Genomic DNA, 57,671 nt, shown 5'->3' with positions numbered 1-57,671 from the left:
AAAGCAAATGACTATCACTTATGGGTACTACTTCTAAATGCGGATTTTAATAATAATTAGTAAGTTTGAACGAATGAACCTGAAAATCCCAATATTAAAATTCGGAAAGAACTGAATGTGGAGGAGTTCGATTGAATAAACAATATTTATCGTATTTTGCTGCAGTTCTTTTGGTGGTTCTTATAATCGCACCTGGAATGGCAGCTGCGCATACACACACATACACAAATATGAGTGCCTGTGATGCTAGACAGATGATCGAAAAAGAGGATGTGTTCCTTCTGGACGTCCGTACACCGGTTGAATACGAACTGGGGCATATCGAAGGAGCGGTATTGATACCACTGAAAAATGTAAAATCAGACCCTGATGCATTATCTCCTGAAGAACTATTACCAGCACGAATGAAAGAATTACCGTGTAATAAAAATACAAAAATACTTGTTTATTGTAAGGTAGGAACAAGAGGTGCTGAGACAGGCAGTCTGTTGGCAGATGCTGGTTACAAAAATGTATATAACATAGACGAGGGTCTCGACAGGTGGGTAAAGGAAGGATATCCAATTGTAGCTACCTATGAGTCATGGAATAAGGTGTGGTCTAAATTATTAACGCAGTAAAATTATTCGCGAGATAATAAAAAGTCCGGAACCGCTTTCAGAACATTATGATCAGAAAAACATGAAAAAATTAATTGCTAATGGGTTATATCCTGTGAAATTGCACTTAGCGATTCAATAAAAAAACTCATTAAATCCATTAGCTTTTTTATATTTATTGCAAAATTGTTCTGAATCTTTGTCAGGTATAAATCTCTAAATTTGGTTTTCAGTCAATTTCTGATTTTTACTCTTACGTACTCCTTCAAATCTGTCTTCAAATACCTATCAATCTCTCCAAGATTACAGTTCCTTGTTTCAGTAAAGAGAAACGCAAAAACCGGATACTGCCTGTAGTCAAGCTTCCGGAGTTCCAGAGGCTTTTCAAAGCGAGAAACAAAACCCTCGTAATCAAAAGCTTCAATATCTTCCACTTCAATGTCATCCGGCTTTTTTGCAATCAAAAGGCAGTAAGTTCTGTTATCTTTCTCGTTCTCCTGAGCCTCATACTTATCTTTAAGGATTTCTCTCCAGTCCGGCTCTAAACCCTCTAAAAAATATCTGTGAACGTTGATCCCGTAGGCATAATACGCGATATCGGCGGTGCACCACCCCGCAAACCTGATCGGATTCATCTCTATGGGTACCAGTCGGTTGTTTTTGTCCACCCGGAACTCGATATGCAGCGGGAAGTCCCTCATTCCCGGTTCTTGTAGCCCCGATCCCTTTAGCCCTGCATCCGGCAACTCAGCACCCTGCAGCTCAGAATCCCGCAGCTTTGTAGCTTCATTTATTTGCCGCAGCAGTTCCAGGGTTACTTCAAGATAGGTCTCAATAGTCTTTTTTGAAGTCACATAAACTTTATCTTCAACATCATGTTTCGCCTGAAACAGGTGCTCCAAGATATTCAGGACCACTGGCTTTCCCTCGCCATTATAGTAAGCATCCACAGCCAGTTCCGGCCCTTCGATATAATCTTCAAGCACGAATTTCCCTGAACTTAAGACCTGAGTCGGGAACAGGCCCCTGGACGCTTCCATTTCCTGCTTTAAGGCTGGCAGGACATTTTCCCATTCTTCCCTGTTACTGACCTTATAAACTCCCGAACTGAAGAACCCGATTGTCGGTTTGATTATGAACGGCTTTCTAATAGTTTCAATGTCCAGTTTATCCAGGTTTTCAAATTCCACTTCCAGGTAGGAAAAGTCAGGATAGATATGCTCAATCAGCTGCCTGAACCTGAATTTATCTTTGAATAGCCCGATTTTTTCGAGGATACCGGTAAACCCGAGGTTATTTGCTATCCATACAAGGGAGATTTCGGAATTGCTGTATATTTTGCAGGTTTTCTGGTTTTTAAGGAGTTCAATGAATTCGGCGTCTTCAAGAAGTTTTACATCTTTACTGAAGCCCAGGCATTCAGAGGTTGCGTTTTTCAGGACAGGCAGTTTCATCTCTGTAATGGTGTCCTTCAAAATCCGAGAAACGTATGGCTCATCAAGTATGATCAACTATCCCACCCCTCTTATTGAATTATCAGTTATCCTACTTCCCTTTTGTGAATTATCATTTTCTTGATTCTCCCCTTTTATGAATTATCATTTTCCTAATTTTATTTTACGAATTTTGTTTTTTAGCTTATATTGATCCGGCAGCTTTTCCTGAAACACTAGGTTTTATTTGCTAACTTTCGAGGTATCTCAGTTTCTATGCTCTTCTAAGAATTATTACTAAACTGCTACTTATATAAAAAAGTATTATTAATTAATATTATATTAATATTAATTAATATTAAAATTAAATATAATATCACAAATTAACTTGGTGATATGAGGAAAACGGGTCAACTGTGAGGGTAAATTCATGATGCAGGAAATTCTGGAAACAGGAACACAAAGCACTGTTAATATCATCATAAACGCACATGAAACTCTCCGAATAACAGGCACAAAAATATGAAAGTACTTTTCAAGTTGCAGTACTTTTATGCTAAATTGGTCCTCCTGAGCGAAGTGTAGAGGACCGCACTTCAGCGTCTCAACTCTATCGAAAAGAATATCGGGCTACATAGCTTCACATCTGCTGAGAAACCATTTTGAACAAAAACCTATAACTGTTCTAATGACTTACCGGCGGAGATCATAATTCAGGAGAGATAAAAAATGGATACTAAAATTCTCCTCTACACTTTTGGAATGTGGTTCGTGTTTGTTATCGCAGCAATTCTGAACGGAGGATTTAGAGAGAAATTCGTGACTCTCAGATTGGGCAAACAGACAGCACACGTTATCAGCACATTCATTTTTATGTGCGCAATTTTAACCGGGACCTACCTGTTTCTCGACAATTTGAGCGCTACCCTCTCCAGAAATGACCTGCTTTTGATAGGTGGCTTCTGGCTGGCAATGACTATTTTGTTTGAATTTGTTTTCGGGCACTATGTGATGGGCCATCCATGGGAAACTCTGCTTGCCGATTATAACATTTTCAAAGGAAGGGTATGGATTCTTGTTCCCATAACCACTCTTTTTGCACCCTTATTTGTGGGAACTTATTTCTAAAAAAGTAATACTAAAGCTCAAAAATTGAGAAAAGACCGTAAGGACAGGGGATAATGAGAGGGTACGCCTTTTTCAGGCGCAAATTCCTCCTGTGCTGCAGAAATGTATCTGATTTTTAAGTTTGATTGCTTTAAGTTTGATTGTTTTAAGTTTGATTGCTTTAAATTTGGTTGTTTTAAGTTTGATTGTTTTATAATGGGTTGTTTTAAATTTGAGTGTTAGATCAGGCCTTTCAACTTTTTCTGCGATTTTCAGTCTCTTATCAGGATAAATACAGCCAGCAGACTAAATGCAGCCAGTCCTGCTGCTCCAAAATTATGTGAATCGCAGCATCCTACCTTCCGCAGATGTCTTCAAAAAAATAACAATTTTCTTGCTATCGTTTTTAGAGATTATTCGAAAATTTGCAGTAATCATCTCAATTGAAACTCATGGAAATAGCTGCTGGAAGTTTTCWATGAAGGCAAAAAGYCGAAAATTTTGGAAAATTTCAAAAATAAATGTTTGARTAACCAAGGCGATTTTCAGAAAAAACGATAKCAGGAAAAATTGTAAAAATTGAAAGGACATCTGCGGAAAGTGGACAGCATAGATTTTCGACCACGATTACTTCGGAAAGTAGAATATGAGGCTTAATTAATTCCCATCCTTTATCGGATAAATCACTGGGATAAGGAAGTCTTTTAGATCGTTTTAACATTAAAGAATAAACAGGAAATAAGGATTATTTAAATTTAAGACAGCCTCTAAGAGGATGCTAAAGGACATCAAATGGAATACTATGAAATTTATTTAAATAGATTAAAACCAAAATTATAATTAATTCATCAAAAAAGATATCAATTGGAGTATTGTGCCAACCACAAAATAAATTTAGAATACAGGTGAAAAGAAAAAGCCATGCTAATTTTGTATGTTTACGCATGATAACTCATCAAAAAATAAGGGAAATTAGTTTCCCTTAAGATATGCGAGAATCATTTCAAGTATATGTATTATCTCACTTTTTGTTAGACCATTTGTTTCTTCTGTATTATTATCCGAAGATGTATTATCCGAAGATGTTGATGTAAGAGTATTATCTACAGTTATTGTTTTATCCACAGTTATTGTTTTGCTTGTAATTGCAAATGTAGAATATTCAGATACTTCAGCTGTAAAGTACACATACGTTGAATCCTGTCCTGTTATTGTAATTGGTACTTCTACCCATTTACCATTATCATACATATTCAGGACAATAGATGATTTATCAAGACCATTTGCTTTAAGCCATGTCTTTTCAACTTTAAAATCAACAGCTGCATTTTCAATATTATTATTTACATCTACATTGTCAATCCATATGTTAAATGACTTGTAAACATTTCCTTCAGGCGGCTCCTCAGTTAAAACGGATTTGTCCTTCAGGTCCTCAACAACTATTGTTGCTTTGCCGGAATTTTTTGTTGATTCAAAATATATATTGTTGACAACTGAATTATCTGTAAAAGAAACATTTACAGTTTGGCTATTATCTACATTTACCTGTGTTGATTCTACGTGCTGGATATTGGTCTGAGATTTATCCGAGTATTCATATGAAGAATCATATATCTGTGAGCTGTTCTCCACAATTGTATTTTGAGTTATATTTGTATCATCATCTGAAGTTGTTATTACTGTAGTATCAACTACAACAGAATCATCTGCAACAATAGTATCTTTTTTTTCAACAGAATCTTCATTAGTGTCATCAGAAACACTAACAACAGTAGTTTCATCTTCAATAGTCGAATTGTCTCCTGATGAATTCGCCTTCGCCCCTGCAGTAGCGCACGGGAGTACAGCCCCAAAAATAAGGACTGAAACTAATAGTATTGACAGATATTTTTTCATCCTCTATACCTCTTCCAGGGGATTACCTGTAGAATTGTTTTGCTAAATATATTTTTCAAAATTTTGACTGTTGGCCTCACCAGGAACTATTTTTCTCCAATAAGTACGTCCTGGGTTTATTGAGCCTATGGTTTAATTCACTTTCGGCTGGCTTACTGCAGTAAAATTATGAAAATCCTGCCTTCCAATTGTGATATCTTTGAACGCCGGAAAAAGCTTCTGCAATTTCCCAGCTTTTCTTATGTCGCTATTTATGGAAATCTGTTTGAAAAAATAAACATCAATACTGGCAATATAGCTGGTAATTTATTAAGAGCTGAGAAATAATACTCTCCTTAGCTCTTTCTCTTGTCTGTGTTTTATCTTGAGTGTGTTTTTTATATAGAAATATTGGAGAAATGTTTCGGAATATTCTGGCAGTTGTTTGGAAAGTTTGGAAAGATTCAGACAATTATATGGAAATACTTGGAACATAGTAAAAAAGTATGGCTCAAAATTAAAATCACAATTCTTATCTGTATAAATTATGTTTGGTTGAAATGTAGTGTTTTGAGGGCATGAGATGCACAGGAGTACGACCGATGAGATAATTTTCCGGCGACCTTAAGAGTCATCTTAAGATACCTGTCAAAGCCTTTTCTCCTTTATATCGTAATTTTAGCCACGTAGGCTACTTCTATTGTTTTCACTACTATCTTTGACGTCAAAAAGGGGTAATATGCCTTCTTTTAAAACGTATAGTTTTTCAAGTCAGTATTTTAGTTTCAAAAATTTAGTTTCAAAACATTAAAAAGGTGAGCTCATGAAAATGCGAGTTGTTTTAATAGCTGTTTTCTTCCTTCTATTAGCAGTTTCTTCCTCAATTTCAGCCCTCACTCCTGATCTATGGCTGGACGATGTTTACAGCCAGCCGGAGAATCTGGAAATTATGTGCATCCCTTCTCAGTTTACTATTTTGAAACCGGATCTGCCTTTGACTGAAAACAGCAGAATAGGGCTTGTTTCCGGGAATGTGGCAAAGTATAGTATTAAGGTAAAAGTTGGGCCCGGAAAATATGACAATGTCACTCTTACTAACTATGTGCAGGAGAAAAGTCCCTGGCATACAAAAGCAGACAAAAATCTGGTTATTTTGCCAGGGCATGCTTTGACTGAGAAATTCTATTCTGACATGGCGATATATTATGCCTGGCAGGGGTACAGTACATATATCCTGGACAGGAGAGAGACAAATCTTCCGGTAGACGAAACTGATTTCAGTTATATGAAAAACTGGACCTTTGATGAATACCTTAAGGATACATACGAAGGCATCAATGCTTCACGAAGCCATACCTCTCTTAAGTGATAAACCTGCGGAAAGCATAGAGGTTACTGCAATCGGCCACAGTCACGGAGCATTAATTCTTACAGCTTATGAAGCAAGCGAATATGATGATCTGTCCGCAGGCTCTGTTGACAGGGTAGTTCCTGTTGATATTATCATTGCATATAATCCCAAAAATTCTGAATTAATACAGGATCAGGCAAAGGAATTTAATGCAATTTCCGAAAGTATTGAGAGTGGAGTTTATACTGACAATGGCATGGCAGGTATGATGTACATTGCCTATATGGCTTCCACAGAACCTGATGCCGGGTCCTATTTTCAGTCAGAACTTACAAACAGGCAGTTTTTCAGGCTTATGGCCAGTCAGACATATAGATTCTCCAGATATCCCTATACTCCGGACTATCACTACTGGAGTGGGAATGCTAACAGCCTCGATTACGTTGATGAAAATCATTTACTTTATTTGACTTTGACCGGGGGAACTGTCCCTTATACGCCAAATAACCTGGACCAGTATATGGCCGGGCTGATGGGCAATGTGGAGGGCTATGAAATTAATTCTTCCAGAATAGATTCTCCATTACTTTATGTTGGGCTCGGAGGAGGCTTTGGCGATTATGGCTCATGGTGGTATGAAAACGAGGTCGGAAAAACAAATAGCAGGGTTACTTCCATAAACTGGAACGACCAGGGGCACGGCAGTCTACTGATCGATCGAAATTCCCCTGCTTTATGGGAACTCATTGATAACTGGGTGAAAAATAATAAGAATCTGAAAAAGGAAAAGTATCCCTAATCTCAGGAAATACAAATAAATATTGATGGAAGAGTGCCTGGTTTTCAGTTCCTCAAGCTGCAACACCTTCTGCTCTTCCAATGCGTTCTGTCCTCAAAAGCCCTCTAAGGAAGTATCTTGCCCATAAAAAGAGCACTACAGACCCTATTCCATTCCCTGCGACCATTCCCCACCAGACTCCTACCTGTCCCATATCCAGGGTAAAGGCGAAGAGGGCTGCAAAGAAAGGAGTAAAAACTATGGTTCTCAAGAGAGTTGCGATCATGGCGTTTACTCCTCTGCCTGCTCCCTGGAAGAAAGAGGAAGAGAATATTCCGAGTGCGACAATCGGGTAGAAAAGACACATTACGCGCAGGAAATGTGCAAGGTCTGCTGTGATATGTGCTCCCCCTTCAGCCTGAGTAAAGATAGAAGCTATTTGCGTCGCAAAGGTAAAGATAAGGATTCCGGCTCCGCATTCTGTAAGGAAACCGAGTTTTGTCGAATAGGAAAGGGCGGTCTTTGCTTTCACATAATCCCTGGACCCTATGGCAGCTCCTGATACCGAAACTACGGCTGTCGCAATTCCCATAAGGGGGGCAATTGCAATTGTTGCTATTCGCCATCCTGTGGAATAGACCGCAACCCCGTCAGTACTGCTTACGCTAACAATAATAAAGTTCATAAAGAGCATTGACAGAGACATTGAAAGCTGCTCGGCAGAAGCAGGAATTGAAACATTCAGGATATCTCTTACAATCTTTTTATCAAAATGGAAATCTCTGAAGTCAAAAGTGACATAGGTATCTTTCCTGAAAAACAACCAGTTAGCCATCAGTAGGGCAGATACTGCAATAGAGATCACTGTAGCCCAGGCTGCACCTGCTATTCCCATTTCAAAACTGTATATGAAAATAGGGTCAAGGATTATGTTCAGGACTGCTCCAAGAATCATTGCCCTCATTGCCCGCTTCGAGTCTCCTTCACTTCGAAGAATTGAATTTGCCACGTTGGAAAAGAAAATGATTATGCTTCCCAGGAAAATAACGCGAGCATAAGCTACTGCAAGCTCTGTGGTTTTTCCTGCGCCTGCAAGGGTAAAGAGCTGCGGGGCAAACATGTAGAATGGAAGCGTAAAAGCTAGCGCAAGCAGAAATATTATTATTATTGTGTGTACGGCTACGTTATCTGCGCCTGTTTTATCTTTTGCCCCTATCCTGCGGGAGATGGCTGCTCCTCCCCCTATCCCGATTCCATTAGATAGAGCCATGCTTATGAAGAAGAACGGGAACACAAAACCCATTGCAGCAAGTGCATCCGCTCCAAGTCCTGAAACCCAATAAGTATCAACCAGACTGTAGATTGTCTGCACAAACATAGCCACAATCATAGGGATCGCCAGTTTTACGATGGCTTTTTTCGGATCTCCCTGAAGGGCTTTCACCCCTTCTGTTACTCTACCTGCATGCCCGGCAGCAATTTCATTTTTATGCTGATTATCTGTCATCTATTATATCTTCCTTAAAGATTTCATCTTTCAAAATTTGCCCTTTAGCCTGCTCTCTTAACTCGTTTCATTCTCTGGCTTCTTTTTCGCTTTCTCAACTGTCAATACTGGCTTTCTACCAATGGACAATTTCCAATCAACAGTGCATGTTTAAAAGAAGCCAGGAATTGAAGTTATTAAATCAAGGGTTGAAGTTACAGGATCTTTGCAATTCCGGTGGTTATTTTAACAGAGCTACTGGCTAGTGAATAAGCTGAAGAATTCAGGATCAAAGAGTCTATTGTTTGATTACTAATTATTTGATTCTATATTGTTCAATTTCTAACTAGATGAATTGGTTCTACTTATAGCTTTTCATGAGTTTTCTAATCCGTCAGGAAAAAATATTATAAAGATCCCCCTATACATTCAAACCTGCATGGTCTGTCCAGGATCTGCATCAGGTAAGAAAAGAAAACATCAAACCTGTCTGCTTTACGAGAAAACTAACGTTGAGGGAAACTATTCTACTGGTTAAAAAATAATTTCAAAAATAATCTCTCTATTCCTGGAGCCAGTCTCCAATATAGATAAATATATGACATCTCCGCTAATCTGTCCGAAAGTCTGTCGAAAAAAAGGAGCCATGGTAAAAGAAATTTGATAAGTACTTTTCAGGTATATTTTCTAATTGATTATCAGTTCCTTCTTTTTTCGTTCTCTTTTAATTTTTAACTTTTCCTTTCTCTTCTTTTTTAACTTTTCCTTTCTCTTCTTTTTTGTCTGAAAGATCGTTCTCCTGCGTCGAGCGTGACAAAAACGGTTCAGTATAGCGGATAAGGATATACCGGTTATGGATATTTTAATTCTGCCCTCTTAAATCTGGCCTTCCGCAGATGTCTTCAAAAAAATAACAATTTTCTTGCTATCGTTTTTGGAGAATTATTCGAAAATTTGTAGTAATCATCTCAACTGAAACTCATGGAAATAGCTGCTGGAAGTTTTCAATGAAGGCAAAAAGTCGAAAATTTTGGAAAATTTCAAAAATAAATGTTTGAATAACCAAGGCGATTTTCAGAAAAAACGATAGCAGGAAAAATTGTAAAAATTGAAAGGACATCTGTGGAAAGTGGATTATCAACAAATCACTCAACTTTTTGAAACATAAGAGGTATGATTCAAAATGTTTGTTCTCTTAGTATATCTTTATAAGTTAGAAAAACATGAGTAAAAATTAACCTACTTGTTAATTTTGACTGTAATGGTTGTGTTATTATGGAGAAAATGAAGACAAAAGTGATTCGATCAATAATTGTACCATTACTTGTATCTGCATTGATTCATCTCTTTACACTATCTGTCTTTATTTTTGATACTTTTCACATACTGCCACAACTACTTGTAGTTTTTATTGCAGTGATTAATATATTTATATACCCAATAGCTCCTATCTTTTACGGATTGCAGACAAAAGATCGAATAGGATCTGTTATAGTTGGAACAGTATCAATATTATGTTTGTTCTACAAACTACATCTAAATTCATTTATTGCTGGAGATATTCCAGAAACAGAGCGGATTATCAATATTTTTACTTATTTTGGAAGTTTAACAATTATTGGCGGACTGGAAGGGTATTTTGCATCAAAAGAACAGTTTGATTCTCTTATCATTGCAATAGTTTTTATGATATTTTGGATAAGCATATTTCTAAACGGATTAGATTGAAAGTATTTTTTATAAAAAATGAAAGTGAGAGTTAGTATAACTCACTAAATTACGATTCATATATTCTGGTAGCCCATCCGTTGTTATATGGAGATGAGATATAGTTATCGAGGTCATAATTGTCCATGTAAACTGTCCAATCACCATTATAGAAATATGCAACCGACTTTCCGCAGATCTCTCCTCAAAAGTAGTATTTTTCACAATTTTTTCCCATCAACCTTATTATCTTACCCTTAACTTCATCCATGTTGGCTATTTGAGTTACCACTTTTGAGTCTACTTCCATTTTTACTTCTGTAATCTCCCTCATCAGCATAAAAGCCCACTTTAATGTGGGCTTTTGAGTTTGTTTCTTTACCTGATCAGGTATTGTCTCCCCTGTTTCTTTTAGCCTTTCTCTTAGCTTCCATTCCGCTACCGAATAAACCATCAGAGTTAAAACCATTATCATTGATAGAGCTTCAATTCTTTGAGGTTTTTTCAAATAAACTTCGGAGACCCTGAAACTTTTGTCCTTTATGAACCTGAACCCTCTCTCCACCTTACTCTGATTCTTGTAGTGATCCAGCATTTTTTCAGCATCAAGATTGAGGTCGTTACTTGCGATTATAAACCTTCCCTGATACTCTTTTTCATTCAGTGCAATTTCATCGTTCCTGACTGCTTTTGCATTTACAACATAGTGGACGATAAGCTTTTCATTCTTTTTTGGCCTTCCTCTCTTGCCGTTTTCCCTTGTTGAAACCGTGGAAATCTCCACGGTTTCCAGTAAACAGTGCGGATTCTCTTTCTTCCATCTTTTCAAAGCTGCTCTGGCATCCTCTTCACAGGCAAACTTTATCTTTATTAGATCTTTAAGATCCTTCTGAGATTCCGTAACCTTCTTCTGGATTTTCCTTTCAAAAGTAATGTCCTTTCTTTTCTGCATCTCAGAGGAGTGAACAAATATCCATTTTTGCTCGATACCACCATATTCAACAATAGTTTCGTAAAATGAATAGCGTGGATCCTCTCCCGGTTTGAACTCAAGATCAGAAACCAACAAATCTTTTGAAAGATTTAGGGTTGAAGGGACACGAGTAATCCACTTCATGCCTTTTCTCATTGATTTGATGTTATTGTCAGAGTATAGAGCACTGTCAGCTATGTAATAAACATCATCAGGGAAAGTTATGTTTTCTTGAAGTTCTTTCATTGTCTCAATTATGGTTTCTTTGTCTGATGCATTACCAGAGTAAGCCTTTGCAAATAATGGGATTCCATATTGATTTGTTATTATTCCAAGTCCAAAAAGCTGAAGGTCATCTCTACCGTCTTTTGCATGACCATATGTAATTTCGATGGCAGAACTGCCATCGATATGTTTGTAGTCACCATAAACGCTAAAATTAGTAGTGTCACTTTGGAGAAGTTGAGTCTTGATGTTCACAATTTCCATCATTTTCAAGGCAAGTTTCATGAAAAGTTGAGTAGAATCTGCTTCATATATCCCGTCAAGAGTTCGCCCTAAAACATCATCGGTAAGATCAGACGCACTGATCCCTGAACCAAGTAGCTTTTCAACAGGAAGAGTTTCAAAATACCGAGAGTACATATAAAGGCGACTGTCAGTGAAACCAAGACAGTTGAGAATCATTGCTTTTACTACAATAGAATGAGCTAACTTGTGCTGCCCAAACTTGTGCAGCACTTCATCAATCACTTTTCCAATTTCAAGCTCATCATAAATGCCAGAAACGATTCCATGATGATCAAGAGAACGTGTTGTAACAAGCATAATGAATTCAGAATCAATATACGATATTTTTGATATTTAGATATTAATGAGGAAAGTAAATAAATTAATCAGACATCTGCGGAAGGTCAGTTAAATGAATCTCACTACTAAAATTTATAAATTAGTCCTCTTGAGCGAAGCGAAAAGGACCGCGTACTCCCGAGGCGCAATTCGGGCGAGGCAGAATTCAGGTATTAATCATGTAAGGCAGAAAACCAGTTTTTAGTTCAGGAAATCTTTGAGAGTATAGCGTGGTACCTGTACTCATAATACATCGATTTCACATACTCCACATGGAAATCACTTCTACGGGCAATTTTTTCAATCAGGTGGGGACTGTAAGAATTCCCTATTATATCATAGGGTTTGTTTTTCAAAAAAGCTGACATCCTTTTCAAGCAATCCAAACATGCTCCTGTAAATATACTCCATGACATGAAATTCTGTGAAAACCATCCGATTTTCCATAAATAATAAAACTTTGGATCAATTATGTCAAAAAATATTATTTTTCCTTCCTTACTTAGATGTTCGGAAGCATTACGAATAAAACCTTCTAACTGTTCAGGTGTGAGGTACTGGACTACTGCTGTTGCCGTTATTCTATCAAACTTCACGTTTAATTCATCCCATACTGTTCTGTCATCAGCAAAGATTAAATCTACATTTCGATACTCGTGCTGCATGACTTTTTTTTCTGCTTCCAGGAGCATGGATCTGGAAAAATCAACTCCAATCACTTTTTCATAATTTGGCACGTAGTGTATAAGAAGTTCTCCTGCCCCACATCCAAAGTCAAGAAGGGTTTTCCCTCCACTCAGGTGAAATAGCTTCTCTTTTGCCTCTTTAGCAAGAAACTCTTCAGTTGAAAACCTGTGTCCGCCTTTCTTTTTATCTGAAAAATATTCTTCCCAGGAAAACTCTGACTTTTTTAATGCTGTTTCCATTGTTAACCATCCTGCTTTTTGCCTGGCCTTCCAATTTCCGGGTTATTTCCTGGAGAAAAAAATAGAAAGTGAGATTAAAGTTCGAAATGATTACAAACGATTGCATTTTTCTGAAACTTATATTGAAAAATATATTTGGTAATACAAATCTCATGGATTATTATAAAGTTTTTGAAATAATTGTTCTGAAAAAAAATACTGTCCTTTTTTATTGTCCGATTTTCTGGAATGACAGGCAAGAAGGAAGGAACTCCTTATCTATGACTTAAAAGCGCTGGGACATAATATTTAGCAGTTATTTAGCAGTTAAAATCAAAAATCTTTGATATCCTGCTATCTTTAAAATAAGAACTAAAAAAATAATTATAATTTAAAGATGCTTTGAATCAGGCTGCTCTTATTGACTTTTGATAGACTTAACTTTGTATGTGTTACTTTTTTCTACAACACAGTACAGTTGCAGCCCTCACTGCACTCTCAGGAGTGAAAAATACAGGCATTCCGGCTTTTGTAAATGCTGAAGCAAGTTCCCGGCTGAACTTTCCGCCTGGAGAGCTGATCAAAATAGGTTTTCTGCAGCTATCGGCAAAGTTTCTTATTTTCTCCGCAACCCCTTCGGTAAGAAGAGGCGGGCCCCATAGCAGGCTAACAAGCGCAAGGTCATATTCTTCGGCAGGAGTTTCCTGCAGGGCAGCAACATAGTGTTCATCCCGCACGCTGCCTGTCAGGTCTATCGGATTTCTTACGGAAGCAAAAGCCGGAAGTTTTTCCTTCAGCTTTCTGACTGCAACCTCGGAAAGTTCAGGGACTTTAAGCCCTGACTCTTCACAGGAATCGGCAATGTAAATGCCTATCCCTCCCCCGTCAGTTATTATCAGGACCCTTTTTCCTTCGACAGGGGAATACCTGTTCAGGACTTTGCAGGCGTCTTTCAGTTCTTCATAACTGGCAACCTCGATTATGCCTGTTTTCCTGAATGCGGCTTCATAGGCTTCATACATCCCGCTAATAGCGCCTGTGTGAGAGCTTGCCGCCCTTGCCCCCGGTTCCCGTTTTCCAACCTTGAGAGCTACTACAGGTTTCTTTTTTACACAGCTGGAAGCAACCTCAAGGAACCTCCGCCCGTTTTCTACGGACTCAATGTAAAGGGCAATTGCCTTTGTGGCTTCGTCTTGTGTAAGGAATTCAAGGCAATCGCTTTCGTCCACATCCACTTTGTTACCGTAGCTTACGACCCTTGCAACGCCTGCTCCCTCATTTGCCAGTTCATCCATAATCATGGCCGCAAAAGAACCGCTCTGCGTAAGCACGGAAATTCCATCCTTGACAGGCCTTTCTATCTTTTCCCGCTCTATGAAAAAGGTATCTACATTTGAGATCGTATCGTATATCCCGAGGCAGTTGGGACCCATAGCCCTTATGCCCTTCTCCTTTAGAAGAGCCCTCAGCTCATCTTCCATCTTCTTTCCGCAGGGCCCCATTTCCCGAAAGCCGGAGCTAACAATTATGGCTCCTTTTATATTTTCCACAGGCGTTTTCAGAATTTCAAGAACAGCTTTAGCCGGGACTGCGAAAATAGCGATGTCAATCCTGTCCTCGATCTCCCCTGGGGACGAATAACATTTGAGCCCCTCAATCTCTCTATAGCCAGGGTTTACAGGATAGATCTTTCCTTTAAAATTCATCTTCCGGAGGCTTTCCAGGATTGTATGGGAAAGTTTCTCAGGGTTCGGAGATGCTCCTATAAGAGCTATGCTTTCAGGATTGAAGAAAAAGTCAATCGATTTTTCGGTATTCATTGCTGTCTCCAGGATTATGCGAATCAATTGAGACCGTTTTTGATGTTTTTTTCTTTCGACCGGCAGGCTTAAAGCTTTTTATCCTGAAGTTATGTTTGAAGTACCGCTTTGCCTTAAAGTACCCCTTCGCCTTAAAGTACTCCTTTGCCTTAAAGTACCCCTTGTTTTCTAAAGCCCTTTCCCCTGCCTGATATAAACTAGGGTTCGTTAGTATAAAACAATTTCAATTCGAGGAGCAGAGGTTTCACTCAGCAATTCACAGTTTTTTTCTTCTTGATTCCTTCTGATTTCGTCTTGATTTCTTTTTGGCTTCCGGGCTCAGTGATCACAGTACATGCAGATAGCTTTCTCGCATTCTTCGTTCTGGAATTTCCACTTTAGCCCCCATCTCTTTATTGCCTGTATTATCTTTACAAAATCTATTCCGCTTTCAGTAAGGTAATATTCGGATTTTGGGGGGTTTGTAGAGTTATCGACCTTTTTTTCTATCAGGCCTTCATTTTCAAGTTCTGTAAGTCTTTCCGAAAGGATTTTCGGGGTTATATATCCAAGCTTTCTTTTCAGCTCATTAAAGCGCTTTTCTTTCTTTTCCCCTTTATGCAGCTCAAGGAGAATATGGATGGTCCACCTTTTCCCGATAATGTTCATTGTCTTGTAGACTGTGCAGTCCTTCATAGTATAAGCATAGAAACTGTCTGATATATAAATTAGTATCTCTAATATACTGGTATCAAAAGGATACTATTATATAATTCAATTTTATAAAAATACTTTTAAAAGATATATCTGTGTATAATATCTGTGTATAATAACTCTATAATAAAAATAAGGAGAAAGGATCAACCGTGAAAGACAATTTACCGGAAAAAGGCGCAATCGTTCAGAGAGACCGTGAGACATACGCAATAGCCCCACATCTCCCGGGCGGAATCGTGGACCCTGATACTCTCATAAAAATTGCTGAAGTTGCGAAAAAATATGGGGCAGCTGCTCTGAAAGCAACCTCTGCACAGAGAATTGCAATTGTGGGTCTGAAAGAAGAGGACCTTGATAATGTCTGGGCTGACCTTGGCATTAAACCAGGGGCAGCAATAGGGCTCTGTGTGAGAAGCGTTAAGTTCTGTCCGGGGACAACTTTCTGCAAGCAGGGAAAACAGGATGCAGTAAGCCTGGGTCTCAAATTGGATGAAAAATATCACGGGATGTCGATGCCTTCCAAATTGAAAATAGGAGTTAGCGGTTGTCCGAACTCATGTGCTGAGCCTGCTATTAAGGATATAGGGTTAATGGGTACAGCAAAGGGATACAACCTCATGGTCGGGGGTTCTGCTGCTGCAATGCCAAGGCTTGCCCAGGTTGTAGCAAAGGAACTTTCCGAAGCTGAGGTCCTTGAAGTCGTGGACAGAATCCTTAACTTTTACAAAAGCTCCGGCACAAAAAAGAGGCTTGGAAAGTTTATTGAAGATATGGGTCTGGACGAGTTCAAAACGCAGGTTGGGTTGTAACTTACGTGTTAAATTATAAATCTTTTGCCTTACAGGCGTTTTATTAAAACTCGACATCCGCTGTTTGACCTCCAGCAACTGTGTGATATGTTTCCTCCATGAATATCGAGCCTTATTTCCTTTCAGGGCTTGAGGTTCAGATTCTCAGGCTCTGATATAGCTGAATCCAGCAAAAAAGCTGGTTTAGAGACTGATCTAATAAGTTTATAGTGATCAGACATATATGAAACGGATTCCAGAATGTATATGCGGGATAAATGGGTGCTCGGTTAAAAACACTCAGGTTACTCTGACAAAATACGGCAGCAAAAAAGCAAAATATAGTCCGAAAGGGGAGAGTTAAATGAAAACTATTGAGATGAAATCTTCGCCGGAAAAGCCTAACCCTCACAATGTGAGCGTACGCTTGCTCTATGATACTGAACACGCCCAGGCGGTACACATCGAACTCAAGCCAGGTGAAGTTTTAAAAAAGCATATCACACCTGTGGATGTGTTTTTCTATATTCTCGAGGGAAAAGGTGTAGTCGAGATAGGGGATGAACAGGAAGAAGTAAGCAGGGATATGCTGATCGAGAGCCCTGCAAAGATCCCTCACCGCCTTCTGAACCCCAGTGACGGGATATTCAGGGTGCTTGTTGTAAAAGTTCCGAGGCAGACTGAGCCCACTCGCCTTCTGTAAAAGGGATTTATGACTAAAAGATATTCGGGCAGGACTGTGGTAAAATTGGCTGAGAAAACAAACCCAACAAAAATCGCAGTCGTCCGCTGTGATATTGTTTCTGAAACCTGTCCCGGAGTAGGCTGCTTCAAAGCCTTCAATGAGAGGAAGTCTCACTTCAAGGAATATGATGGGGAAGCGCAGATAATTGCTTTCTTTACATGTGGGGGCTGCTCCGGAAGAAGGGTTTACAGGCTACTAAAAGCTCTGAAAAAGCATAACCTCGATGTCGTGCACATGAGTTCCTGCATGCTCATGGAGGACAGATATCCGAAATGTCCCAATATATATCTTATCAGAAAGACAATTCGGGATGCGGGTATAAAAGTGGTGGAAGGAACACACCACTAAAAATCCCAAATTTAACAAAATAGGATAAAAGAGTTTACTCCCATTGGCTGAAAAAGCCTTTTGATGGGATAAAAGCTCAGTTCAAAATTTAGTTCTTTTCAAAATCCAAATTGCGAATAATAGACTGAGAATGCAAGTTGTGGGTATACCAGGATGATAAAATGGACCATGATACATCGCAGGATAGAGACAAAGATGTTGAAGAAGATGAAAACTATGAGGGCGCAAATCCTGAGCTTCAGGACCTTCCCCTTCCTACAACCGATAATATCTTGTATTCGATTCTGAACTCTTTAAATCAGAACATAGCGAATTTTCATGCTTATCTAAAATTTAAGAACTATATCTCTGAAGATACCTTAAATACGGAGCTTTTGAAAAGAAGCATGGGCATTCACAGGGATTTTTCTGCTCTCTTTTTACACACCAAAGAAGAACTGGTATTTATTTACCCGGAACTTCTGGAGAAAGCAGAAAGAATACTGTTCAAAGGGGAAGCAGGCACGGATTTCATTAAGTATACCTGTAAAATGAGCAAGCTAATAAATGATTATAAAGTAACATTGTACAGGGAAGGGTATTTGCAGGACTTCAAACTGCAGTTAATGTTAACCGATATCTGATTTCTTCGGCAAATCAAATAATATCTCTCTGTAAAAGGTGTAGACCTAAAGGAAGGGGGTTAATTTTCATGGTAAAACGAACAATTATAAAAATTGACGAGGAAAAATGCACAGGCTGCGGAAAATGTGTTGCACCCTGCGCTGAAGGCGCTATTCAAATCATTAACGGCAAAGCAAAAGTCGTATCCGAAGAACTCTGTGATGGTATGGGCTACTGTATCGGGATCTGTCCTGAAGGCGCCCTCTCTATTGAAGAAAGGCACACAGTTGAATTTAACAGGGAAAAAGCCGAAGCCCAACCAAAAAAGAAAGATGTTTCAATTCACTGCTTTGAATGCGGAGCCGGAGAAGATACCCATTACCTCATGCCCCTCAGGCACAATATGGAAAGCCTCTGGGTCTGTACTCGCTGCCTGCCCAGGTTGATCCATGGCTGATCCGTTTAACCTCAATCTAAATTAGTCCGTCTGCTTGAACGAGCAAAGCGAGTGAAACGGACCTCGTGCTGTTGCACTTGCAGTGCAACTTCCAGAAAATCTCCGATTTCCTGTGCTCCCGAAGCGAAACTCGGGCAGCGAAGCTCGGGAGCTTGAAGAGTAAATAGTCTCACAAACTCACTCAGGCTCTACGTATCTATCTCTGAGACCGTGCAGCAGCATGTGGAACTCTTCGTGCTTGCCTGCACCTATTTCTTCATTTTCCACAATCTCAAAAGAGTCAAGCAACTCCTTTTGCACTTCCACCTCAAAATGGGCATCAGCCATCGGAAAAAGGTTATTATCCTCTTTATCGGTATGCTGGGTCAAAAGCCGGATATATGCCTGTGAATCCTCAATCATGGGCGAGCCTGCTCTGTCCCACACCTTTTTTGAAACTGCCTCTCCTATTCTGCGGACATATTCTCTCCCCTGTTCGTGTTCTTTCTTAAGAGAAGTTATCAACTCGCTTGCACCTGGAATTTCTGCCTTTTCCATTTCAGGGAAAAGGTAAGCCTCTTCTTTTGTGTGATGGCACTTATCCACGAATACTTTCATGAATTCTACGAGTCCCTCGAGGTGCTCCTGTTTAACACTCCTTCCGGACTCTATACTCGTACAGATGCTGTCGAGGATTTTCAGCATCAGTTTGACAGCCCTGTGTTCTTCTCTCAGGTCATCGGTTGGTTTCATTCTATTCTCCCCACTCTTTTATTTATGAATTCAACTATAGATTCATTCCCATCTCTGGCTGGCTGCACTTTATTTTCTCTCCCAACCTGTCCTTTTTGAGAGTTCGCATCCGGAGCCTCAGGGCCTCAGGAATAGATAAATAATATGCACATAGATTTTAATGTAATTTCAAATGGGGGTTAACCACTATGGAAGAGCATAAAGATCTGGAACATGAAGAATTACTGGAAAGTATGAGTGAGAAACTGGGATTTACTCCGCATATTCTTGAGATACTTGGATGTCTTGACAGTGAGTCAACGAAAAAATATAACAGGTGTAACAAAAAGTTGCTGTCAGATGGTGCTCTGCCTGCAAAGACCAAGATTCTGATCGCGCTTGCAGTCGTTGCATCCAAGCAGTGTGAAAGGTGTACTGTTGTACAGATGCAGAGTGCACTCAAGAACGGCGCTACCAAAGAGGAAATTATGGAAGTTATGGACGTCATATTCATAACCTCGGGGGCGCCTGCCGTAGCAGCTTGCAGAGACGCGCTGAAATTACTCAAATGAAATTAAAATATAAACTGAGAACCGTTTAAGGCCAGGCATATCTTTTCCGGACCTTCCGGAGCCAGAAAATTTCCTTATATAATCAGAAACTTTTTGCACCAGATGTCAGTATTTCCTGGCATCTTATGCACCTATCTTTTTTCGAAACTGCTTTAAGATATTAAATCCAAGTTTCGGCATGCAAAATGAAAGGCTCCTCCAGGATATCGGCCTCAACGCCTATGAGGCGGCTGCCTATCTTTCTTTGTTGAAACTCGGTGTTTCCGAAGCAAGCGCCATCTACAGAGATTCGGAGGTGCCCTACGGGAAAATTTATTCTGTCCTTGAGTCCCTGGTCGGAAAAGGGTTTGTGGAAGTTCAGGCTTCAAGGCCCAAAAAGTTCAGGGCAGTTGACCCTGAGCTCTCTCTGGACACTATTTTTGAGAGGAGAAAAGCCGAAGTCGAAAGGGAAATCGCGGTTTTAAAAGGCTCTATCGAAGAAGCAAAACAGGCCCTGGCAGTTATCCCTATTCAAAAGCGAAAAAATGAAATCTTCTGGACAACCGCTATCACTGAATCTGAAATTAAAAAATTTGCTGTTTCTATTTACGGAGAAGTTAAAAAGTCGATCTGTATCCTTCCTCCAGTTTTCGGAATACCAATTGTTTTTTACCTGCTCCCGGAAATAACAAAAGCTATTGACAGAGGAGTCCGGATCAGACTGATGGTTTCCCCGCGTTTCAGAGCTCTTACTTCCATGCTCTCAAATCAGGAGGGAGAAATCCCTGAAAAACTGAAAAAAGGCCTTGATATCAGGCTGGTCCAGAATTTCAACTCCTGTTTCGGCATCGTTGATGATAGCGTAGTCGTCCTTTTACAGCCTCATCCCGCAGACAAGGACAGAGTCCTTTCGGTCGTAAAAATCCGGGACACCGGGCTTGCAAAAAATCTAAAAGAAGAATTTGAACTCCTGTGGAATACAGGAGAAAAACTCGACCTCCACGAGGAACTGGAAAAGCAAACGATCAATAAGAAGAAAACCTGAGACGCTAAACACGGTACCAGCTCCCATCAATCATCCCTCTCTATAGAAAACCAACATTAATCAACTATAGATTAACCTTCTTGAACGAAGCTATCATCAGTACCTTATTAGCCCTCTTGAGCACAGCTCACCGCTAAAAGCTATAACTTAGTCCTCCTGAGCTCAGCTTATTTCTACACTTATAACTTAGTCCTCTTGAGCGAAGCGAAAAGGACCTCGTGCTCCCGAAGCGAAACTCGGGCGGGTAACTATGCCATCAAAAATTATTATTACCATCCCCCCAATTAACCTTCAGATGATTATAGGCGTAATGGGTCCGGAAGGCTCGTATTCGGAAAGGGCTGCAAAGCTCTGGGCGCTGGAAAATGGCATGAGGGCTGCAGAGTTTAGGTACTTCGCAGACATAGAAGATGCGTTCCTGGCTGCAGTTAAAGGAAAAGCAGATATCTCTGTGATTCCTGTAGAAAACTCCATAGAGGGTTCCGTAGGAGTAACTCTCGATCTCCTCCTTGAAAACGAGGCTGTTATAGTTGGAGAAATAGTCGTCAAAATAGAGCACTGCCTGCTCTCAAAAGGAGAGCCTGAGAAAATCAAGGTTATTCTTTCCCATCCTCAGGGGCTTGCCCAGTGCAGGCATTTCCTGAAGAAGCATTTTCCTGAAGCGGAACTCCGAAGTACGGGCAGCACTTCCCATGCAGCCAGACTGGCAGGGGAATTTGAGGAAATGGCAGCAATTGCCTCCCCTGAGGCTGCAGAGCGTTACGGGCTGAAAATCCTGCTCTCAAATATCCAGGACAGAAAAGAAAATCACACTCGTTTTATTGTTATCCGGGCTGAAGAAAAAATTTCATCGCAGAAAACCTTAAAGGCTGCAGGTGATAAAAGGGAGCCTTACTCTGAGCCCTGCAGAAGTGCAGGATATGAGTTACATTCCAGACCCGAAACCCCCGAAACCGGGAAAGAAAAAGTAAGGCTTTCGACCTGCAAAACCTCCCTTATCGTATACCTGGAAAAAGACCGACCAGGGGCATTATATGAACTTCTGGGGGCTTTTGCAAAAAGAGGAATTAACCTTACAAAAATAGAGTCCAGACCCTCTAAAAAGGAGCTAGGAGATTACTACTTCTACATCGATTTTGAAGGTCACACAAGCGATGCACTTATAAAAGATGCCCTGGAAGATATAAAATCAAAGGCTGGTCCAAAATCAAAAGCCAATACATTAAAGGCACTGGGTTCCTATCCGGCCTTCAAGACTTCAGGTTCATCAGGCTTGAATACAGGGACGTAAACAGGTCCCTTCTGGCCGCAGAGGTGCTGCAAGCTTCTCTGGATTCCGGACAATCAGGAGCCTTCAGGTTCAGAAAAGAGCTTCAGGTTCAGAGAGGGGACCCGCTATGATACATGTGGGAGATACTAACAGTTGGAACTTACAGCTAGAACGTGTACCTTTATATAGTATCTTTATATAGTATCTTTCTATAATATCTTTCTATAGTATCTTCACATGTCTTTATGCAACTTTATAGAACATTCTTAAGTACAGCGAACGCCGGGACTTCCGGTTGCAGAAGGGAGCAGAATGGCTCTGGAGATTGAAAATATCGTAAATAAACATGAATCGGTTCTGAAAAAATATAGGGGACTCTATGTTTTTGCAGACCTTCTTGCAGCGTTTCTGGTTCTCTATGCCCTTTTTGTACTCCTTAACATGAGGGATATTTTTTTAATGTTCAGCACCTTCGAACCTTATACCGGTGCAAAATACAGCATACTTGGTGCCGAAATTGCCTTTGAGACTCTGGGGTTGGTTACTCTTGCCTTTATCTTCTCTCTTATACTTACAGCAGTCAGGTTTTACAGGGCTGATAAGAAAGATGCAATTTCCTTTCTCGAAGAAAAATACCCTATACTCAGGGAGAGGATGAGGACAGCCTATGACAACCGGGACACGGATAACATTATTGTCCGTGACCTTATAGGCGGCGTCGTAATCGATTCGAAGCCTGTAAAATCTTCTGTCTTCCTGAATCGAAAGAAGCTTGCTAAGGATCTCCTGGTAACCGTGTTTGCTGTCGCGCTTCTGGCATATGTTGCCCAGACAGGATACCAGACGACTTTCAGCCCTTACGACATGAATGAAGTAATCGAAACCATTACCTTGCCGGGATCGGGTTCGGATCTTGTTTCTGTAGAGGAAGATGGCGGGACTTCCGGAGATCCGCAGAACGATGACGAACTTTTTGGAGAACCTGCCGTTATCGTAGTCGAAGGTACAGAAGTGGATTTAAAGATACCTCCGGGCGCAGGACAGGGCTTTACGAGCCAGGAAGAAGGAGAGCAGAATAACGAATCATTTGTCCAGTCAGGTATCTACAACTCGGACCCCACTGCTTCTCAGGCTTACTACGAGAACCTTCCTGAAGGGTACAGAAGTGTTATTCAGAGTTACTTTGAACAACTTGCAGAAGAATAATATGAAAATTTATATTGAGTTGAATAAAAAATTATCTTAAGCTAGACTTAATTGAAAAAGAATTATCTTAAGCCAGACTTACCTGTATTCGGTTTAATTGAAAGTTATTGAAAGCAATTTTGAAATTACAGGCTGTTTTTTGAATAACAGGCTGTATAGGTAGCAGACTGTATTTGGAGTAACAGGTTGTTTTTGAATGGCATTCTGTCGCAGGAATGAATAAGGTTCAGCAGGAGCGGGCATCGGGACTCGCGAAAAACAGCAATCCAAAGGGTGAAGCAGATATGAGTGAGAATAATATTGATTCAGGTGAGGCCTCCACGACCTACCAGAACGCAGGCAGGATTTTTAAAAATTTCTTTGATGAAATAGGAAATGTAATCGTGGGTCAGAACAGGGTAGTGGAACAGATCATAATCTCAATCCTGTGTGAAGGGCATGCCCTTGTGGAAAGCAACCCAGGGCTTGGAAAAACCCTGATGATCTCCACAATCGCAAAGGCGATGAACCTGAAATTCAGCAGAGTTCAGTGCACTCCTGACCTGATGCCTTCTGACATCACAGGGACCAATGTTATTGAGGAGAAGGATAATAAAAAAGAATTCAGGTTTGAACCCGGGCCTGTCTTTGCAAACATCGTGCTTGCAGATGAGGTCAACCGTGCTTCCCCGAAAACCCAGTCAGCCCTGCTCGAAGCAATGCAGGAGAAACAGGTAACAGTCGGAAACGATACATTTCTTCTTGACCGCCCCTTCTTTATCCTTGCTACTCAGAACCCCATAGAAATGGAGGGTACATATCCCCTTCCTGAAGCCCAGTTAGACCGTTTCCTCTTAAAGGTCCTTGTAGATTATCCCTCCTTTGAAGAGGAGATGGAAATCGTAAACCGTTATACGAAGTCCGAGTTCCCTAAGATCACAAGGGGACTGGACAAGTCCACACTTCTCGATTTGCAGAGGCTTACCAGGCAGGTCCCTATCTCCGAAGAACTCAAACAGCGTGTGCTTTTCATTGTGGCAATGACCCGCAAAGATAAAGAGCACATTGAATACGGAGCTTCTCCCCGTGCGTCCATTGGCCTTATCCTCGCAGCAAAGGCAAGAGCCCTGATACACGGAAGGAATTTTGTGAGCAAAGAGGATATTGATTACATGGCTTATCCGGTCCTCCGCCACAGACTGATCCTTACCTTCGAAGCCGAAAGAAGCGGGATGAGCCCTGATGAAGTCGTTGAGGAAATTCTCAAAAAAGTTAAATGAAACAGCCAGCCAATAATATAAATTGAAAAAATGAAATCTGATAGACCTGTAAATGAGCAGGCTCTGAGATTTGAAATGCATAAAAGTAATACAAAATTAAAACCCCAGGGTTTTTTCCAGTTCCGGGCAAAACCGGGCTTTTCAGTTGACGATCCAGAATGACTCGCACAAAACAAAAAATCGAAACGGATTTTTTCAGGCAGCTTGATCGCTTTACTTTTTCTGTCCGGAAGAGAGTATCTACGGTCTATGCCGGAAACCGTCCATCAACCCGAAGCGGACACGGCATCGATACTATCGGGTTCAGGGAGTATGACTCAAGCGACGCTTTAAAAGATATAGACTGGAAAGCTTATGCCAGGACTGAAAAACTCTATGTGCGGCAGTTTGAGGAAGAAAAAACCCTTACAACCCATATCCTTCTGGATGCCAGCAAAAGCATGGACTATCCTGAAAAGGGGACATCAAAGTTTGAGTATTCTGCCATGCTTGCTGCAGGTTTTGCTTACATGGTAACGAAATATAATGATAGGTTTGCCATATCCACCTTTACGGAAGAAATTAATATCAATAAACCCCGCAGAGGCCGGAAGAACCTTATGCGGACAATCGATCGGCTTAGCGAACTTCAACTGTCGGGCGGGACTTCCATAGGTGAGGCGGTCATTAAATACAGCCGGGAGATCAAGTCCAGGTCCCTTGTAATCCTGATTTCGGACTTCATGCAGGACCCACAGGCAATAGAAACAGCTCTGTACCGGCTCTCAGACCACGACCTTATCGTTATACAGGTGCTTGATCCTACTGAAAAAGAGCTTCCCCTTCAGGGAAACAGCAAACTTGTAGACCTTGAAACAGGAGACGAAATAAGGACATATATCAGTGAAAAGTTCAAGGAACGCTATACTCGGAAGCTTGATGACCACAGTGCAGGGATTAAAAAAACCTGTATGAAGGTCGGAGCCGAATTTTACACCTTTACAACCGACACTCCTATCTTTAATGCTTTCTACCATACAATCAGGAGACGGAGACGCTAAAAATGCCTTTTCAAAACCCCTTTGCTCTTGCTGCCCTCCTGAGCGTCATCCCGCTTATAATTATTTACATGCTCCGCCCAAAACCAGCGGTGCTTTCTATTCCCTCGTTAATGTTTGTCCTCAAGCTTGAAAGGGAACGAAAAAGGGTTTATGCTTCTATTACAAAAATCGTGCGTGACCCTCTTTTTCTGATTCAGCTCCTTATGCTGATCCTTCTTTCCATTGGTGCGGCAGGTTACTATTATACCTCAGAAGAGCCCCTTAGTGGAGAGCATACAGTGCTTATCCTGGACACTTCGGCAAGTATGCAGGTTGATTCCCGTTTTGAAGATGCGGTTGGAATTGCTGATGGCTATGTGAGCAAGAAAAACAGCATAATCCTTGCTTCCAGCACCCCTCAGCTCGCCCTCGAAGGCGGAAGCGCTTCGGCTGCCGGAGAAATATTTGATAAGGTCAACCCCGGAGCCGGTATTGCTGACCTGTCCGCAGCCATTACTACAGGTATGCGCCTTCTCTCTAATGAAGGGGGCAGAATTATTGTCATTTCAGACTTCACGAACTGGGGAGGAGACGACCCTGTAGCTTCCAAAAACCTGGCTGAATCTTACGGACTTGAGGTCAATTTCGTAAAGGTCGGAAAGCCTGCAGACAATATAGGAATCATTAATGGCTGGATTGAAGCCATGGATGGAGAATACGGTTACACCGGTGTGGTCAAAAACTACAGGAGCGAAAGCAGAACTGTTGAAATCACGACCGGAAGAGGGACTTCGGGAAATGCTTCAAAGTCGTTTACCCTTGATGTTCCTGCAGGTGGCACAAACCAGTTCACACTTGCAAACCTTGCTCCAGGGATTACCACAATCAGCCTCAATATTAAAGATGACCTGTCTGTTGACGACAGGGCTTACATCTCCATTCCGGATACCTCAGGGCAGCAGATCCTCTACGTCACGGATAATGGAAAGCTGCCTTCAAAAACAGCGCTTTCCCTGCTTCCTAACAGTGACCTGAAAATCCAGAAATCCGTACCTTCTTCCCTTGACAACTATACGCTTGTTGTGCTTGCCCAGAAAGAAACTCCAATTGCCAACAGTTCGGTGGAAAGGATCGAAACTTATGTGCGGAACGGGGGTAATGCAGTTTTCATTGCAAGCGAAGCTCTTGCCCCTGAGAAAACCGAGGTCGACCTTATTAAGCTCCTGCCTGTAAAGCCTATCGGAGTTGAGGAAGCAGAAAACGGGCTTGAGGTTGAAGAAGTCCTTCAGAGCAGCATTACGCAGGACCTGCAAACCGACGAGATTTCGGTCCGCAAATACATGAACGCAACTGAGAGGACAGGTTCTACAACTCTCGTAGCCACGGAAAACGGCGTTCCTGTCCTGAGCTACTGGCAGGTAGGTAAGGGGACCATCTTTTATATGGGGCTTAATGACGAGCTCGGGGACGGATCCTGGAACAATTTCCATAACCTGCCTGAGTACCCGGTATTCTGGATAAAACTCGTTGAATGGCTCGGAGGCATTGGGGACATTTCGGAATACAATCTTGAAACTGGCACCCTGACCTCCCTTTCAAAGACCGAGGAGGTCCGCACGCCTTCAAAGACCCTGACAGCAAACCGTTTGCTCTTTGATGAAGTGGGAATATACAAGATATCGGACAAAAACATTGCAGTCAACCTCTATGATGACCGGGAATCGAATACTACGGTAGATGCCTCTGAACTCATTAGCCGGGCAGTTGCAAATGATGAGACCAGGCTAGTCCGGGCTGACACCTATACTGCAAGAAACGATATTACCAATTATCTTATAGGAATTCTGTTCCTGCTTATACTGCTTGAAATCCTTATCGTCCGCGGGAGGGGTGAACTGTGAACATAGCTCTTGAGAGCCCCGAGATGCTTCTCCTCACTATTCCAGTACTTATTGCAGGTTTTTATTTACTGCGAAAGACAAAAACAAAACTTGTGGAGTGGAGAATGCTTGTTGCCCTTCTTCTTGTCCTTGCCCTGGCTTCACCCTACACAACTGTTACCCGGACTATCAATGAAGAAGACCCTTCGCTTGTGCTTGTTCAGGACCAGACAGCAAGTATGGGAATTTTCCCTGAAGAAACAGGCACCGACCTGTACGAAGCCCTCACAGCGAACACTCCGACCACCCTCGTGCAGCTCACCGGGGAAAAAACCTCTATCGGGGACGCTGTGACCCAGTATTCCGGGCTCGGTAACCAGATTGTCCTTGTTACTGATGGGAATAATAATGCGGGAAAGGACCTTACTAAAGCCCTGGAGTTTGCAAGAGATACCAGTACTCCGGTCTATCTTGTCCAGCCCGAGCTTGAAACAAACGACCTCAGCGTTGAGGTGCTCGGGGACAAAACAGTTGTCGTGGACAACCAGAATGAGTTTGAGATAGTTGTCCGCCAGGCTTCGGAACAGAGTGTCAGCTATTTCCTTGAAATTTTTGTGGATGGACAGCTTTCCCAGAGCAGGCAGTTCACGCAGGATGCCCGGAATAATACCATTCCAATTAATCAGAACTTTACTACCCTTGGTGCCCATAACATAAGTGTAAAAATCACCCCTTCCGGAGAAGACTTAAACGAAATTAACAATGAGTTCTATAAGTCTCTTTACGTAATCCCTAAACCGAAACTCACACTTGTAACAGGTGAGACCGGTTCTCCTCTGGCTAAAGTCCTGAGTAACCTTTACAAAGTCTCGGTTGTGAATGGCTACCCCGGAGCAGGGAATATTACAGATAGTAAGGTCCTGGTGCTCGACAACCAGTTCATAAACACTCTTTCAGAGGCTGAGATAAGGGAAATTAAAAGTTACGTCAGCAATGGGGGCGGGCTTATTGTCATCGGAGGAGATAGGGCTTATAACTACGGAAGCTACCTTAATTCTTCACTTGAGGAAGTCCTGCCTGTAATTTCAAAACCCTCCGAGTTTAGGGGAGGGAGAAACCTTGTCCTGATCCTTGATGTCTCCCCAAGCACAGTTGCTCATGGCACTCAGGCAGATATCCTGTCAAATGCCATCAGGATCCTCGAGAATGATAACCTGAAAGATGCAAATGTTGGCATTATAGCATTCGGTAACGCGGCATATGATGTTTCAGGTGGATTTGTGTTTATGGGGCTTCCTCATAACCTCTCCCTTTTGAAAGAGAAAGTCTCGCAGCTGACCCCCACTAACCAGACTGAAACCTCACTGGATCAGGGGCTTGGTATAACAAAACAGATGTTTGAAGGCGAAGACGGTGAGCTTGATGCTATTATAATCTCTGACGGTGGAATTGAGGACTCATACGACCAGAGTGTTCAGACTGCACGCGAGCTGAGGGATATGGGCGTAAACCTTTACTTTATCCATATCCGCTCTTCTGCTCCCTCTCAAACTGATAAGACCCGAAACTTCTATGCTGAAAAGTTAATGCAGGATCTGGGACTTGAAGGCAACTATCAACATATCAACATGGGTGAGAGAGCAAATATCATATTTGAAGAGACTGTTGAGTCTCCTGATGAAGAAGAAGAGGAAATTGAGGATCTCGGGTCCTATTTGCTTCTTGAGTACTCTCCTGATCATTTCATTACCAAGAGTGTAAACCTTACCAGCACGACTATCACAGGATATAACCAGGTTACACCAAAAGCCGGGGCTGAACGCCTGGTCATTACGGTTACAGGGCAGCCTGTGCTCACCACATGGCGGTTCGGGCTCGGACGTGTTGCAGCCTTTACCACGGATAATGGGGAAGGCGGAGGCACTCAATGGTCTTCGGTCCTGTACAATGGGTCAAACAGCAGACTCATTTCAGGCATGACTAACTGGGCAATTGGAAATCCTCAGGCGGAAGAAGGAGCTGTCGTTGAAGCTCCGGATACATGGCTTGGCACCCCTTCTGATCTGACTCTGGTAATGTACGATGAAGGAATCCCACAGCTTAAACTGAACGGAGCCCGGCTTGACCTTGCCCTTACGGGCAGGAACACATATGAAACAAGCATAAACCCGAAAAATATCGGGATTAATGATATTTCCGGCTACCCGCTTGCAGTAAATTACCCTCTTGAGTACCTTGAAGTCGGGCTCAATAAAGATATCGAATCTCTTATTGTTGCGACCGGAGGGAAGATTTATACTGAAAAGGAGGCAAGAGCCCTTCTCCTTAAAGATGCTAGACAAAACTCCGAAAGAGAATCAAACGAGCCGGTTAGTCTGAAAATGTATTTACTTCTTGCAGCTCTTGTACTTTACCTTGGGGAAGTCCTGGTCAGGCGTCTGAGGGAAATGAAAAGACTTAAACAGTCACAGGGTGAAACAGGGGCGGGTGAGGTAGCAACCTGAAATTCTTCCTGCTCACCTTTCTCTTTTTCAGTCTTTTTACTTTTTAATTTTGCTCGTTCTTCTGTTATTTTTACTTTTGTTCGTTCTTCCGTTCTTTTTGCTGCCTGCTTTTTCAACTCGCCGACTGTTTTTTTGGTTTCTCTTCTCATTTTTTTAGGCAGGCCGCCAGACAAACTGGCAAAGACGTTTATATTTACTGTGAATTGCGGTTTCCGGGGTCAATGAATATATTTCTCAGGCCAGTGGCTGGCTACCGCCGTGTAGCCCAGAGGAAAAGGCCTGAAGGTGTCTTTTTCAGTATTCCGAAATCGATCAACCGATTAATAATATGCCGCCCTTTTTCTATTCTAATTATAAATACACCAGCAGTAACAAGGTCATCTGCCCGAAGAAACCTGAAAAAACCGGGATCACAAGGTTATCATCTATCTGGTTTACTGCTGTTTCCGTAAGGGTTGCAAAAAAAGCCATAACAAGGGACACAAAGGGATCTCCGACTATAACGAGTCCGACTAGCAGATCAATTATAAATTCGGAAGCCGAACCTTCAAGAGATTTATCATTTTTAAAGATTTTTTTGAAAATCCTTTTTTTTCCGTAGAATTTTCCTATAAGGGCTGCAGCCAGGTCTCCGAAGGTTGTCATTAGGATTGCAGCATAAGCTATTTCCCTGTTGAAGAGGGAGATTGCTGCAATTGCACCCAGGGCGAAGAAGATGTGTCCCCCGCAGCTATCAGCTTCATGTTCCCTGTACATCATATAAAAAAAAGGAATTTTCATGCCCTGTTCTAGCCGGAAGTATTCCAGAAAAAGGACTACTACCAGGAAAAGCATGAGCACCCAGAGGATTGTCTCTTTCCCGAAAAGTTCGTAGATGAGCACTATAAAAATTGAGACAAGATGCACACTTTTTCTCAGGACTTCAAAGACGACTTCTCTGGAGGGCATAGCTAAAGGTTTTGTGAGAATAGAATATAAATTTATACTGGTCTGTTATCCTGAAGTTTTCTCTACTGTCCTGAAACTTTCCAGACCTGATGTTTTCTCAGGCACTGTGCTGGGGTTCGGCAGAGTCTCCGATTAGTTTTTTAATCAGGTTCATGTCTTTAATTATTTTCAGACTTATGAGCCCTCCTATTAAAAGGTTCATGTGGTATGTCAGGGCTCTCCAGGCAAGCACGGTAATTCCCAGAATGGATGAATCTACAAAAATAGAGAATATAGAGGCTGCTCCTAACTCAGCAACTCCGCTTGCTCCGGGAGTTGCGGGTATTACCATAATAACAGCCAGGAGCACCTGGGCTGCAAGCACGGTAGTAATTGAAGGTGTTTGCGAAAGGCCTATCAGGATGAGGATGAGCAGTGAAAAATCTACGGTCCAGAAAATAAAAGTGCAGGCAATTCCCCAGAGCAGCCCTTTTTTACCTTCCGAAAAAAAGACCCTCACACTGTCGTGAAAATGGTCTATTTCCCTGTCTATCTGCTCCATGAGGTGTGAAACTGCAGCATCTGTCTTTTTTCCAAAGAAAGGGGCAAACCTGCCTGTCAGCCTGCGAGTTACATATTTTACTTTTTCAGGTTTCCAGACACCGTAAATAAAGAAGACGAGAAGTACAAAGACAAGGAAATTTGCTGTCAAGAAAGCTGCATCGAACTTATAATCCGAAAGGATATCCCCAAGAATGTAAAAGGCAAAAGGCAGGCAGGAAAAGATGAAAATAGCATCAAGCAGGCGTTCCCCTACAACAATTGCAGTAGCCTTGCCCAGAGGAATTCCGTTCCTGTTCAGGCTGTGAACTCTGAGGAACTCTCCGCCTGCAGAAGAAGGGGTAATCCCGGCTAGAAATGTGCTCGATATGACTATTTCTGTCACCTTCAGGACGCCGATCCTGTAACCCAGGGCTTTGCAGAGAGCGCGTGTCCTCAGTCCCCATACCGGGTATGAGATAATATGAAGGATGGCAGCTGCCAGAATGTATTCCAGCCTTATCTTTCTCAGGGCTTCAACAGTATCCGAGTTAAAAGTCAGGCATGTAACCAGGGCAATTGATACTGCGCTGATAACCAGCGACCCTATAAGCCATTTTTTATACCTGGTCATTGAAATCTCTGAATTTTATTCTTTAGTAAAGACCTTATCTTATTTAAGGAAATCTGTTTCTTCAATATATAATGAACGGCATAGGAGAAATAATATGTGCCCGACGAAACCGTTTTCTTAACTTTTAAGTAAAATATTAAAATAATTCCATTGTTCTTATAAGATTTTTATATATTCTAAGTAATTTACGCCTATTAATAACCCACATTTATAAACAGTCCTTTTTTTAAGTATGCAGCACCCAAAAACAGGAAATTTATAATGAAATAGTAATGAAATAGATACTCAAAAAATAGAGAATTATCCGTGTCACGAAACAACAATTATCAAATAAAAATCCAGCATAGAGCTTATGAATAATTACAAAAGCAAAATTCGGGTCAGTGAAAAACTTAATTTGAATCTGAAAGAACCCGTATTTCCAGGCTATAAATAACTTTTACTTGAGTTTAGGATGAATCCTGAACATGCCTTTTGACCTGGAATACGGGTCCTTATGTAGATTCTACATATGTAGATTCTTCTTACGTAGATTCTTTTTACGTAGATTCTTTTTACGTAGATTCTTTCTGCCTTTCTATTTATTCACTCTTAACTTTAGAATTCCTTAATTTCAGATTCATTCTTAATTTTAGATTGGTTTTATTCTTTTTTTAAAGCTGTATTTCAGGAACCTTCATGAGTGATATCATAATCCGAGTTGATGACAGTTTCCTTTATGCTGGAATTGTTACAGATCACCACTTCAGGCCAGATTTTTACTCCCGAATGTATGGTCGAACTATTCCCTATAATGACTTTATGCCCAATTACTGTCCCATTCTCAAGGCTGCACTCTTCTCCTACACTTGTTTCATCTGCAACTACAGCTCCGGAGATGTTGGAGTTTTTACCTATGCATACATCATCAAAAAGGTAAGAAGAAAGAATCTTTGCATTATTATCGATAGTGCAGTTTGAACCTATCACACTGTAAGGCCCTATAAGGACATTATCGCCAATTACGGTGTTTTCCCCTATGACAATTGGTCCAACGAGTGAAGAATTCGAACCTATGGACACATTGTTTCCTATGGATAGGGGACCTCGTATCCTTGCATTTCTTGTTGTAAAGTTTCCTTCTATGGTGGTTCCGGGAAGGGCATCCAGCATCCAGCGCTGGGCCTGTCTGTAAGCTGCCGAACTTCCTACATCAGTCCATTTTCCCCGGACAAGCATGCCGTTAATTCTCCTATCTGCTGCAAGCAGAGCAGGGAAAAGATCTTTTGCAAAATCATACTTTTTATTTTCAGGAATCCAGTCAAAAATTTCAGGATCACAGATGTAAATGCCTGTACTTGCAAGGTTGCTGAAAATCTGTCCGGATTTGGGTTTTTCAAGGAAACGGTGAATCCGGTTGTTTATATCCATGTCCGCAATCCCGAATTCCCTGGGATCGTCAATGGAAAGAAGCCCTATGGTTACTATTGCATCGTTTGTCTCATGGAAGCGGTACATCTCTCTCAGGTCAAGATTAAGGACGTGGTCCCCCCCAAGCACGATAAAGGGCTCATTTTTCAGGTACTTTTCTGCATTTTTAACCCCGCCTGCGGTCCCAAGCTTCTCTTTTTCATACACGTAGTCGATGTGCACTCCGAACATATGCCCGTCTCCGAGCTGTTCTTCTATGCGTTCTCCCATATATCCCAGGGTCATGACTATTTCATTGAACCCTTCCCTTGAAAGGTGTTCTATCAGGTGCCGGACTGACGGTTTATTAAGAATCGGTATGCTCGGTTTCGGGTGTTTGAAGGTCAGCGGTCTGAGCCTTGTCCCTGCGCCTCCGCACATGATACATGCTTTCATACTTCTTCAAATGCTGTTCTATGAATATATTGTTAACGATCTGTTTATTGTCAATGCTCGGTTTATCGTTAACGATCTGTCTTTCCTGTTTTAAAGCTTAAAAACGGCTTATTTAAGAGTAGTAATATCTTCTTTCCTTTCAACTCTTATCTCTTTCTTCCCCTTATACTCAGAGATAATGCCTGTTATGCTGATAAAATCCCCTTCATTAATTAACTCTTCCAGGGCTTCAGCCCCTGCTGTGTTCGGGATGAATATGCTCAGGACTTCGGAGTCGAAGTTCACTTCTAAAAGCAGATGATCTCCGGTATAAGTAAATCGCTTACTTAAAACCTCGGCGTCAAGAGACACTTTTTCCCCAACTTCGGATTCGTGGGTGTACTGCAGGGCTTTTCCTCCTTGTTTCTGTCCAGCTCCTGCAAGATCCTGCCCGAAGAACAGGTACGCTGTTGAAAGAGAGAACAATGCCATTACGAGCAGCACTACCACGACTTTCTCTTCCTTTTCCATCTTCCGCCACTTTCCAGTTTGTGGGTTCTGAAATTATGTTTTTGAATCACTTTAAAGATGAATTTATTTGAAGAATCAGCTTAATTTTTAATCAGCTAATTTTACAAGATCAGTTTGCAATAAAGATAAAACTTATTCCAGAATAGAGACAAGTTTTAGTTCTCAATACAGATAAATTTTATTTAACAATAGAAACAAGTTTTATTTCAAGGACCAGAGTTTTGCCTGCAAGTTCATGGTTGAAGTCAAGGGTTGCGTAAGTTTCCGTGGAATCGAGCACTTTAACTTCCCTTCCCCCGGGAGTTATGATTTTTGTTCCTATCTCCGGAGGCTCCGTTAGTTCAAGCCTTGAAAGAGGAATTTTCTGAACGAGATAACTTTTATATTCTCCGTAAGCTTCTTCAGGTGCGATTTTAAGGGTTTTTTCTTCTCTTTCTCGCATTCCAAGGACCCCTGCATCGATACCTTTTACCACCTGGCCTGTGTCTGCCCTGAAAAAGAAAGGCATGTATTCCTTTCCTTCGCTGTATATTCCAGCTTCAAGAGCTTTTTCTTTTATCGTAGTATCGAATACTGTTCCGTCCTCAAACTTTCCAGTATAACTAATAAGGAGATAATCTCCCTTTTTCACAGTACGAGAGTTCTCCATTATATTTTCTCCTGATAATTTTTTTTCTTTACAGCTTTTTCGGCGCCCTTTAATCTTTTTCTGGCTTCCGGAGGGGTGCAGTTTTTTTAAAGAAATATAAACCGGGTTTTAAACCGGTTTACCTTATTCAAACTTCACTCTATTGAAATCAGCTCTACATCGAAAACAAGAGTCTTGCCTGCAAGTTCGTGGTTAGAGTCAAAAGTAACATGCGTTTCATTTACATCAATGACTCTGAACTGGCTACCGTATATGCTGCTGTATGTCTGCCCGACTTCAGGCTTCTCCGACATGTTCAGTTCTTCAAGGAGAATTGCCTCAATTTTTGCTTCATCATATTCTCCGTAAGCTTCTTCGGGAGGAAGTGTAATGGTTTTCTCTTCGCCCATTCTCATCCCGATTACGCCTTCGTCAAAGCCTTTGATCATTTGACCCGCACCAACTGTAAAGGTTAGGGGGCTGTAATTTCTTCCCTCAATGTATATGTCTTCTTCCTGTGCTACCTCACTTATAGAGGTATCAAATACGGTGCCGTCTTCGAGTCTTCCCACATAGTCTACCTGGACGGTATCGCCGGACTTTACAGCCCTGCCTGTCCCGTTTCCATTATCCGTGCACCCGCTTCCAAAGATTATGCTCCCAAGGAGCAGCATTGCCAGGAAAAAAATTGCCCCCCTCCCTTCCCTCATTTTTTATTCCTCCACTGAAACAACTTTTACTTTGAATATCAGGGTCTTGCCTGCAAGTTCATGATTGAAGTCCACAATGAAGCTTTCCTCGCCTACTTCTGTGACAGTGCCTTTGAGCCCGGTCTCCGTGGCCAGCTGCATCCCCACTTCCGGAACAAAATTTACAGCATCACGTGGCAGTTCCCTTGCGTACTCTTCCATATATTCTCCGTATGCTTCCTCGGGAGGGATTTCAATAGTTTTTTCTTCCCCAACTTTCATTCCGACTACACCCTCGTCAAAACCTTTAATCATCTGTCCCGCTCCCACGGTGAAGGTCAGAGGTTCGTAGTCTCTCATTTCGTTATATATTCCTGCCTCAGAAGCCGCTTCTTTTTCCGATGTGTCGAAAACCGTTCCATCTTCCAGTTTTCCCACATAATTGACGGAAATAGTATCTCCATTTTCGACTGTTTTATTCGAATTTTTAATTATATCCTCAGTCATAACAATCAATATGACAAAATGAGAACATCTTAGATAAACGTACTGATAAAAAAGGCGTTAGAAACCGGTTAAGATGATTCCCGGAAATAGGAAACGCAGGAATCTTTAAACCTTATTTTTTAAGTTTTGATTAAGAATTTCAAATTCTCTGAGTTCTCCCTTTCAGTTCTCTCATTTTCTTTCACTTACCGATTTCATTTTCTTTGTTCCTTTTGTTTTCTTTAAGTTCCTTTTGATATTCGATATATGAGTAAACAACAGTAAACCCGGCTACAAAAATTACTGGTACCAGTATGAAGTAGATTGCAAGTTCCGGAAAGAAAGCCCCGAAGATTGCTGCTATTCCTGCGATCTTGAATAGTTTCCCTCCAAGCCGGTTAGTCCTTTTCCACACTCTATCACTGCTGAGGGTCCAGGGTGTCCTGATGCCGATAAACCAGTTCCGTTCCGCATTTTCCGTAAGTATCCCGATGTAGTAAAATAGAAGCCCTATCCCCAGAGGAAGTACGGCGTTGGGGCTGATCTTAATTCCTGTGTTCCAGAGCAATATCTGAATATGGACAATGACCATAAATAAAATTAAAAGTACTATAAACCCGTCATAGTAGTTCCTGAATTTTGCTATATTTTCCTTCCGGGGGTCGATTCTGGGAATTACCAGGAACATAATTGTAAGACCCGTAATCACGAGAGGCATGAAAAATAGCCCCCAGAGTTTCGACATATAGCCGTCTACTTCTCCCTGAGAGTTCCAGTGAGTTGCCATCTGTTCAGGCACCTGCGGGTAAAAATAGATTGAAATGATGAAGGAAAGAAGGACCAGTCCTGTTATCGCTGCTGTAGCTTTCCGCATGTAAGTTTTTTAGATTTTTCATATATTTAAAAATACGGAATGCTTAAAGGCCTGTCAATGCCAGTTGACTTGTTGCGGGCCCTCTAAATCCTCTAATACACGTAAAGTCGGGAGTGCCTATCTGCCTGTAAGTTTTCTGTGTCCGGAATCTTAACCCATATATGAGTCACTTTTCCCGGACCTCATTCTAAGCCCGCCAATCAGTGCTGCAATTCCGCCTATCACAAGGGAGATACCGTATATCCAGGGCAGGACAATAGCACCTGCCAGTGGGTTAATCAGCAGAAGTATCCCGAGGGCAATTGTCAGAATCCCGAGAACCGCCATTCCCAGTCCACCTCCCTTAAATGCCCAGACAAGTCTGATTGCACCATATATAATACTCCAGATCCCGAGTATCATTACAAGAATCGCCAGAATTACAAAAGGGCTGAAAGGGTACACAATTACTACAAGCCCGATAAGAATACCCATGATACCGGAGAGTAATTTCCATCCTGCGTTCTCTCTATCCATCACCAGTGAGAGGATTGAAAGAACCCCTCCCAGAAGCCAGAAAATGCCGAGTATCCGAACCAGCGCTATGGTGGTCACTATAGGCGAAAATAACAGATACAAGCCTATGATAATTGCGAAAACTCCTTCCAGTACAACCAGCCACCAGGGAACCTGCAGTACCTCGTATTCCACAGTACGGTATTCTGCAGTTTCTTGTTCCATAAACTTACCTCCAGAATGCTTTAAATAGCAAATTTGATGCTTTCGGCTACCCCGATAAAAAGTACAGGTATCAAAAAAATATGTTTATCTAAATACAAGTCTTCTGACTCTTCTGTAAATTACAGCCTGGATAAGAGGGTAACCTCTGCTCTATATTATATATTGTATTTTATATAAATCAATACTTATTTATTTAATCTTCTAATGTTTTGTGCAGTGCACAGATTCTGTATGGGTTATATCTCCGCTGGTTGATATTCAACTTTGAATGCCCTTGAGCATCTCTATTTTCAATTTCTTCTGCACACAGAAAACCGAAAAGTACATAGATCGAAACGTGAGACGAATTAAAGTGTGTGAATATTCTGAAAAAACGTCAGCTTAATATTGACAGGTTAACTAAGAAATAACAATCTTTCAGTAGAAATGTAAAACGATTAGTTAATTTTATATAACATTGTCAATTTTGTAAAATAAATTCATTTTAAAAATTAAAGAGTCTATCTTAAGGAGTTTTTATGTCTGTAAATACAATGTCTCAACCATTTCAGTGCACCTTATGCGGTCAAAAGTGAGAATTTGTGTTAACTATCGATGTTGGGATGCTAAAATAGTTTTAAGGGGTTTTTCTTGTGTGGCGAATAAAAAGAGCATTATCAATTCTATTTACAGTGGCTCTTGCACTTCAGGCTATTGCTGGCAGTGCGGCAGCTGCAATACTTTATGTTGATGACGATGGGTCTGGAAATTATACAACAATCCAGGATGCAGTTGACGATGCGGCTTCTGGAGATACTATAATAGTTAATCCGGGAACTTATACTGAAGAAATTACCATTTCAGTGCCTGATCTGGTTCTTGCATCAAGTAGTCAATATAATGCCGTAATCAGATCTACAGAGAATGCTTTCAATTTAAAAGCTAATAATATTACAATTAAGAGCTTCAATATAATAGGTACAGGTAGTGCAGGTTACTATGGCATTGCCGACTCTTCTCCCTCCTGTACTATTCAGAATAATAAAATTTCTAATTTTTATATCGGCATTGGAGTTTCTAATGTGGATGGAGGGGGAGGCGGCTCAATCATTAATAATGATATTTTTGATTGCGGTGACGGAGTTTTACTCTTTTCCAGTAGTGTTAATGAAATAAGTGGGAATAGGATTTCAAACTGTGAGACAGGAATAGATATAATAGATTCTTATGGCACTCGATTTTATAATAATAATTTTAACAACACCCGAAATGTACAATCTGCTGCTGATAGTCACTGGAATACTACGAAAAAATCTGGAAAGAACATTATTGGAGGCCCTTATATTGGCGGAAATTACTGGGCAACACCTGCAGGGGATGGCTTCTCTCAGACTCATCTAGACGCTAATGGCGATGGGTTTGCTGAAGTACCATACGAAATGAATGAGGTGAATATTGATTCTTTACCTCTGGTAACTCCCAGGACGGAGCCTGGACCGATACTCCCTGCAGCAAATTTCAAGGCAAATATCACCCAGGGACCTGCTCCTCTTGTTGTCCAATTTACCGACATTTCTCAAAATGCAACATCAAGGAACTGGGACTTTGATAACGATGGAAAAGTGGACTCTACAGCTGAAAGCGAAATTCATGTATATACAGATCCAAGAACTTATACCGTTAATCTCACCGCAATAAACGTGAATGGGACCACTTCAAAAACTGCTGTTATAACTGTGCTGGAAAAAGGAAATGATGTACTTCCTACAGCAGACTTCAGTACAAATGTTTCCAGCGGAATTGCTCCCCTTTCAGTCCTCTTTACTGACCTTTCACAAAACGCAACATCAAGGAGCTGGGAAGTTAACAGTGACGGAATCGAAGACTCAAGTGAAGCAAGCTTTACTTATATATACCCCTCTGCAGGGACTTACACCGCTAAACTGACCGCAATCAATGCAAACGGCACGTATACAAAAACTATGATAATAGCTGTTGAGGAGAAGAGTAGTGGAGGAAGTAGTGGAGGGAGCAGCAGTGGGGGAAGCAGCAGTGGGGGAAGCAGCGGCGGTGGTGGCGGATCCCCTGAGCCTGCAAAGAATGTAGAGGTTAAGGAGCTCTCCCAGGTATTTATCACAAATGGAAAAGCTGTAAAGTTTGACTTCACGAAGAATGCGACCTGTGTTGTGTATATTGGTTTTGATGCAATCAAGAACGTAGGCAAGACCACAACCATTGTTGAACAATTAAARAATAAGTCTGCACTTGTTTCCGAACTGCCTTCCGGGGAAGTMTATAAGTCCTTTAACGTGTGGGTCGGAAACAGCGGGTATGCAACCTCAAAGAACATTGAAAACCCTGTTATTAGTTTCAAGGTTGAAAAGGCCTGGCTACAGGATCAAAAGATAGACAAGTCTTCCATTACCCTTAACAGTTACGAGGAGAAAGTATGGGTGCAGCTGCCAGCCAGCCTGTCAGGAGAAGATGAGAAATACCTGTACTTCACAGCAAAGGTTCCCGGTTATGCGTCCTTTGCAATAACAGGCAAGTCTACCCTGCAGGTTCAGGACGAAAACTCCCAGATTCCTGCCGAAAATAGATCGGCTGGTGCATTTTCCTCTGAAGACAATGGGACTGAGGGAGCTGAGCCAGATGAAAGCAGCAGGAATGGTAGTACCCTTTTAAGCGTCGGGATCGTCATCGGGGCTCTAGTGGTAGCTGGAGTGGTACTGAAGAGCATGAAGAAATGAGACTGGAACGTTTTATAACGTTCCATTTTACATACTTTTTTGTAAGAAATAATTGATTGTAAAGCCTGCTTCTCTGAAGCTTTTCTCCTTTTAGGGAAAGACCACTCTCCTGGATCGAGCGTGACAGCAAAGATCATTGCTATAACCCATAAATTAGTTCTCTTGAGCGTAGTGAAAAAGACGCGTACTCCCGAGGCACAATTCGGGAAGGACAGCAGGATTCAAAGGACCGAGCCTTCATTTTCAGGTTGGCTCATATAAAAAACAACTCTAAAAAAGGCATTGATCTGATAAAAGAGAAATCCAAAAATGTTAAGCTAATTATTTTTAGTGGACCGGTCGGGAATTGAACCCGAGGCCTCTACCATGCCAAGGTAGCGATCTTCCCCTGATCTACCGGCCCATGTTACGTTTTGCTTTGTCAGCACTCCCTCATACACTCAGTATGGTATATAAAACTGTCGCCATACAGGCTCAGCTTCCTGTAAATAAAATTTAGAGTCTGAGAAATTCCGAATATTCGAGCAAAAGTTATAAGTAGTAATTCGAGTATTAGAAGTGTTGTCGGATTGGGACGCTTTCCCTAAAAAAGCCTTTCAACTCCGGTAATTAGAAAAAAACCTGACATCTGGGCCCGTAGCTTAGCCTGGTGGAGCGCACGGCTGATAACCGTGAGGTCCTGCGTTCGAATCGCAGCGGGCCCACCACAATTCAACAATCTCTTTTCAGAGAAACTTTCAGGTTTTCTTAACTGCATTTACATTCATTTCGGGCCCGTAGCTTAGCCTGGTGGAGCGCACGGCTGATAACCGTGAGGTCCTGCGTTCGAATCGCAGCGGGCCCACATATATTTCTTAACTTTTTTCTTTACTTAACTTTTTTCTTTACTCTCTGTTAAATCTACTCTCTTTTGTTTTTACCATAAGATTTTTCTGTGGATCTTATCTGTCGCTCACTGTCTGTTTCTTGCTTATTTCTTCTAGATTCCCCTGATCACTTCTATTTATGAATTTCTTATAGGCGTCCTCATTTTTTACTATCTAGATTTCTCTTTTTTTTCTCTTTTTTGCGGGAAAGGCTGCTCTTCTACGTCGGGAGTAACTGGAACAGTTTCGTAGAGCGAATAACGTTGTACTGTCAAAAATCTATAATTCGATCCGCTTGATCACAGCGAAAAATCCCGAAACGAAACTCGGGCGGCAAAACTCGGGGTTGACAAGAATATCAATAACCGAAGAATATCAATAACCGAAGAATATCAATAACCGAAGAATATCAATAACCGAAGAATATCAATAACCGAAGAATATCAATAACCGAAGAATATCAATAACCGAAGAATATCAATAACCGAAGAATAGCAAACAACAGAAAAGGTGCAGGTAAGGAAAAAATTGAGGGTAGGGGTAATCCCCTTAAGACAGAATGGTTTTAGATAGTATAAGTCGACGCAATTTTTTGTATGGGGGTTTGCACCGGACTCAGGACCATTCCATTCCCTATCATAAATTTCAGGCAATGTGCTTCAGGCGTTCTATATTCCTCAGCACAAGTCTGCTTTCGGCTATGATTTCTTCTTCGATCTTGCTGACAATACGATCCATAGGGACTGTGAGCCTGTACAGTTTGATCGGTCTGCCCTTTCCTTTTGATTTCTTTTCTTCCCGGATGTTTATCCAGTTGTTTTCGCGGAGGTACCGCATTGCAACACTGACTTCCGGCTGTCTCAGGCCAGATACCATTTCAATGCTCTGGGAAGAGATCTCCCTTCCTTTTGCAAGACAGGCAAGGGTAAGAGCAATTGGCCTGCTAACATTAATCTTTCTAAATAATTCTATCATTTCATATTCGCTTGATCCCATGGATATGGGAATCTCTTTCGTTATGTCAGTAGTTTCTATAGCTAAACCACTTTCATCTACCATTAAATCACCCGAAGAACCATTATAGAGTGAATTAATATAAATATTTACTTATGTTTTATTTTTAATATATGTCAATTTATAATTATATTTCATACTGTTACTGTGGTTGACATTTCAGTAAATCCGGCTGATGATTCTGTTTTTATTAAACTGGGCATGGTTAACTTTTCTGGTTCCTCTTCTAAATAAAATCTATTCAGTGCCCTGGCCTTTCTCTCCTTAAATTAATTAATTTAATATGTGGGGGCGAATTCATGAAACTTTTCTATTTAAGTTCCTCTAATAACTACCCTGGCTCCAAAAGAGGTCTAAAAAAGCTTTAATTATTTTTCGAATACTGTTTTTTCTTCGTTCCCTTAAAGAACCATTTTAAATGCAGTTCATAGCACGAAAACTAAGTCCTCTGTAACTTAACTTCAGGATAACTGCATAATGAAATGTATAAATGAATCTACAGGTAGAAAGTAACAAACAAAAAATTATGAGACAAAAGCAATGCACCTAAAGCAGTGAACCTAAAGCAATGTACCTAAAGCAGTGAACCTAAAGCAGTGTACCAAAGCAATCTACTATAAAATAATGTACCTGAATATGTACGTAAAATAAAGTATAATAGTACTGATAAATAATGGACTGGCAATTATAGTGCCAATAATTTACTTGTACAGTCTAATATCAGGTAATTCGAGCAACTAGAATGGGTTGTGGAAGCAATGAGTTGTAGAAACAATGAGTTGTAGAAACAATGATTGTTAGGAACATTGAATAATTGATAACTAGCCAATTCCAAAACTTACAATTACCTCTCTAAATTGTGAATTTTGAGTGATCAATTAGTTTCTAATCACTGAAAATAGTTCTGAAGCTCTTATTGATACGGGAATAAAATTGGTTTGGGATAAGCTCAGAATGAATTTCGGGGTTCAAGCTTGGACCTGAATAAAAAAGAGAAAGTAAAAAGAGAATAAGAAAACTTTAATTTTAGTGCTTAAGTTATGGAAAGGTGTTTCCTGATTATACCATCAGATTTTTAATTTGAGATCGAACTTTTTACATATGAGCATGTAAGAAAAAACTATCATAACCTCAATTTTTTTACTAATTTTTCAAGAAAGGTTTTTTAGACGTTCTATATTCTGAAGTATAGTCCTGCTTTCCTCAATGACGTTTTCTTCTATTGTGTTAATAATTGTTTCCATCTGGACTGTCAGTTTGTAGAGCTTTACAGGTCTGCCTTTGCCATGGTTCTTTTTTTCTTCCCTCATATTTATCCAGTCATTTTCACGAAGGTAGCGCATTGCAATACTGACTTCTGGCTGTCTCAGACCTGACACCATTTCTATACACTGGGAAGAAATCTCTTCTCCTTTTGAGAGACATGCAAGGGTTAAGGCAACTGGTCTGTTGATATTAAGCCTTCTCAAAAGCTCGACCATTTCGTACTCAACCTCTCCCATCTTAAAATCATTGTCTTCTGAAATTAGCCCATTATCTGCCACAACTATCATCTGCCATTTATACCGGTAGAACACCTCATACTAGGCTCCGGTATTATGTTTTATCCAGTATATCAGATCATAGAAACATATTATTCTCAAACGAGTAACTTTGATTAATTCTTTTAAAGATTTTCTTTAATAAATTATCTCAGTCATTATTTTCAAATAAATATTATTTCTTTTCCTTATATATCTCTATCTATATATTTTGGACATGAGAAATACCTGACAAATACCTGTAAGAAAAACCTGCCAAATCTGGTATCTCAGTCGATTTAAATAATAATACTCTCTCCCTATATATAATTATATGCATATAAAAACTTTCTGACAATAGGAGACGCTAAATTTGTTTATGAAATCTATCTAACGACAGAGTAAGGAATAGTCCGGCAATGAGTCCGGCAATGAGTCCGGCAATGAGTCCGGCAACGTGATTTTTCGCAGGGCTTCATTCAGGTATATATAGGATTAAAGCATTTGACATTATACTTTATTCGATACCTGGACACCAACCAGAACATAACTGCAACATCCGGGCATTGAACTATACCTTTCCTTAAAAATCTATCCTAATTTTGCAACAACTTCTTTTAAAATGTCCTTTTTGGGTCAGTTTGTATGCCTTTTCCGGCAAGCCTTAAATACAAATCCCTGAAAGATTTAGTATAATGACTGATGGGACGACTGACGGGCTGGACAAAGCTGCCGTATTTATCTGCCACTGCAGCGGGAATATTTCCGAACATGTTGATATAGATGCGGTGAAAAAGACCCTTAAGGCAGAGGGGATCTCGGTTTTTGATTATGAGTACCTGTGCTCAAGCCAGGGGCAGTCCCTGATAAAAAATAAGATCCTGGAAGGGAACCTGGACAGGGTAGTAATAGGTTCGTGTACTCCTTCCAAGCATGGCACTCTCTTTAAAAAGTGCGTACAGGAAACCGGGTTGAACCGGGGAGGGCTTGAGATTGCAAATCTAAGGGAGCAATGTGCCTGGGTGCATCCTGACAGAACAGGAGCTACTGAAAAAGCTCTTTCCCTCCTGAGAGCCAAGCTAAAACGCCTGGAAAATATCGAGCCGCTGGAAGAGATAAAAGTGGATATTGCTCAGCAGGCCCTTGTGATAGGTGGCGGGATAGCAGGGATTACAGCTGCTCTGAACCTTGCAGATAACGGAATTTCCACTTTCCTTGTTGAGAAAGATTCAAGCATAGGCGGGCAGATGGCGAAAATCGGGAAGATATTTTCACCTGATAAGCTTGCGGAAGAGTGTGCAATGTGCTCTCTCAGCCCTCTTATGAATGAGGTCGCAGCCCACCCGAAAATTTCACTTTTGACCTGGACCGAAATTGAAAGCCTGAGCGGAAGCGCTGGAAACTTTATGGTCAGGCTAAAGAAAAAACCGAGATATGTAAAGGACAGCTGTACAGCATGTGGAAGGTGCAGTCGGGTCTGTCCTGTCCCTGTTGAAGACGAGTTCAACTGCGGATATATGGATAAAAAGGCAATTTCTCTTCGCTTCTCTCAGTCAGTTCCCAAGATCTACTGTATTGATCCCGATTATTGCCTGCAGTTAAACGGGGAAGCCTGTGGAAAGTGCGCAACTGCCTGTAAAACCGGAGCAATTGACTTTTCCCAGAAAGAAGAAATTATTGAACTTAATGTAGGTGCAGTTATTGTTGCCACCGGGTTTGAGGAGTATGACGTATCCCAGAAACCCCAGTACGGTTACGGAATTTTTGAAAACGTGCTGACCCAGATGGAACTTGCAAGAATCATGGGCATCAATGGCCCTACAAAAGGTGAACTTCTCAGGATTTCTGATTTCAGTAAACTCTCTAATGCTCCTAAGTCTGCAACCTGCACTTCAGGGTGTGAAAGTTCCTCTGACCACTCTTCTGATAATTCCTCCGGCGCCGAAACGCCGAAAAGAATAGTGATGATCCAGTGTGTCGGTTCAAGGGACGAAAAAGAGGGGGGAAACCGCTACTGTTCCAGATACTGCTGCATGGCGGCTCTGAAACACGCAAGCCTGATCAAGAAAAAATATCCTGAAACAGAAATCACCATCTGTTATATTGACGTGCGCGCTTTTGGTTTTTACGAAAACTATTACCGTGCAGTTCAGGAGACCGGCGTCAATTTTGTGAGGGGAAGGCCTGCAGAAGTCATTGAAAAGCCGGACAAGAGCCTTGTTGTAAGGGTCGAAGATACCCTTAACCAGAAAATAAGGGAACTTCCTGCTGATCTTGTCGTACTTTCCGCAGCAATGGTCCCTTCTCCGGGGACCAGGAAAATTGCGAGTGTGCTGAACCTGAGCCAGGACGAAAGCGGCTTTATTAAAGAAAGGCACTCCAAGCTAAAACCGGTCGACAGTTCTCTTGACGGGATCTTTGTTTGCGGCACTGCCCAGAGCCCTAAAGATGTTACTGACGCTATTGCCCAGGCCGGACTTGCAGCCGTAAGGGCAAGGGCTTTCATTACGGACAGTCCGAAATCGCTGGATAACGAAATTGCGGCAATAAATCAGTTGCTCTGCACGCGGTGTGGAGAATGCCTTAAGTGTCCTTTCAACGCCCTCTCCTTAAATGAGAGCGGAAGGGTTGTACTTGACCCTCTTATCTGCACAGGCTGCGGATACTGTACCGAGCTCTGCAAGGATGGAGCTGTTCAGGTTGCAGGCTTTACGAAATCCCAGCTAAAAGCTGAGATTGAAGGTGTGCTCGAAGAAGGGGACATGCTTGGCTTTGTAAACAGCGGGATTGCTTCACTTACCTGCGATAATATTGGTAACAGCGTACTCACATATCCTTCAAATGTTAAGTTGATCAAGGTTCCTACTACTCTGGTAGTTGGCAGAGACCTGGTGCTGCACGCCTTCAAGCATGGTGCATCTTCTGTTCTTTTTGTAGAAGATCCGCCTGACAGCCCGAGAGCCGAAGTGATATATCCTCTTACTACCAGCCATTTTAAAAAACTCAAAGAAGAGCTTGGGGATTCAGGAAGCCGGATCTATTTCAAAAAAACCTATGTTCCGAACACGAAAGGGCTTGCAGGAACTTTTACCAGCCTTGCCCGGGAAGGAGAGATGATAAAATGATGTCATACGTAAACGAATACGACACCCCGGAGTGTAAAACTCTTGCAGAGACCGCAAAAAAAAGCATCCGAACCCCTGAATCCATGGGACTTGACCGCTGTATCCAGTGCGGAGCATGCACAGCTTCCTGTCCTGCAGCCCGGTTTACGGACTACAGCCCGCGGCAGATCGTAAAAAAGGTGCTGGAAAATGATCGCAGTGTGCTTGAATCTGAAATGATCTGGTCCTGCTTCTACTGCTACTCCTGCAATGTTCGCTGCCCCAGGAACAATAGTCCTGTAACAATCGTTCAGGTACTGCGGCAGATGGCTATTAATGAAGGGATCGGGATTGAAAAGCTAGCCTATTTCCTTGAGATCGGAGAGTGCCTTGCAGAAAACGGAGCCAGCAAAGTCCCGGGTGCCGGTATCAGGAATATGGAAAAGGACCTTGGAGAGCGCTGGATAGGCATTAAAAGGAATATGGAGCCCATCCGCTCCGAACTTGGGCTCAGCTCCAGGGATTTCAGGGACACCCATGGAGAAGTCCAGGCTATACTTGAGAGCACGGGCTATTTTGAAAGGGAAAAATGGATTAAAGCAAGGATACAGGAAAAAAAAATTCACGGGTTCCTGAAGACAGACCTGAAGACAGACTGCAGTAAAAACGAAAAAAAGAGCGGAGACTTTGGCTTTGAAAGCGATAGAGAGTATACCGGACAGGAAGCTCTTACTGTTTAAGAGCTGCATGGTCGGTCAGGAATACCCCGGGGTTGAAACAGCCACACGTTATGTTTTTGACCGGCTCGGAGTAGATTATTGTATAAACGATGAGCAGTCCTGCTGCACAGGCATAGGGCACTACACCGATGTCTTTGAAGGGCTTACAACAACAGCAATTGCAGCCAGAAACTTTGCAGTCGCCAGGAAGTGCGGCTATCCGAACATTACCTGCCTCTGTTCAACCTGCTATGCCATAAACAAGGAAGCCTGTGAACTCCTTAATACCAATACTGAGGTCCGGGATAAAGTCAATTCCATCTTTATAGAAAAGGGCTTTGACGACCTTGTTTACGAAAAGGGTGATATGAACCCCCGGACGAATTTCTATCATGCAGTCGAGATCCTTCTGAGTAAAGTCGGAAAGATACAGGAAGAGAAGAAGTTCGATTTCTCAGGCATTAGAGCAGCCGCTCATCACGCCTGCCACTATTATAAAGTCAAATACCTCGATGTTGTCGGAAACCCCGAAAACCCTCAGCTTATAGACACGATAGCTGAAGCCTGCGGGGCATCTCCTGTCCGCTGGTACGAAGACCGCACCCTTACCTGCGGAATGGGCTTTTCCCAGCTCCACCTTAACAAAAGCACCTCTCTCCAGGTCACCAAAACCAAACTCGACAGCCTTCAGAGAGCCGGAGTGGAGTTAATGATCCATATGTGCCCGAACTGCCATATCCAGTACGACCGCTACCAGCCTGTAATCGAAAAAGAGTTCGGGGTAGAGTACGACATGGTACACATGAATATTGCCCAGTTCGTAGCTCTCTCACTGGGAGCAGACCCCTACAAAGTATGCGGTTTCCAGACTCACTCCGTGCCTCTGGAAGGTTTTCTTGAAAAGACCGGTATAATCTAAAACCCCGCTTAAAGTTGAACCGGTCACTTTTTTTATTTCGATTTTTTCCAACTAATTTTTTGACTTTGCCGAAAGTTGCTCCTAAATTAGCAAGTCCTACAGGCACTGTGGCTGTAACAGTGTTTGTAGTCGCATCAATTACAGAAGTAGTGTTGTTGCTAACGACAGCAAAACCCGTTTTGGCACTTACTTCTTCCTTAACTTCCATCCACCATACAGGCAGGTCAAGCTTCCCAATAATCCAAAACCTGGAGTAGAGTTATTTTTACTTGATTCATTTCCACCTGAGCTACTGCCATTATCAGATTCTGAATTATTCTTTTTTGAATTATTGAGTTCGACAGTGTTTATTTCTTCAGATGATAAGTTAGTTTCTTCAATTCCTATGTCTTCAGTTGCATTGGATGTTGCCCCTGTACTTTGGGCAGTCATATTGGAATCCTTAAGAGGCACAATTACAATCCCAGTAGGATAGATTCCTGCATTCACCGTAGCCGTAACAGTGTTTGTGGCAGTGTCGATCACTGAGACATTGTCGCTTTCGGCGTTTGTCACATATACCTTATTTCCATCTGGAGTGACTGCAACTCCTAAAGGAGTAATTCCTACAGGAACTGTGGCTGTAACAGTGTTTGTTGCTGTGTCAATTACAGAAACATTGTCGCTTCGTTTATTTGGCACATATGCCTTTTTTCCATCAGAACTGAATGCAACGTCACAGGGACCGTCTCCTACCGGCACAGTGGTTGTAACTGTGTTTGTAGCTGTATCAATTACAGAAACATTGTTGCTGCCTGAATTAGTTACGTACACCTTATTTCCATCAGGACTGATTGCAATATCAGTAGGATGGTCTCCTACAGGTACAGTGTCTGTAACTTTGTTTGTAGTAGCATCAATTACAGAAGTAGTGTTGTTGCGACTGTTTGTAGCATAAATTTTTTTCCCATCTGGTGTGAATGCAACGTTATAAGTACTCAGCCCCACATTAACCCTGCCCACTACACTGTTTGTGGATGTGTCAATTACAGAGACATTGTTGCTGTCATTATCCACCACGCTGTAACGATTTGTCACATAAACCCTTGATCCTGTCGGATCGACTGCAACTCCCCGAGGATAACCTCCTACATCCACCACAGCTTCAACCGTATTTGTCGCAGTGTCAATTACAGAGACAGTGGTGCTTGTGCCTGACAAGTCCGCCACATACACCTTTGTTCCTGCAGGGTTGATTGCAACTCCAAAGGGCCAGCCTTCTACAGGTACCACGGCTGTAAGATTGTTAGTAGTTGTATCAATTACAAAGACAGTTCCAGTGTCGACTCCCAGACTCGTCACATATGCAAATGGAGCTGCACCTGCTACGCCCGTCAGTATTAAAATTGCAAGTGCAGTTATTCCCAAAGCTCTTATGAGGGTATCTTTTCTGCGTGCTTTATTAGACATTGCTACAGGTGGGAGTGAAATCGAAAAAGTGTCAATCGGTATTGTTGATATAATTTTACTTTTCATCTTTTTTCGCCAAGCAGTATATTTCTTTCATGCCAGTGCTATTATCAAAAGATTTGGACTTTGGATATTTTTCTAAAACTTTCATTAATTTAAGTCAATTTCAAGATAAAACAAACGAGTCACAAGACGAAATAATTTTCAGGGTAAAAACATTTTTTACTGTCTTATTAGTATTTTGTCTCTTGATTTTAACAAATATATTAAAAAGTAGTGAGAATTTCGATAAACCCCACTTTTTGGTTGATTATCTATAAAATGTATAAATACAGCCTTTGAAGCTAGAAGTTTATCGAAATCTCTGAGAAATTTTAGCGTACATATATGCGTTTAGTTTCTTGACTGGAGCCTAATTCAATTTTTGGAGTACCATTCGACCCAACAGGCAATGGATCATTAATATATATAGAAATATCCGTTTTGAATAAGGTATCCTTGGCAAACTCGATAATGGCCGGGAATTATACTGTAATAAGGTCTATCATTGTCAATCTCTGTAACAACTTCCGCATTAGTCAAACTAGTATCTAAAGATCCCGTTTTTCCCCATTTGTCTTCAGCCCATTCTATCATTTCAGAAGGGTTGAGTCCAGCAGGGTCGTCGTCAGGACCGAAGAAATAGTCAAAGATGTACGTTTGGCTCGGGGTCGGATATCCATAGTACAGAGAAATCATTTGGATAGATGCTTCACCACAAAAAATATTGGTTTCTTGTCCACGAAGGGGAACACCAAGTGTTACACTTGTTGAAGCCATTACTGCTGCATCGCCACGAAGTTTTTTAATATTATCTTCAGTGACTGTAACATTAATATTGACCCCCTTATTCGCCGCTTCTTGCTCTATAGATTTTGTGAGTTGATCACTTTTCTCCCATTCCTTTAAATTCTCTTCCACTCCACTCTTCAATTTCATCTCATACATTGACCAAACACCAGGCTCGGTTTCAGTTACAGGTTTGTCTTGTACTTCATCAAGGGTGTATGCATCTACAAATATCCGATGTTCAACTCCAGTGGTCTTGTCTTTTACTAAGGTCATTGCCCCTATACTTGGATACCTGTATACAACCATTTTAGTTGATTCGATTTCTCCGGTCGGGTAATTTTTCTTGGCGATTTCTTTTGACTTTTTCATGGCTTCAGCTGCTTTATAGGGTTCAGGATCAAATGTAATGTCGTTGAATGAGTTCCCCAGCGTTTTATTGGCATAAATGTCAATTGTACCTATCAATTTTTTTTCTTTGTATACTGAGAATTGATAAAATAATTTCTGACCATTTATGTCATAAAGCTCAACCGGTTTGGAATCAATAGATGCTCCTGTCCAGTTTTCAAAGCCTGGTGCATCGGCTGCTATAAAACTTATCATGTCCGCATTGGCATGCTTAAAGGCTTCCTCAGCAGTTACAGAATAATCTTTTTCTTCTTGTGCACTTACTGCCGGTATTAACACCATACCAACCAGCAGTGTTGTTAAAACAAGTATACCTACTCCAATTTTATTATGGTTCATTACTTTATCTCCTGTGTATCTTATACCCAGGAGGCAGAATCAGACAAGCTAAGCCTTAAATACAGACAAAGCTAACATAACTCATGCCTTCAAGGCGTGTTTTGTGGAGTTCGACCGGTACCTGGAAAGCACTTCTGAACTCCATAAATCCTTCTTATCTAACTCCTTATAAGTTTTCTGTGTAAATTCTCAAACAATTCGATTTTCGAACTGATTTTGAGTCTGTAATTGCCTGTAATAGTTCCTTGACCTTGACAGTTTGATGATTTGGCCAGAAATTATATATTGTCTCATTATATATTCAAGTACTTCTCTATAAACTTTCCAATTCCACTGTATATTCGCATATATTGATATTTATTTAAACGTTACAGTCTTGCCGCATAAAATCAGTGTTTGTATCTTATGTGAGCCTGTATATGCCAGAAACCTCCTAATTTTTGGCATATCTAGTTAAAAATTAGGTAACCTATATTTTAGACAATTATGACAAAATATCGCTCACACCCTCACCTGCGGAATTGGTTTTTTCCCAGTTCCACCTTAACAAAAACACCTCTCTCCAGGTAACCAAAACCAAGCTAGACAGCCTTCAGAGAAACGGAGTGGAGTTAATGATCCATATGTGCCCGAATTGTCATATCCAGTACGACCGCTACCAGCCTGTAATTGAAAAAGAGTATGGGGTAAAATACGATATGGTGCACATGAATATTGCCTAGTTCGTAGCTCTCTCACTGGGAGCAGACCCCTACAAAGTATGCGGTTTTTAGACTCACTCCGTGCCTCTGGAAGGTTTTCTTGAAAAGGCCGGTTTAATATAAAATCCCGTTTTAAAGTTCAACCGGTCATCTTTTTTATTACATCGGGAGTGAAGAGGTCACGGTTTGAAGCGTTTTTAAAAACATGTATCTAAGTTACTGATTATAAATGTAGTCAATAGATACAGTAAAAATACTTTCATTATTTTCAAGCTCGTTGTTAGCTGGCGTTCTAATCTCACTTAGTGGGTTTGTAAACAATCCCAAAAGCGCTACGAGAGTTAGAAATACAATAAAAATAGTGATTACCTTGCCGATTTTACTCATGCCAACACCTATAAAATGAGGGGAGCGTAAATCCCACTTATATACGGTTGATTTTTGAATCAGAGACTTCAATTATTTTTATTTCGAACCAGAATCTAAATGCATATACTTTTCCAACGACTTTTGCTTATCCAATCCACTGTAACTTCTTTTTGAACTTCCACTCCCATATTGGCAAGCCAAGCTTCCCAATGACGAAGCTTGGAGTATTACCCTACAATATCATCCAGACCTACAATCAAAACTTTCTCATTTGTTTCGAGTTCATTTTTTATTCTGATTGCATCCCTCTCCAGAATACAATTCTCTCCAACAACCCAGGGCGCTGACCCATCTCCAAACTGGATATAACACACAACAGCCTTTTTCAACTGAAGGTTATTTTTTTCCAGCATTGCGAGAACATTTTCATCTGGAACAAATTCTTCAGATAACATAATTATGTTATAATTTCCTTTTTTGATTTCAACTACAGAAGTCCAGTTTTCATCTTTCCTTAATTCATATATTTTATCTTCATCAACTTCTATGTAGTACATTCCTCGCCCAATATTAGAATTATAGTCTATGGTATAATTCACGGGTATGTCGTAATTTTCAAGAATGGCTTTAACTTCCGCCTCACTAGTTTCATTTTCAAATTGAATAAGTAAACCAGGTGTTTTAACTTCTTGAGATTGCATCATCAGTGCTAAGAAGGTTAGAAGAGCAATAAAAACAACTACTACTTTGCTAATTTTATTCACATCAATCACCGAAAAAAATGAGGAGTTTTAACTCCTCACATATATACGTTTATTTTCAGAACCGAATGCTTCCCAATAAGGTACACAGAAATATATGGGATTAGGATCACCTATACGCAAATATTCATTCGAACCACTTATTTTGTATCCACGACACATTCGAACATGACCTGGAACTCCACTCGCGAAGGGTCCACCATTGTTAATTTCATTCATAGCTCCAGCAAAAGATACAGTGTCTGTACTGAATGAATCAGGTTTATTCATTCCGTTGCTTGAACAATAATAAAGTAACTGATTGGGAGAAGTAACCCCATTAGGAGCTACCCCATTCATCATTTCATATATAGTAGTTTGGTGAGGACTTTCATCATTGTAATATTTAGTAAGCATTTTGGCAGTTGCTGGAGCACAGTAGTAGCTCGTTATTTGCGCATATACAGTAGCACCGAGATCTACTTCAACATCGGTTCTCGATTTTGTTATATCGGCACTGAGTTTTTTAATATTTTCTTCAGTGACTGCCGCATTAATACTAACTCCCTTAGTAGCTGCTGCTTGTTCTATAGATTTAACAAGTTCATCACTTTTTTGCCAGTGTCTTAGGTTGTTGTCTATCCCATTCTTCAATCTCTGTTCATATATTGACCATATTCCGGGTTCAGTTTCAGTTGCAGGTTTATCTTCTACTTTTTCAAGAGTGTATGCATCCACAAATATCCGATGTTCAACTCCTGTAGTCTTGTCCTTTACTATAGTCATTGCTCCTACGATAGGATAATCGTATACAACCATCTGTGTTGATTTGATTTCCCCCTCAGGGTATTCATTTTTAGGACTCGTTACGAAATAACCTAGGTAACGCATAATTATGTTAGAAGTTAATCGAGCTGCTTGCTTGTGGAAATGGTTGAGGACAGTCTAAAAAGTTACCTATGTTATTTCGCGGTGGGTCCTTAGTGGGTTTGTAAACAATCCCAAAAGCACTACGAGAGTTAGAAATACAATAAAAATAGTTATTTCCTTGCTGATTTTCATACCAACACCTAAAAAAGATGTGAGGTTTTAATCCCTTTTATATATGGTTAATTTCAGAATTAATGGTTTACAAATGCTTGTGTATCAATCCGGATAGGAAATGAACAAATGTCGCCAAGGACTTTTGAATATCCGATCCCTCCGATCCCCCTGTTACTTCTTTCTGAACTTCCATCCACCGTACAGGCCGGCCAAGCCTCCCAATAACCCGAATCCTGGAGTAGAACTATTTTTGCTCGATTCATTTTCACCTGAGCTACTACCGTTACCCGATTCAGAATTATTATTGTTTGAACTACTGAGTTTGAGAGCGTTTTTTTCTTCAGATGATAAGTTAGTTTCTTCAACTCCTGAATTTTCAGTTGAACTGGAGTTTGTCCCTGTACTTTGACCAGTCGTATTAGAATCTATAAAATGGCCAAAAGCAACTCCTGATGGATGATATCCTACATTTACAATGGCTATAACATTATTTGTGGCTACGTCAATTACGGAGAGGTTATTGCTGTCATAATTCGCCACATATACTTTTGTTCCATCTGGATCGACTGCAACTCCATTTGGATGAGTTCCTACAGAAATTGTAGTTGTAACATCATTAGTTGCTGTGTCAATTACGGAAACCGAATCATCTTCCCAGTTCGTTACGTATACCCTTTTTCCATTCGGAGTGACTGCAACTCTACCAGGACGATTCCCCACAGAAATTGTAGTTGTAACATTATTAGTTGCTGTGTCAATTACAGAGACATTATTACTGCGAGCGTTCAACACATAAACTTTTGTTCCATCTGGAGTGACTGCAACTCCAATCGGAAAATTTCCTACATTTACAGTGGCTATAATATTGTTTGTAGCCGTGTTAATTACAGAAGTAGTGTTGCTGCGACGGTTCGTGACATATAGTTTCGTTCCATCTGGATTGATAGCCACTGCCCAAGGATCAGTTCCAACATTTAAAGTATCTATCACACTGTTTGTGGCTGTACTAATTACTGAGACAGTGTTACTGTCACGGATCGCCACATATGCCCTCGTTCCTGTCGGGTTAATGGCAACTCCACAAGAACTTCCTCCTACATCCACTGTGGCACTTCGTGTATTTGTTTCTGTGTTAATTACAGAGACAGTAGTGCTACCTATACTTGAATCTGTCACATATATTTTCGTTCCATCTGGTGTGGCTGCAACTTTGCCAGGGTAGCCTTCAATCTCCACCATGGTTGTAAGATTATTAGTTTTTGTGTCAATTACAAAGACAGTGCCAATGTTGATGTTTTTCCCCGGACTTGTCACATATGCAAATGGAGCTGCATATGTGATATTCGCCTTTACTATAAGTGCAAGCGCCATTATTACAAAAGCTTTTATAAGGATACGCTGACATGCTTTATCACATATTATTTCTTTCATTTTAGCCTCCCTTTTATAGACTCTTACAGTTGAGATAATTTCAGGATGGAATAACTTTATTTATAAATTAAATTTTATATTTCGGAACACATCTATTTTTTGCTTTTTAAGTATCTTTGTCAATTTTGGCAAAACTTCAACTTAAACAAATATATGAAGTGCCCTTCCTGTATATCATTTCTACAGAGGAAGAAAAGTTCTATGAATTTCCATAGAGCATTATTTCACAGAAGGAGGTAAGAGTAAATTTATAATTTTAGCACAATATTATTTTTGGAATAGGATCTAATAATTAAAGGAGTTCGATAAACTCCACTCTTTGGCTTTTATATATACATATAATCAACCATTGGAACCAAGGTTTATCGAACTCCCGAGGAATTTTACCTCACATATACACGTCCAACTTCTGGGCCACCGTAAGTGCATTCATATCTTACTTGACCGGATGACCCAACAGGCCACGGATCATTAATATGCAAATGGAAATACCCATCTTGATATAGGTATCCTCGACAAAGTCGACAATGTCCAGAAATCATACTGAAAAAAGGTCTTCCGTTGTCAATCTCGGTAACAGCGTCAATATTATAAAGTGCGGAAGTCCTGACAGTTGGCGTTTTATCCCATTTATCTTCAACCCATTCCTCAATGTCATCATATGAGAGCCCATCATCGGGTACCCCATCCAAATAGTTGTAGATAGACGTTTGTGAAGGGGCAGGGTTCGGGTCATTAAAGTACATACAAAGCATTCGGATACTAGTTGGAACACAGTAGTATTCAGTTTCTTGTCCAAGATGGGGAACATAAATGTCTCCACTTGTTATAGATTTTATCGCTGCATCGCCACTGAGTTTTTCAATATTTTCTTCCGTGACTGCCGCATTAATATTAACTCCTTTATTAGTCGCTGCTTGTTCAATAGATTCTGTGAATTGACTACTTTTCTCCCACTCTTTTAAATTCTCTTCCACTCCACTCTTCAATTTCATCTCATACATTGACCAAACACCAGGCTCGGTTTCAGTTACAGGTTTGTCTTGTACTTCATCAAGGGTGTATGCATCTACAAATATCCGATGTTCAACTCCTGACTTGTCCTTTACCGCAGTCATCGCCCCTATTTTAGGATAACTGTATACAACCATTTTAGTTGATTTTATTTCTCCGGTCGGGTAATTTTTTTTGGCAATTTCTTTTGACTTCTTCATGGCTTCAGCTACTTTATAGGGTTCAGGATCAAACGTAATGTCGTTGAATGAATGTCCCAGCGTTTTATTGGCATAAATATCAATTGTACCTATCAATTTTTTTTCTTTGTATACTGAGAATTGATAAAATAATTTCTGACCATTTATGTCGTAAAGCTCAACCGGTTTGGGATCAACAGATGCCCCTGTCCAGTTTTCAAAGCCTGGTGCATCGGCTGCTATGAAACTTATCATGTTCGCACTGGCATGCTTAAAAGCTTCCTCAGCAGTTACAGAATAATCTTTTTCTTCTTGTGCACTTACTGCCGGTATTAACACCATACCAACCAGCAGTGTTGTTAAAACAAGTATACCTACTCCAATTTTATTATGGTTCATTACTTTATCTCCTGTGTATCTTATACCCAGGAGATAAAGTAATGAACCATAATAAAATTGGAGTAGGTATACTTG

At 41.0% G+C, this 57,671-nt stretch carries 49 protein-coding genes, 3 tRNA genes and 1 pseudogene; 25 read left to right on the top strand and 28 right to left on the bottom strand.

The window, feature by feature from the left end; genetic code table 11:
* Positions 1-131: 131 nt before the first annotated feature.
* On the top strand, positions 132-620 hold the full coding sequence (locus FXV91_RS12585) for a rhodanese-like domain-containing protein (protein ID WP_229390937.1): 489 nt from the start codon (positions 132-134) through the stop codon (positions 618-620).
* 212 nt (positions 621-832) lie between these two features.
* Here FXV91_RS12585 and FXV91_RS12580 read toward each other — a convergent pair whose 3' ends face one another.
* Complete coding sequence (locus FXV91_RS12580) at positions 833-2,110, bottom strand: ATP-grasp domain-containing protein (protein WP_229390936.1); 1,278 nt, start codon at positions 2,108-2,110, stop codon at positions 833-835.
* 651 nt (positions 2,111-2,761) lie between these two features.
* Here FXV91_RS12580 and FXV91_RS12575 point away from each other — a divergent pair.
* Positions 2,762-3,160: a hypothetical protein gene (locus tag FXV91_RS12575; RefSeq protein ID WP_229390935.1), complete on the top strand. Its 399-nt coding sequence runs from the start codon at positions 2,762-2,764 to the stop codon at positions 3,158-3,160.
* A gap of 951 nt (positions 3,161-4,111) precedes the next feature.
* Here FXV91_RS12575 and FXV91_RS12570 read toward each other — a convergent pair.
* Positions 4,112-5,038: a PGF-pre-PGF domain-containing protein gene (locus FXV91_RS12570; RefSeq protein ID WP_229390934.1), complete on the bottom strand. Its 927-nt coding sequence runs from the start codon at positions 5,036-5,038 to the stop codon at positions 4,112-4,114.
* An 802-nt stretch (positions 5,039-5,840) separates the two neighbouring features.
* On the opposite strand from FXV91_RS12570, the gene FXV91_RS12565 reads away from it, so the two are divergent.
* Together FXV91_RS12565 and FXV91_RS12560 are read left to right on the top strand one after the other, a co-directional pair.
* Positions 5,841-6,386, top strand: coding sequence for a hypothetical protein (locus FXV91_RS12565; protein WP_229390933.1), 546 nt, complete (start codon positions 5,841-5,843; stop codon positions 6,384-6,386).
* Positions 6,322-7,167, top strand: coding sequence for a hypothetical protein (locus tag FXV91_RS12560; RefSeq protein ID WP_229390932.1), 846 nt, complete (start codon positions 6,322-6,324; stop codon positions 7,165-7,167). The genes FXV91_RS12565 and FXV91_RS12560 overlap by 65 nt, the downstream gene beginning before the upstream one ends.
* A gap of 52 nt (positions 7,168-7,219) precedes the next feature.
* On the opposite strand, the gene FXV91_RS12555 is transcribed toward FXV91_RS12560, so the two are convergent.
* On the bottom strand, positions 7,220-8,653 hold the full coding sequence (locus FXV91_RS12555) for an MATE family efflux transporter (RefSeq protein WP_229390931.1): 1,434 nt from the start codon (positions 8,651-8,653) through the stop codon (positions 7,220-7,222).
* A gap of 1,263 nt (positions 8,654-9,916) precedes the next feature.
* Between FXV91_RS12555 and FXV91_RS12550 the strand changes: the two genes are divergently transcribed.
* Positions 9,917-10,360, top strand: a complete 444-nt coding sequence (locus FXV91_RS12550; RefSeq protein WP_229390930.1) for a hypothetical protein — start codon at positions 9,917-9,919, stop codon at positions 10,358-10,360.
* Between the two features lie 184 nt (positions 10,361-10,544).
* Here FXV91_RS12550 and FXV91_RS12545 read toward each other — a convergent pair whose 3' ends face one another.
* From FXV91_RS12545 to FXV91_RS12530, 4 genes are all read right to left on the bottom strand, one after another.
* Positions 10,545-12,140, bottom strand: coding sequence for an IS1634 family transposase (locus FXV91_RS12545; protein WP_229390929.1), 1,596 nt, complete (start codon positions 12,138-12,140; stop codon positions 10,545-10,547).
* A 227-nt stretch (positions 12,141-12,367) separates the two neighbouring features.
* Positions 12,368-13,087, bottom strand: a complete 720-nt coding sequence (locus FXV91_RS12540; RefSeq protein ID WP_229390928.1) for a methyltransferase domain-containing protein — start codon at positions 13,085-13,087, stop codon at positions 12,368-12,370.
* A 431-nt stretch (positions 13,088-13,518) separates the two neighbouring features.
* Positions 13,519-14,886, bottom strand: a complete 1,368-nt coding sequence (locus FXV91_RS12535; RefSeq protein WP_229390927.1) for an acetate--CoA ligase family protein — start codon at positions 14,884-14,886, stop codon at positions 13,519-13,521.
* Positions 14,887-15,204: 318 nt separating this feature from the next.
* Positions 15,205-15,561, bottom strand: a complete 357-nt coding sequence (locus FXV91_RS12530) for a helix-turn-helix domain-containing protein (RefSeq protein ID WP_229390926.1) — start codon at positions 15,559-15,561, stop codon at positions 15,205-15,207.
* A 170-nt stretch (positions 15,562-15,731) separates the two neighbouring features.
* Between FXV91_RS12530 and FXV91_RS12525 the strand changes: the two genes are divergently transcribed.
* From FXV91_RS12525 to FXV91_RS12505, 5 genes are all read left to right on the top strand, one after another.
* Positions 15,732-16,391, top strand: coding sequence for an NAD(P)/FAD-dependent oxidoreductase (locus FXV91_RS12525; protein WP_229390925.1), 660 nt, complete (start codon positions 15,732-15,734; stop codon positions 16,389-16,391).
* Positions 16,392-16,734: 343 nt separating this feature from the next.
* The gene (locus FXV91_RS12520) at positions 16,735-17,073 is read left to right on the top strand and encodes a cupin domain-containing protein (RefSeq protein WP_229390924.1); all 339 of its coding nucleotides are present in this window, start codon (positions 16,735-16,737) and stop codon (positions 17,071-17,073) included.
* Between the two features lie 9 nt (positions 17,074-17,082).
* Positions 17,083-17,463, top strand: a complete 381-nt coding sequence (locus FXV91_RS12515) for a CGGC domain-containing protein (protein ID WP_229390923.1) — start codon at positions 17,083-17,085, stop codon at positions 17,461-17,463.
* A 161-nt stretch (positions 17,464-17,624) separates the two neighbouring features.
* The gene (locus FXV91_RS12510; protein ID WP_229390959.1) at positions 17,625-18,086 is read left to right on the top strand and encodes a hypothetical protein; all 462 of its coding nucleotides are present in this window, start codon (positions 17,625-17,627) and stop codon (positions 18,084-18,086) included.
* A 68-nt stretch (positions 18,087-18,154) separates the two neighbouring features.
* Positions 18,155-18,523, top strand: coding sequence for a 4Fe-4S dicluster-binding protein (locus FXV91_RS12505; protein ID WP_229390922.1), 369 nt, complete (start codon positions 18,155-18,157; stop codon positions 18,521-18,523).
* Between the two features lie 11 nt (positions 18,524-18,534).
* On the opposite strand, the gene FXV91_RS12500 is transcribed toward FXV91_RS12505, so the two are convergent.
* On the bottom strand, positions 18,535-18,696 hold the full coding sequence (locus FXV91_RS12500; RefSeq protein ID WP_229390921.1) for a hypothetical protein: 162 nt from the start codon (positions 18,694-18,696) through the stop codon (positions 18,535-18,537).
* 4 nt (positions 18,697-18,700) lie between these two features.
* Positions 18,701-19,255 carry a hemerythrin domain-containing protein gene (locus FXV91_RS12495; protein WP_229390920.1) on the bottom strand — a complete coding sequence of 185 codons (555 nt, stop codon included), beginning with the start codon at positions 19,253-19,255 and terminating at the stop codon, positions 18,701-18,703.
* A gap of 188 nt (positions 19,256-19,443) precedes the next feature.
* Here FXV91_RS12495 and FXV91_RS12490 point away from each other — a divergent pair, with 188 nt between their 5' ends.
* The 8 genes from FXV91_RS12490 to FXV91_RS12455 all read left to right on the top strand — a co-directional run bounded on the left by FXV91_RS12490 (position 19,444) and on the right by FXV91_RS12455 (position 29,968).
* Complete coding sequence (locus tag FXV91_RS12490) at positions 19,444-19,806, top strand: carboxymuconolactone decarboxylase family protein (RefSeq protein ID WP_229390919.1); 363 nt, start codon at positions 19,444-19,446, stop codon at positions 19,804-19,806.
* A gap of 178 nt (positions 19,807-19,984) precedes the next feature.
* Entirely contained in the window at positions 19,985-20,830 is an 846-nt protein-coding gene (locus FXV91_RS12485; protein WP_229390918.1) for a TrmB family transcriptional regulator, read from the top strand.
* Positions 20,831-21,080: 250 nt separating this feature from the next.
* Entirely contained in the window at positions 21,081-22,121 is a 1,041-nt protein-coding gene (locus tag FXV91_RS12480) for a prephenate dehydratase (protein ID WP_229390917.1), read from the top strand.
* Between the two features lie 291 nt (positions 22,122-22,412).
* A complete protein-coding gene (locus FXV91_RS12475) occupies positions 22,413-23,306 on the top strand; it encodes a hypothetical protein (protein WP_229390916.1) in 894 nt (297 codons plus the stop codon).
* 284 nt (positions 23,307-23,590) lie between these two features.
* Entirely contained in the window at positions 23,591-24,565 is a 975-nt protein-coding gene (locus tag FXV91_RS12470) for a MoxR family ATPase (RefSeq protein ID WP_229390958.1), read from the top strand.
* Positions 24,566-24,723: 158 nt separating this feature from the next.
* On the top strand, positions 24,724-25,605 hold the full coding sequence (locus FXV91_RS12465; RefSeq protein ID WP_229390915.1) for a DUF58 domain-containing protein: 882 nt from the start codon (positions 24,724-24,726) through the stop codon (positions 25,603-25,605).
* A gap of 2 nt (positions 25,606-25,607) precedes the next feature.
* The gene (locus tag FXV91_RS12460) at positions 25,608-27,485 is read left to right on the top strand and encodes a BatA domain-containing protein (RefSeq protein ID WP_229390914.1); all 1,878 of its coding nucleotides are present in this window, start codon (positions 25,608-25,610) and stop codon (positions 27,483-27,485) included.
* Complete coding sequence (locus tag FXV91_RS12455; RefSeq protein WP_229390913.1) at positions 27,482-29,968, top strand: VWA domain-containing protein; 2,487 nt, start codon at positions 27,482-27,484, stop codon at positions 29,966-29,968. The genes FXV91_RS12460 and FXV91_RS12455 overlap by 4 nt, the downstream gene beginning before the upstream one ends.
* A 351-nt stretch (positions 29,969-30,319) precedes the next feature.
* Here FXV91_RS12455 and FXV91_RS12450 read toward each other — a convergent pair whose 3' ends face one another.
* The 9 genes from FXV91_RS12450 to FXV91_RS12410 form a co-directional block, all read right to left on the bottom strand.
* Entirely contained in the window at positions 30,320-30,916 is a 597-nt protein-coding gene (locus FXV91_RS12450; protein ID WP_229390912.1) for a diacylglycerol/polyprenol kinase family protein, read from the bottom strand.
* Positions 30,917-31,013: 97 nt separating this feature from the next.
* On the bottom strand, positions 31,014-32,069 hold the full coding sequence (locus tag FXV91_RS12445; RefSeq protein ID WP_229390911.1) for a flippase-like domain-containing protein: 1,056 nt from the start codon (positions 32,067-32,069) through the stop codon (positions 31,014-31,016).
* A gap of 666 nt (positions 32,070-32,735) precedes the next feature.
* Positions 32,736-33,914: an NDP-sugar synthase gene (locus FXV91_RS12440; RefSeq protein ID WP_229390910.1), complete on the bottom strand. Its 1,179-nt coding sequence runs from the start codon at positions 33,912-33,914 to the stop codon at positions 32,736-32,738.
* Positions 33,915-34,022: 108 nt separating this feature from the next.
* A complete protein-coding gene (locus FXV91_RS12435; protein ID WP_229390909.1) occupies positions 34,023-34,424 on the bottom strand; it encodes a hypothetical protein in 402 nt (133 codons plus the stop codon).
* Between the two features lie 178 nt (positions 34,425-34,602).
* Positions 34,603-35,073, bottom strand: a complete 471-nt coding sequence (locus FXV91_RS12430) for a peptidylprolyl isomerase (RefSeq protein ID WP_229390908.1) — start codon at positions 35,071-35,073, stop codon at positions 34,603-34,605.
* A 134-nt stretch (positions 35,074-35,207) separates the two neighbouring features.
* Positions 35,208-35,762, bottom strand: a complete 555-nt coding sequence (locus FXV91_RS12425; protein WP_229390907.1) for a peptidylprolyl isomerase — start codon at positions 35,760-35,762, stop codon at positions 35,208-35,210.
* A 3-nt stretch (positions 35,763-35,765) separates the two neighbouring features.
* Entirely contained in the window at positions 35,766-36,248 is a 483-nt protein-coding gene (locus FXV91_RS12420; RefSeq protein WP_229390906.1) for a peptidylprolyl isomerase, read from the bottom strand.
* A 181-nt stretch (positions 36,249-36,429) separates the two neighbouring features.
* Positions 36,430-37,101 (bottom strand): SdpI family protein, encoded by a 672-nt coding sequence (locus FXV91_RS12415; protein ID WP_229390905.1) that lies wholly within the window; start codon positions 37,099-37,101, stop codon positions 36,430-36,432.
* Positions 37,102-37,251: 150 nt separating this feature from the next.
* Entirely contained in the window at positions 37,252-37,821 is a 570-nt protein-coding gene (locus FXV91_RS12410; RefSeq protein WP_229390904.1) for an HdeD family acid-resistance protein, read from the bottom strand.
* Positions 37,822-38,453: 632 nt separating this feature from the next.
* Between FXV91_RS12410 and FXV91_RS12405 the strand changes: the two genes are divergently transcribed.
* On the top strand, positions 38,454-40,550 hold the full coding sequence (locus FXV91_RS12405; protein WP_229390903.1) for a PGF-pre-PGF domain-containing protein: 2,097 nt from the start codon (positions 38,454-38,456) through the stop codon (positions 40,548-40,550).
* A gap of 331 nt (positions 40,551-40,881) precedes the next feature.
* Here FXV91_RS12405 and FXV91_RS12400 read toward each other — a convergent pair.
* Positions 40,882-40,953, bottom strand: a tRNA-Ala gene (locus FXV91_RS12400).
* A 227-nt stretch (positions 40,954-41,180) separates the two neighbouring features.
* On the opposite strand from FXV91_RS12400, the gene FXV91_RS12395 reads away from it, so the two are divergent.
* A tRNA-Ile gene (locus tag FXV91_RS12395) sits at positions 41,181-41,257 on the top strand.
* 63 nt (positions 41,258-41,320) lie between these two features.
* A tRNA-Ile gene (locus FXV91_RS12390) sits at positions 41,321-41,394 on the top strand.
* A gap of 667 nt (positions 41,395-42,061) precedes the next feature.
* Here the strand turns inward: FXV91_RS12390 and FXV91_RS12385 are convergent.
* Entirely contained in the window at positions 42,062-42,475 is a 414-nt protein-coding gene (locus tag FXV91_RS12385) for a transcriptional regulator (RefSeq protein ID WP_229390902.1), read from the bottom strand.
* Between the two features lie 1,106 nt (positions 42,476-43,581).
* Positions 43,582-43,983: a transcriptional regulator gene (locus FXV91_RS12380; RefSeq protein ID WP_229390957.1), complete on the bottom strand. Its 402-nt coding sequence runs from the start codon at positions 43,981-43,983 to the stop codon at positions 43,582-43,584.
* A 662-nt stretch (positions 43,984-44,645) separates the two neighbouring features.
* Here FXV91_RS12380 and hdrA point away from each other — a divergent pair.
* From hdrA to hdrB, 3 genes are read left to right on the top strand one after another with little or no spacing between them, the layout of a single operon-like run.
* A complete protein-coding gene (gene hdrA / locus FXV91_RS12375; RefSeq protein ID WP_229390901.1) occupies positions 44,646-47,075 on the top strand; it encodes a ferredoxin:CoB-CoM heterodisulfide reductase subunit HdrA in 2,430 nt (809 codons plus the stop codon).
* Positions 47,072-47,794, top strand: coding sequence for a ferredoxin:CoB-CoM heterodisulfide reductase subunit HdrC (gene hdrC / locus FXV91_RS12370; protein ID WP_229390900.1), 723 nt, complete (start codon positions 47,072-47,074; stop codon positions 47,792-47,794). The genes hdrA and hdrC overlap by 4 nt, the downstream gene beginning before the upstream one ends.
* Positions 47,748-48,692 (top strand): ferredoxin:CoB-CoM heterodisulfide reductase subunit HdrB, encoded by a 945-nt coding sequence (gene hdrB, locus FXV91_RS12365; protein WP_229390899.1) that lies wholly within the window; start codon positions 47,748-47,750, stop codon positions 48,690-48,692. Before hdrC ends, hdrB begins: the two co-directional genes overlap by 47 nt.
* 98 nt (positions 48,693-48,790) lie before the next feature.
* Here the strand turns inward: hdrB and FXV91_RS12360 are convergent.
* The 3 genes and pseudogenes from FXV91_RS12360 to FXV91_RS12350 all read right to left on the bottom strand — a co-directional run.
* Positions 48,791-48,900 (bottom strand): annotated as a pseudogene (locus FXV91_RS12360) (hypothetical protein); the annotation flags it as partial.
* Complete coding sequence (locus tag FXV91_RS12355; protein ID WP_229390898.1) at positions 48,879-50,207, bottom strand: YncE family protein; 1,329 nt, start codon at positions 50,205-50,207, stop codon at positions 48,879-48,881. The gene FXV91_RS12355 and the pseudogene FXV91_RS12360, both read right to left, overlap by 22 nt.
* Before the next feature lie 393 nt (positions 50,208-50,600).
* Positions 50,601-51,719 (bottom strand): C39 family peptidase, encoded by a 1,119-nt coding sequence (locus tag FXV91_RS12350; RefSeq protein ID WP_229390897.1) that lies wholly within the window; start codon positions 51,717-51,719, stop codon positions 50,601-50,603.
* A gap of 521 nt (positions 51,720-52,240) precedes the next feature.
* Here FXV91_RS12350 and FXV91_RS12345 point away from each other — a divergent pair.
* Positions 52,241-52,441 (top strand): heterodisulfide reductase-related iron-sulfur binding cluster, encoded by a 201-nt coding sequence (locus tag FXV91_RS12345; RefSeq protein ID WP_229390896.1) that lies wholly within the window; start codon positions 52,241-52,243, stop codon positions 52,439-52,441.
* 575 nt (positions 52,442-53,016) lie between these two features.
* Here the strand turns inward: FXV91_RS12345 and FXV91_RS12340 are convergent.
* From FXV91_RS12340 to FXV91_RS12325, 4 genes are all read right to left on the bottom strand, one after another.
* Positions 53,017-53,553, bottom strand: coding sequence for a UPF0228 family protein (locus FXV91_RS12340; protein WP_011024107.1), 537 nt, complete (start codon positions 53,551-53,553; stop codon positions 53,017-53,019).
* 27 nt (positions 53,554-53,580) lie between these two features.
* The gene (locus FXV91_RS12335; RefSeq protein WP_229390895.1) at positions 53,581-54,348 is read right to left on the bottom strand and encodes a C39 family peptidase; all 768 of its coding nucleotides are present in this window, start codon (positions 54,346-54,348) and stop codon (positions 53,581-53,583) included.
* Positions 54,349-54,744: 396 nt separating this feature from the next.
* Entirely contained in the window at positions 54,745-56,004 is a 1,260-nt protein-coding gene (locus FXV91_RS12330; protein ID WP_011032348.1) for a YncE family protein, read from the bottom strand.
* A gap of 383 nt (positions 56,005-56,387) precedes the next feature.
* On the bottom strand, positions 56,388-57,671 hold a 1,284-nt coding region (locus FXV91_RS12325; RefSeq protein ID WP_229390894.1), incomplete at its 5' end, for a C39 family peptidase.

Source organism: Methanosarcina sp. DH2 (genome assembly GCF_020804225.1).
GTDB lineage: Archaea > Halobacteriota > Methanosarcinia > Methanosarcinales > Methanosarcinaceae > Methanosarcina.
This window is presented reverse-complemented; position numbering and strand designations above follow the sequence as displayed.

Bases quoted from the DNA above. Each gene is read 5' to 3' on its own strand.
- FXV91_RS12575 (WP_229390935.1), top strand. From the start codon at position 2,762: ATGGATACTAAAATTCTCCTCTACACTTTTGGAATGTGGTTCGTGTTT.
- FXV91_RS12570 (WP_229390934.1), bottom strand. From the start codon at position 5,038: ATGAAAAAATATCTGTCAATACTATTAGTTTCAGTCCTTATTTTTGGG.
- FXV91_RS12565 (WP_229390933.1), top strand. From the start codon at position 5,841: ATGAAAATGCGAGTTGTTTTAATAGCTGTTTTCTTCCTTCTATTAGCA.
- FXV91_RS12560 (WP_229390932.1), top strand. From the start codon at position 6,322: ATGAATACCTTAAGGATACATACGAAGGCATCAATGCTTCACGAAGCC.
- FXV91_RS12555 (WP_229390931.1), bottom strand. From the start codon at position 8,653: ATGACAGATAATCAGCATAAAAATGAAATTGCTGCCGGGCATGCAGGT.
- FXV91_RS12550 (WP_229390930.1), top strand. From the start codon at position 9,917: ATGAAGACAAAAGTGATTCGATCAATAATTGTACCATTACTTGTATCT.
- FXV91_RS12545 (WP_229390929.1), bottom strand. From the start codon at position 12,140: ATGCTTGTTACAACACGTTCTCTTGATCATCATGGAATCGTTTCTGGC.
- FXV91_RS12540 (WP_229390928.1), bottom strand. From the start codon at position 13,087: ATGGAAACAGCATTAAAAAAGTCAGAGTTTTCCTGGGAAGAATATTTT.
- FXV91_RS12535 (WP_229390927.1), bottom strand. From the start codon at position 14,886: ATGAATACCGAAAAATCGATTGACTTTTTCTTCAATCCTGAAAGCATA.
- FXV91_RS12530 (WP_229390926.1), bottom strand. From the start codon at position 15,561: ATGAAGGACTGCACAGTCTACAAGACAATGAACATTATCGGGAAAAGG.
- FXV91_RS12520 (WP_229390924.1), top strand. From the start codon at position 16,735: ATGAAAACTATTGAGATGAAATCTTCGCCGGAAAAGCCTAACCCTCAC.
- FXV91_RS12515 (WP_229390923.1), top strand. From the start codon at position 17,083: ATGACTAAAAGATATTCGGGCAGGACTGTGGTAAAATTGGCTGAGAAA.
- FXV91_RS12510 (WP_229390959.1), top strand. From the start codon at position 17,625: ATGGACCATGATACATCGCAGGATAGAGACAAAGATGTTGAAGAAGAT.
- FXV91_RS12505 (WP_229390922.1), top strand. From the start codon at position 18,155: ATGGTAAAACGAACAATTATAAAAATTGACGAGGAAAAATGCACAGGC.
- FXV91_RS12495 (WP_229390920.1), bottom strand. From the start codon at position 19,255: ATGAAACCAACCGATGACCTGAGAGAAGAACACAGGGCTGTCAAACTG.
- FXV91_RS12490 (WP_229390919.1), top strand. From the start codon at position 19,444: ATGGAAGAGCATAAAGATCTGGAACATGAAGAATTACTGGAAAGTATG.
- FXV91_RS12485 (WP_229390918.1), top strand. From the start codon at position 19,985: ATGCAAAATGAAAGGCTCCTCCAGGATATCGGCCTCAACGCCTATGAG.
- FXV91_RS12480 (WP_229390917.1), top strand. From the start codon at position 21,081: ATGCCATCAAAAATTATTATTACCATCCCCCCAATTAACCTTCAGATG.
- FXV91_RS12475 (WP_229390916.1), top strand. From the start codon at position 22,413: ATGGCTCTGGAGATTGAAAATATCGTAAATAAACATGAATCGGTTCTG.
- FXV91_RS12470 (WP_229390958.1), top strand. From the start codon at position 23,591: ATGAGTGAGAATAATATTGATTCAGGTGAGGCCTCCACGACCTACCAG.
- FXV91_RS12465 (WP_229390915.1), top strand. From the start codon at position 24,724: ATGACTCGCACAAAACAAAAAATCGAAACGGATTTTTTCAGGCAGCTT.
- FXV91_RS12460 (WP_229390914.1), top strand. From the start codon at position 25,608: ATGCCTTTTCAAAACCCCTTTGCTCTTGCTGCCCTCCTGAGCGTCATC.
- FXV91_RS12450 (WP_229390912.1), bottom strand. From the start codon at position 30,916: ATGCCCTCCAGAGAAGTCGTCTTTGAAGTCCTGAGAAAAAGTGTGCAT.
- FXV91_RS12445 (WP_229390911.1), bottom strand. From the start codon at position 32,069: ATGACCAGGTATAAAAAATGGCTTATAGGGTCGCTGGTTATCAGCGCA.
- FXV91_RS12440 (WP_229390910.1), bottom strand. From the start codon at position 33,914: ATGAAAGCATGTATCATGTGCGGAGGCGCAGGGACAAGGCTCAGACCG.
- FXV91_RS12435 (WP_229390909.1), bottom strand. From the start codon at position 34,424: ATGGAAAAGGAAGAGAAAGTCGTGGTAGTGCTGCTCGTAATGGCATTG.
- FXV91_RS12430 (WP_229390908.1), bottom strand. From the start codon at position 35,073: ATGGAGAACTCTCGTACTGTGAAAAAGGGAGATTATCTCCTTATTAGT.
- FXV91_RS12425 (WP_229390907.1), bottom strand. From the start codon at position 35,762: ATGAGGGAAGGGAGGGGGGCAATTTTTTTCCTGGCAATGCTGCTCCTT.
- FXV91_RS12420 (WP_229390906.1), bottom strand. From the start codon at position 36,248: ATGACTGAGGATATAATTAAAAATTCGAATAAAACAGTCGAAAATGGA.
- FXV91_RS12415 (WP_229390905.1), bottom strand. From the start codon at position 37,101: ATGCGGAAAGCTACAGCAGCGATAACAGGACTGGTCCTTCTTTCCTTC.
- FXV91_RS12410 (WP_229390904.1), bottom strand. From the start codon at position 37,821: ATGGAACAAGAAACTGCAGAATACCGTACTGTGGAATACGAGGTACTG.
- FXV91_RS12385 (WP_229390902.1), bottom strand. From the start codon at position 42,475: ATGGTAGATGAAAGTGGTTTAGCTATAGAAACTACTGACATAACGAAA.
- FXV91_RS12380 (WP_229390957.1), bottom strand. From the start codon at position 43,983: ATGATAGTTGTGGCAGATAATGGGCTAATTTCAGAAGACAATGATTTT.
- hdrA (WP_229390901.1), top strand. From the start codon at position 44,646: ATGACTGATGGGACGACTGACGGGCTGGACAAAGCTGCCGTATTTATC.
- hdrC (WP_229390900.1), top strand. From the start codon at position 47,072: ATGATGTCATACGTAAACGAATACGACACCCCGGAGTGTAAAACTCTT.
- FXV91_RS12355 (WP_229390898.1), bottom strand. From the start codon at position 50,207: ATGAAAAGTAAAATTATATCAACAATACCGATTGACACTTTTTCGATT.
- FXV91_RS12350 (WP_229390897.1), bottom strand. From the start codon at position 51,719: ATGAACCATAATAAAATTGGAGTAGGTATACTTGTTTTAACAACACTG.
- FXV91_RS12335 (WP_229390895.1), bottom strand. From the start codon at position 54,348: ATGGTTGTATACGATTATCCTATCGTAGGAGCAATGACTATAGTAAAG.
- FXV91_RS12330 (WP_011032348.1), bottom strand. From the start codon at position 56,004: ATGAAAGAAATAATATGTGATAAAGCATGTCAGCGTATCCTTATAAAA.